Below are 57041 nucleotides of genomic sequence, written 5' to 3' on the forward strand. Positions count from 1 at the left end.
CGGCGCTCGTGGTGGTCGCCAAGCACGATTGACGCGCCGCCGGCGGTCCGCGCCTGAATCGGGCGCGGCCGCGGCAGAACGCTAATTTGCGGTAATGGCTTGAATGGCCTGCGGCCATCCCTATATCCGAACCAGACCCCGGCAGCGGCCGGACACCAGAAATTTTCAGGAGTCATCCAATGGGCAAGATCATCGGCATCGACCTGGGCACGACCAACTCGTGCGTGGCGATCATGGACGGCGGCAAGGCCCGCGTCATCGAAAATTCCGAAGGCGACCGCACCACGCCCTCGATCGTCGCCTACACCAAGGACGGCGAAGTGCTGGTGGGCGCCTCGGCCAAGCGCCAGGCGGTCACCAATCCGAAGAACACCTTCTACGCGGTGAAGCGCCTGATCGGCCGCAAGTTCACCGACGCCGAAGTGCAGAAGGACATCGGCCTGGTTCCCTACGGCATCGTCCAGCACGACAACGGCGACGCCTGGGTGGCCACTGCCGACGGCCGCAAGCTGGCCTCGCAGGAAATCTCCGCGCAGGTGCTGGAGAAGATGAAGAAGACCGCCGAGGCGTTCCTGGGCGAGACCGTCACCGAGGCGGTCATCACCGTGCCGGCGTACTTCAACGACAGCCAGCGCCAGGCGACCAAGGACGCCGGCCGCATCGCCGGCCTGGACGTCAAGCGCATCATCAACGAGCCGACCGCCGCGGCGCTGGCCTACGGCCTGGACAAGGGCCAGGGCGGCGATCGCAAGATCGCGGTGTACGACCTGGGCGGCGGCACCTTCGACGTGTCGATCATCGAGATCGCCAACGTCGATGGCGAGAAGCAGTTCGAAGTGCTGGCCACCAACGGCGACACCTTCCTGGGCGGCGAAGACTTCGACAAGCGCGTCATCGACTACCTCGTCGAAGAATTCAACAAGGACCAGGGCATCGACCTGCGCAAGGATCCGCTGGCGCTGCAGCGCCTGAAGGATGCGGCCGAGCGCGCCAAGATCGAGCTGTCGTCCTCGCAGCAGACCGAAGTCAACCTGCCGTACGTCACCGCCGACGCGTCGGGCCCGAAGCACCTCAACATCAAGCTGACCCGGGCCAAGCTCGAGGCGCTGGTCGAGGATCTGGTCAAGCGCACCATCGAGCCGTGCCGCACCGCGCTCAACGACGCCGGCCTGCGTGCCAGCGACGTGACCGAGGTGATCCTGGTCGGCGGCCAGACCCGCATGCCGAAGGTGCAGCAGGCGGTGGCCGAGTTCTTCGGCAAGGATCCGCGCAAGGACGTCAATCCCGACGAGGCCGTGGCGCTGGGCGCGGCGATCCAGGGCGGCGTGCTGGCCGGCGACGTCAAGGACGTGCTGCTGCTCGACGTGACCCCGCTGAGCCTGGGCATCGAAACCCTGGGCGGCGTGTTCACCAAGATCATCGAGAAGAACACCACGATCCCGACCAAGGCCTCGCAGACCTTCTCCACCGCCGAGGACAACCAGTCCGCGGTCACCGTGCACGTGCTGCAGGGCGAGCGCGAGCAGGCCCGCTACAACAAGTCGCTGGCCAAGTTCGACCTGTCCGGGATCGAGCCGGCGCCGCGCGGCCTGCCGCAAGTGGAGGTGTCCTTCGACATCGACGCCAACGGCATCCTGCACGTGTCGGCCAAGGACAAGAAGACCAACAAGGAACAGAAGGTCGAGATCAAGGCCGGCTCCGGCCTGTCGGACGACGAGATCCAGCGGATGGTCGCCGACGCGGAAGCCAACCGCGAGGAAGACAAGAAGTTCCATGAGCTGGTGCAGGCGCGCAACCAGGCCGACGGCCTGCTGCACGCCACCCGCAGCGCGATCACCGAGCACGGCAGCAAGGTCGGTGGCGACGTGATCGGCAAGGTCGAGTCGGCGCTGGCAGACCTGGAAACGGCGATGAAGGGCGACGACAAGGGCCAGATCGAGGCCAAGACCAAGGCGCTGGAAGAGGCTGGGCAGTCGCTGTATGCGGCGGCCGCTGCTGGCGAACAGCAGCCGGGCGCCGCCCCGGGCGGCGCGCACGCCGCTGGCGACGACGTGGTCGACGCCGAGTTCACCGAGGTCAAGGACGACAAGAAGTAAGCCGGGATTCGGGATTGGGATTGGGGATTGGCAAGGCCCCTTGGCCTGCCGATTCCTGCTCCCATCCCTGTCCAAAGCAGTGCTTGCAAAAGCGGAAGAGCTCGGCTCTCCGCTTTTGCCTTGAACGAATCCCGAATTTCGAATCCCCAATCTCCGCCCTATGAGCAAACGCGACTACTACGAAGTGCTGGGCGTGGCCCGTACCGCCAATGACGACGAGCTGAAGAAGGCCTATCGCCGTTGCGCGATGAAGTTCCACCCCGACCGCAATCCGGGCGACCAGGCGGCCGAGGCGGCCTTCAAGGAGTGCAAGGAGGCCTACGAAGTCTTGTCCGACGGCAACAAGCGGCGCATGTACGACGCGCACGGCCATGCCGCGTTCGAGCACGGCATGGGCGGCGGTGGCGGTGCCGGCGGCCCGGACATGGGCGACATCTTCGGCGACATCTTCGGCAATATCTTCGGTGGTGCCGGCGGTGGTGGCGGTCGTGCGGCGCGGCGCGGGGCCGATATCGGCTACGTGCTGGAACTGGATCTGGAAGAGGCGGTGGCCGGGATCGAGCGGCGCATCGAGATTCCGACCCTGGGCGAATGCGAGCACTGTCATGGCAGTGGCTCGGAAGACGGCAAGGTCGAGACCTGTACGACGTGCCAGGGACGCGGCCAGGTGCGGATCCAGCGCGGCATCTTCGCGATGCAGCAGAGCTGCCCGCATTGCGCCGGGCGCGGCCAGATCGTGCAGAACCCGTGCGTGACCTGCCACGGTGCCGGGCGCGTCGAGGAAACCAAGGTGCTGTCGGTGAAGATCCCGCCCGGCGTGGACAACGGCGATCGCATCCGCCTGTCCGGCGAAGGCGAGGCCGGTCCGGCCGGCACGCCGCCCGGCGATCTGTATGTGGAAGTGCGGGTGCGCGAGCATCCGATCTTCCAGCGCGACGGCGACGACCTGCATTGCGAAGTGCCGATCCGCATCTCCCAGGCGGCGCTCGGCGACACCGTGCGCGTGGCCACGCTGGGCGGGGAGGCGGAGATCCGCATCCCGGCCGAGACCCAGACCGGCAAGCTGTTCCGTTTGCGCGGCAAGGGTGTGCGTTCGGTGCGCAGCCGCAGCGAAGGCGATCTGTACTGCCGCGTGGTGGTGGAAACCCCGGTCAATCTCACCGCCGACCAGCGCAAGCTGCTGGAGCAGTTCGAATCCACCTTCACTGGCGAAGACGCGCGCAAGCACTCGCCGAAGTCGGCGACCTTCATCGACGGGGTGAAGGGGTTCTGGGATCGGATGACGTCGTAGAGCCGGGATTTGGGATTGGAGATTGGGGATTCGCAACGGCGGGTCCCGAGCGGCGATCGAGATTGTCTGGGCCGATGGAAGAGGCACGTGCAGGCGAGAGCCCGATACGTGCCTTTTCAGTTTTCGGGATTGCGATCGATTGCTTGTGAATCGAATGCCGGTTGCGGGAGGGGACGCCGCGGTGCTGCTGTTACGGATCTCCAATTCTCCATCCCAATCCCAGCGCTTGAACTGCGGCGATGAAGGCACCCGCCGTGGGTTGAAGGGGTTCCGGGACTGATCCACGTGGCCCGCGCTGGCGCAATGCCGGCGTGGCCGCACCGGCGGCGCATCGCTAGCGTGCGCCGTCTGTGCCGTGGCGCAGTCCGGCATGCGAACATGCCGCCACGCCGATCGCGGCGCCTATCGTTTGCAGAGTCCGCCATGCAGATCGGCCGTTCCGTGCTTGCCCGCCTTGCCGCGCTGCTGTCGTGCGCTTGCCTTGCGGCACCCGCGCTCGCCAGTTCCGATGCCGGTTGCGATCCCAGCCTGCTGCTGGACTTCGGCGATTACAGCGGATGCCAGAACACCGCTGCGCTTGCGCCGGGCAACGATACCCGGGTGAATCTGTTGCTGTTGATGCGCGATGATGCCGCGCCCGCCACTGTGCCTGCCGACCCGCTCGAACCGGCGTTCACCTGGGAGGCGGCGGTCCAGGCGTTGCAACCGCCGCCGACCGATCCGGCCACTGCTGCTGACGGAACGCTCGACGGCGAAGCGGACCGCTGCAACAGCAATGCGCGCGGCGGCAGCGAATTCATCGCCGCATTGAATGCGAACACGCGCGTGCCGCCGGCGGAAAAAACCCGCTTGGCGCAGGCGCGGCCGGCGCAGTGCCCGGATGCGGAAATCGCCGTGGCCGATGGCGTGTCCTCGGCCGCAGGCAAGGACTTCGCGCGGTACCTGCAGGCCGCCAGCGCGTTCTATGCCGGCGCCTTCGATGCGTCCGCGCAGGGCTTCCAGGCGCTGGCCAAGGCGGCCGACCCCTGGCTCAGGGAGGCGGCGCGCTACATGCTGGGGCGGGTCGCGCTCAACGCGGGGCAGGTCGATGGCTTCGACGAGTACGGCGTGCAGCGCGATCCGCCGCAGTTCGACCAAGCCGCGCTGGCGCGCGCCGAGCAGGGATTCGCCGCGTACCTGCACGACTATCCACAAGGACGCTACGCCGCATCTGCGCGCGGCCTGCTGCGGCGCGTGTACTGGCTTGGCGGCGATACCGCGAAGCTGGCCGCCGAATACGAACGCTTGCTGCGCCTGCCCTCGGCGCAGCGCGGCCTGTCGGACCAGGCACTGGCCGAGGAAATCGACAACAAGCTGCTGGCCAACGCCGCTCCCGCGACGCTGACCACGCCGCTGCTGCTGGCGGTGGCCGATCTCAAGGCGATGCGCTCGGGCGACGGCCGCGATGGCCGTAGACTGGCGCTGGACGCGCTGCAGGCGCAGCGATCGCGTTTCGCCGACGAACCGGCGTTGTTCGCGCTGCTGCTCGCCAGCTACCAGTACTACGTGGCGCAGTCCCCGGCACAGGCGCTGCGCCTGCTGGACGCCGGCACGGGGCAGGGCAAGCGCGGCAGCGTCGCCTTCGCCGCGGCCATGCTCAAGGGCCTGGCGCTGGAAGACAGCGGCGCGCCGGCGTTGGCGGCCTACTGGCGGCGCCTGCTCGGCAGCGCCGAACCTGGGGTGCAGCAGCCGTTGGTGCAGTTGGCGCTGGCGCGGCGCCTGGAGCGCGACCGCGCGCTCGACCAGGTGTTCGCGGCGGATTCTCCGATCGTCAACCAGGCCATCCGCGACCAGTTGCTGATCTATGCCGCCGGTGCCGATCTGCTGCGCCGCCACGCGCTGACCCCGACCGTGTCGGCGCACGAACGCGAACTGGCCGCCTTTGTGCTGCTGTACAAGGAACTTTCGCGCGGCCAGCCCAAGGCGTTCCTGCAGGATCGCGTGCTGCTCGCCGAGGTGCCGCATGACAGCAGCGAGCCTCGGCGCGGGCCTTACTGGTTGCCGCAATCCTCGCCACCGCAGGCGGTGTTCTCCGGCACCTTCGAGCAGGGCGAGGATGCGTGCCCGGCGATCGAGACGGTGGCCAAGACGCTGGCCGCTGCCCCGGCCGACGCGCACGCGCAGCTGTGCCTGGCGGAGTTCGTCCGGGTCATGAACTGGGATGACTTGCCGATCAACGTGCCGCCGCCGGCCGCCGAGCTTGGCGGAGCGCCTTCGCAGTTTCCCGGTGCCGCGTATTTCCGTTTGCCGGTCTACCAACGCGTCATCGATGCTGCGGACGTGCCCGCCAACGACAGGGCGTATGCGCTGTATCGCGCGATCAACTGCTATGCGCCCAGCGGCTACAACCACTGCGGCGGCAAGGACGTGCCGGTGGGCGAGCGCAAGCGCTGGTTCCAGCGCCTGAAGCGGCAATTCCCGTCCTCGAGCTGGGCGCAGGACCTGAAGTACTACTGGTGAGCGCGGCCACGCTCGCGCGCTGCGCCGTGCTGTTGGCGCTGTGCATGACGATGGGCGCGGCCAACGCCGCGCCGGTGGAGGCGCGCCGCTACGACGCGTTCTGGCTGTGGGCCGGGGTGCGTCCGCAACCAGTGCTGGCCAGCGCTCGCCGCGTCTATTTGCTGCAGGCCGAGGTGCCGCTGGACGCCGGTGCGCCGGCAAGGCTGGTCGCGCAACGCGCGGCGGTGCCGCAACTGCGCCACTGCCAGGTGTGGATGGTGCTGCGGGTGGAGCGCATCGACTGGACGCCGGCCTTGTTCGACGCGGTGCTGGTGCAGTTGCAGCGCTGGCGCGCGGCCGGCAACGACGTGGCCGGCCTGCAGATCGATTTCGATGCGGGGACGCGCCACCTCGAACGCTACGTGGCGTTCCTGCGCACGCTGCGCGGGCGCCTGCCGGCCGACTACCGGCTCGGCATCACCGGCCTGCTGGACTGGAGCGTCAACGGCCGCGCCGAGGCCTTGGCCGGATTGCGCGGCGTGGTCGACGAGGTGGTGCTGCAGATCTACCAGGGACGCGCGGTGATTGCCGACTATCCCGTCTATGTCGCCAGGCTGGGTCGATTGCAGGTGCCGTTCCGCATCGGCCTGCTGCAGGGCGGCGACTGGCAGCCGCCGCGGGGGCTGCAGGACAATCCGTGGTTCCGCGGCTACGTGGTGTTCCTGCGCAACCCTTGAGCGGACCGATGCTCCGCCATCGATGGCCGCGGCCTAGAATGTGCCGATGAACGCATCCACTGCCAGCCATCTCCTCCACGGCCGCCGCCAGCGTCCGGACGGGCTTTCGCCGATCGACGTGATCTCGGTGCAGTCGCAACTGGTCTACGGCCATGCCGGCAACAGTGCGGCGGTACCGCCGCTGCGTGCGCTGGGGCTGCGCGTGGCCGAGATTCCGACCACCTTGCTGAGCAATGCGCCGTTCTACGACACGCTGCGCGGCAAGGTGCTGCCGTCGGACTGGTTCGCCGATCTGCTGCTCGGCGCCAGCGAGCGCGGTCTGCCGCAACGCGCGCGGATGCTGGTATCCGGCTATTTCGGCAGCGTCGGCAACGGGATTGCGTTCGCCGACTGGCTCGACGCCACGCTGCCGCAGTGCCCGGCGCTGCGCTACTGCCTGGATCCGGTGATCGGCGATACGCATACCGGGCCCTATGTCGAGCCGGGGCTGGAAGCGGTGTTCGCCGAACGGCTGCTGCCGCATGCGTGGCTGGTCACGCCGAACGCGTTCGAACTCGGCCGCCTGACCGGCATGCCGGCGCTGGTCCAGGACGAGGCGATCGCCGCGGCGCGCGTGCTGCTGGCGCGTGGGCCGCAGTGGGTGTTGGCGCACAGCGTCGGCGGCGACGCGGGCCAGCTGGTGACCCTGGCGGTGAGCCGCGAGGCGGTCTATCGCTGGTGCTCGCCGCTGTTGCCGGTGGACGTGGCCGGCACCGGCGACGTGCTGATGGCGTTGCTGGTCGCGTTCCTGCTGCGCGGCGAGGCCTTCGAGCAGGCGATCGGCCGCGCCATCGCCGGCGTGCATGCGGCGCTGGAAGCGACCCTGGCCAGCGGCTACGAGGAACTGGACGTGCTCGCCGCCGCGCCGGCGGCGCTGGCCACGCCGCTGCGCTTCGCCGTCGAGCGCCTGGCGTGAGCCTGCGCCCGGTCGTCGGCATCGTCGGCAGCGCCGGCGCCTATGGCCGCTGGCTGAGCCGGTTCTTCCGCGAGCGCATGCAGCTGGAGGTGGTCGGCCACGATCCGGCCGATCCGCAGTCGCTGGATCCGGACGCCTTGCTGCAGCGCGCGCAGGTGCTGATCTTCTCCGCGCCGATCCGGCACACGCCGGCACTGATCGGCGACTACGTGCGCCGCGCCGCCGGGCGCGAACGCGATCAGCTGTGGCTGGACGTGACGTCGGTCAAGCGCGAACCGGTGGCGGCGATGCTGGCCTCGCAGGCGGACGTGGCCGGCCTGCATCCGATGACCGCGCCGCCGAAATCGCCCACGCTCAAGGGCCGCGTGCTGGTGGTATGCGAAGCGCGGTTGTCCCGTTGGAGCGCGTGGCTGCACCAGCTGTGCACGGCGCTGGAAGCCGAATGCGTGCGCAGCACGCCCGATCACCACGACCGGGTGATGGCGTTGGTGCAGGCGATGGTGCACGCCAGCCATCTGGCGCAGGCCGGCGTGTTGCGCGAGCACGCGCCGACGCTGGGACCGCTGGAAGCGCTGATGCCGTACCGTTCGGCCTCGTTCGAACTGGATACCGCGATCATCGCGCGCATCCTGGCGTTGAATCCGGCGATCTACGAAGACATCCAGTTCGGCAACCCGCATGTCGGCGGCGTGCTCGACGGCCTGATCGCGCAACTGTCGCGGCTGCGCGAGCAGGTCGGCCGCGGCGACGATGCGGCGCGTGCGCAGTTCCGCGCCGATTTCCTCGACGCCAATCGCCAGGCACTGGGTACGACGGCGATCGCGCACGGCAACTACAGCTACGAACGCGTCGGCTATCTGCTCGCGGATCTGACCGAGCAGCTGACGCTCAGCGTCTATCTGCCCGAAGACCGCGCCGGCTCGCTGCGGACCTTGCTGTACGTGTTCGAGCGCCACGGTGTCAGCCTGGCCTCGATCCATTCCTCGCGCACGCCGGCCGGCGAACTGCATTTCCGCATCGGCTTCGATCCGGCCACCGTGGCGACGGCATTAGATGCGGCGGCGGCGGAAATCGATGCCAGCGGCATCGGCCGGGTGTTGCCGGGATAGTCCGAAGCGAAGGATCACCCTGTAGGAGCGGCTTCAGCCGCGACAGGCACTCACAGCGACTCCTTGTGCTCGGCGGTCAGCATGGCGTTCGACAGCTTCGCCTCCAGAGGGTTTCTGTCGCGGCTGAAGCCGCTCCTACAGGGTAGGGCGTCTGGCTGCGGCGATCGCCGTGCGTGCCACTTCATCCACAGGCAGTGTGGATGGAATGCGCGCAAACATGTGGATAAGTGTCTGCGCGCCTTGCTGGGCGGGCGTGTCAAGAGACCTGGTCAATAATTGACCACCCGCCCGCCGCGCGCACCGCGCAGCAGGCGGACAGATCGCATGCCGCGCGTCGCTGCGCGGCAGCGCGCGCTCACACCGCGGTCAGGGTCAGCTCGCCGCCGGTGGTGGTGAACTGCTGGCCGCGGCGGATCAGTTTGCGTCCGTCGGCCAGTTCGTAGCGCAGCGCCGGCGTAGACGGAGCGTCGTGCTGCGCCTGCTGCTGATGCTGCGCTTCGTCCTGGAACTCGGTGATCAGATAGGCCTCGCCGTCGGGACCGAGGGCGGGCAGTTGGCGAAAGGACATGGCGTGTCTCCTGTCGAAGGCGATTCGTCGAACCGGATGGCGCCGGAAGCGCGGCCGGCGCCTTGCGCCGTCGCCGTTGCGCGGGCGCAGCGGGACCGTAGCCCCGCCGGTGTTAGCGCGGCGTGCTCAGTCGATGAATTGCAGCCGCGCCAGTTCCGCATACAGGCCGCCTTGCGCCAGCAACTCGGCATGGGTGCCCTGGGCGACGATGCGGCCGTGGTCCATCACCACGATGCGGTCGGCCTTGAGCACCGTCGCCAGGCGGTGCGCGATGACCAGCGTGGTGCGCCCGGCCATCAGCCGCTCCAACGCCTGCTGCACGGCGTATTCGCTCTGCGCGTCCAGCGCGCTGGTGGCTTCGTCCAGCAGCAGGATCGGCGCGTCCTTGAGCAGGGCGCGGGCGATGGCGATGCGCTGCTGCTGGCCGCCGGACAGGCGCGCACCGCGCTCGCCCAGTTCGCTGGCGTAAGCGTCGGGCAACTGGCGGATGAAGCCGTCGGCTTCGGCGGCGCGCGCCGCGGCCTCGACCTCGGCATCGCTGGCCTCGAGCCGGCCGTAGCGGATGTTGTCGGCGGCGCTGGCCGCGAACAGGGTCGGATGCTGCGGCACCAGGCCGATGCCTTCGCGCAGCTGCGCCGGATCCAGCTCGCGCAGGTCGGCGCCGTCGACCCGCACGGCTCCCGACTGCGGATCGTGGAAGCGCAGCAGCAACGACAGTACGGTGCTCTTGCCGGCGCCGGACGGGCCGACCAGGGCCACGCTTTCGCCGGGCCGCACGTGCAGGTCGAAGCCGTCCAGCGCCGGATGGTCGGGACGCTGCGGATAGCGGAACACCACGTTCTCGAAGCGCACTTCGCCGCGCAGCGGCTGCGGCAGCGCACGCGGCTGCGCCGGCGCCAGCACCTCGGGGCGTTCGGCGAACAGTTCGGCGATGCGGCCCATGCCGCCGGCCGCGCGTTGCAGGTCGTTCCAGACTTCGGCCAGCGAGGCCACCGAGCCGCCGCCGAACATCGCATACAGCACGAACTGCCCGAGCGCGCCGGCACTCAGCTCGTGGGCCGCCACTTCGTGCGCGCCGGACCACAGCACCAGCACGATCGCGCCGAACACCAGCACGATCGCCACCGCGGTGATCAGCGCCTGCGCGCGCACCCGGCGCCGCGCCACGTCCACCGACAGGGCCAGCGCCTGGCCGAAGCGGCCGCGCTCGTAGGGCTCGCGCGCATGCGCCTGCACCGTGCGCACCGCGCCCAGGGTTTCGGCGGCCAGGGTGTTGGCGTCGGCGACGCGGTCCTGGCTGGCGCGCGAGATCTTCTGCAGGCGGCGCGCGCCGAGCACGATCGGCAACACCGCCAGCGGGATGCCGAGCAGCGCGTAGGCGGCCAGGTGCGGGCTGGTCACGAACAGCATCACGATGCTGCCGATCACCGTCACCGTGCTGCGCAGCGCCACCGACATGGTGCTGCCGATCACCCCGCGCAGCAGTTCGCTGTCGGCCGACAGCCGCGACACCAGCTCGCCGCTGCGGTTGCGGTCGTGGAAGCCGGCGTGCAGGCCGATCAGGTGCGCGTACAGGCGCCCGCGCAGGTCGGCGACGACCTTCTCGCCCAGCAGCGACACGAAGTAGAAGCGCAGCGCGGTGGCGATCGCCAGTACCACCGCCAGCGCGAACAACAGCGCGAAGGACTGGTTGATCCTGCTGCCGTCGCTGAAACCGTGGTCGATCATCTGCCGGACCGCCACCGGCAGGCTCAGCGTCGCGCTGGAGGACACCGCCAGCGCCAGCAGCCAGGCGCCGAACAGGCCGCGCTGGCGTTGCACGAACGGCCACAGGGTGCGCAGGCTGCCGAGTTTGCGCAGCGACTTGGCCTGGTCGGCCGACGGATCGTTCATGCGGGGGAGGTTTCCGAACAGCGGACCCTGTTCCGAGTGGCGTCGCGCAGCCGCGTTTTCAAGGCGTCCACGCGCTCGCTGGGCAGGCGCAGCTGCAGTTCGGCGCCTTCGGCGTCGAAGCGTTCATCGAGTTTTTCCGCGGCGCAGGCGCTCAACGCCGCATGGACGGTGCCCAGATCGTCGAAGCCGCAGTGCACGGTGATCAGGCTTAAGGCCAGCAGCGGCTGCCGCAGCGCCAGCCGCAGGCACTCGGCGGCGGTGCCGCCGTAGGCGCGGACCAGCCCGCCGGCGCCGAGCTTGATGCCGCCGTACCAGCGCGTGACCACCACCACCACGCGATCGAAGCCCTGGCCGTCGATCGCCGCCAGGATCGGGCGGCCGGCGGTGCCGGCCGGTTCGCCGTCGTCGCTGGAGCGGTAATCGTCGCCGAGGCGATAAGCCCAGCAGTTGTGGGTGGCGTCGGCCACCGCGACCCGCTGCACGAACGCCAGCGCCGCGCCGGCGTCGGCGATCGGCGCCGCCTGCGCCAGGAAGCGGCTGTGCTTGATGTCCACGCTATGGCTGACGAGGTGGGAGAGCGTATCGGGCATCGGCGCCATTCTAGACGAGGCACTGCGGCCGATTCGCCGCCGCCGCCGGTCCGATGCCCGTCGTCCTCCGGCGCGCTGTCGCGGGACGGCACGGCGCGCTGCCCCGGCGCCGCAGTCAACGGCGGCCGACCACCGCTGCGGGCGCAATTCCGGGCACCGGTGCGGGAAACGCAGGCGCGGCGAACGCCACCGGGTCCAGCGCAGCGTCCGCGGGCAGGCCACGGGTGTCGCCGTCGCGCAGGAATGCATAGACCTTGGCGGCGAGCTGCGGCCGGCTGCGCAGCAGGGCGAAGGTGCCGTTGTGTTGCGCGCGATGCAGCAGCACGGTGCGGCTGTTGGGGAAGTAGGGCAGCAGCGCCAGCGTGTTCTCCAGCGGCGTGGAGGTGTCCCAGTCGCCCTGCACGAACAGCACCGGGGTCGGGTCCAGGACCGGCGCGCGCAGCGCGTCGCCGGCGTCGGCGGTGGCCCATTCGCCCTTGGTCGCCAGATACGCGGCGAAGTTCCAGCGCCCGAGCAGCGGCAGCGCCGGGTCGCTCCACAGCAGGCGCTTGCGCGGCGCGCTCATGTCCAGGCCGATGTTGATCAGCGGATTGATCAGCGCGCGCATCTGCGGCGCGCGCCAGGCGATGGCGTCGCGCGCCCATGCGTCGTAATGGCCGTGGTAGGCCGAGAGCACGAAGCGCGGAAAGGTCGCGGCGTTCTCGGAATAGGTGACCAGCGCGAGCTGGTAGTCCTCCAACCCGAGCACCACCTGCTGCCGGGTGCCGTCGTGTTCCACCTCCACGCGGACCGGGCCGGCGGCCAAGCGCTCGCGCGTCGCCTGCATCGCGGCGATCATGCCGCCGGCGGGCAGGTACGGTGCCAGCGCGGGCGCCTGGTCGGCTTCGGCGGCGATGCGCTGGAACGCGGCGAACACCTGCGATGGTTGGTCGTAACCGGCATCCAGCGGTTCGGTGGCGGAGATCACCGCGCGCGCCACGCGCCCGGGATGGCGCTTGAGCACCGCGAAGGCCCACTGCGAACCGAAGCTGGCGGCGACCAGGCTGATCCTGTCGTAGCCCAGCGCCTTGCGCAGGTCGTCGACGTCGTCGGCGATCTGCGCGATCGAATAGCCGGAGAGGTCGGCGCGTGGATAGGCGGCCTGGGCGCGCCGCGCCAGGTCGCGGGTGATCGCGATGTCCTGCGCGGTGGTCATCGGCTGGTCCAGCGGCAGCGCTGGCGTGTCCAGTTCCATCCGGTCGCCGCGCAAGGTGTAGCCGCGTTGCTCGACCACCACCAGGTCGGCCACCTCCGCATAGGCCTGCCATGCCTTGATGCGGCGCCTGGCGGTGTCGTCGCGATCGAGCACGATGTCGAGCATCGTGGTGCCCGGCCCGCCTGCCAGCAGGAAGATCGGTGGCGCGCCGCTCGGGCGGCTGGCCTTGACCCGGGCGAAGCCGACCTGGATCGGGCGGCTGTCGGCGTTGTCGCGGTTCTCCGGCACGGACAGCGTGCCGATTTCGTAGGCCATCGGCGTGCCGTCGATCGCAGTGGCGACCGCGTGTTCCATGTCGATGCGCGCAGGTGGCGCGACCGTCTGCGCGCGGCAGGACAGCGCCCAGCCGAGCAGGGCCGCAAGCAGGGCGAGACGGGCGATCGGGCAGTGCATGGCGGGCGTCGCGGTGGACACAGCGGCAACATCCATCCGTGCTCGGCGACTGTCAAGCGGCTCGCCGGGACTGGCGCCGCCACAAATGTGTTGACCGTTTGCCGGGGCCGGTTGTTCGCTGCCCGCGGGTGGATCGGGCGCTTCTCGTCCGGGGGTCCTGGGGTAGCGAAGCTTGCGGTTCCTGGCGGTCGTCGGGTCAGGCTGGGCCTGTTCGGCCTGACACGGGCGGCCGGCGGCCAAGTACGGCTCAGTCGAGCAGGGCGCGAAGGTCGCCGGGGATGCGCGCGTGCGGATGCTCGCGCTGGAACCGCTGCAGGCTGGCCCGCGCAGCGGCTTGCTCGCCGGCGTCGCGGCGTTCGCGGATGCGCGCCAGCCAGCGACGTGGCGACAGGCGCGCATCGCTCTCCGCCGCAAGCGCCGGATCGGTGCCGGCGGCGCGCGCGGCTGCCGCCAACGGCGCGGTGTCCGCGGCGACCGGTGCGGCTGGCGCCGGTGCCGGTGGCGGCGCCGCGCCGAGGTTGCCTTCGACGCGCGCGTATCCATCCGCGTCCTGCGGCTGTGCGCTTGCCGCGTCGCTGCCGTCGCGCTCGGCGAGGGCTTCGCTGCGTTGCTGCAGCATGCGCCGGTCTTCGCGCTGCATGGCATTGGCCTCGCGCGTGCGCGCCGCCGGCTTCGCCAGCGCCTGCGGTGCCTGTGCGGGAGGCGTCAGCGCCTTCGCCGGCGCGGGCGGCGCAGGCGGTGCCGGGGGCGAGACCACGGCCGGCGTGGGCGGCGGTGCCATCATCGGCTCCGGCTCGGCCGCAATGGGGGCGTCCGCGGGTGCTGCCACTGGTGCGGGCGCGGCGCGCGGCGCGTCGTGGTCGTTCGCTGCCGGTGCCAGCTTCTGCACGGAGGCTGGCGGAGGCGGGGGCATGTCGGTGGGCGTCGGGGCCGTGCCGGACGCGGCCGCCGCGTCTTCGGCGGCTGCTGGCTGGGCCGCGGCGGTTTGCTCGGCCACCGCTTCGGCGGCGGCTGGCGCTGGCATGGCCGTGTCGGAAGCGACCGGCGCGGCCACCGGCGGTGTCGGGGTGCGCAACTGCCAGGCGATGCCCGCGGCCAGCGTCAACGATGCCGCCAGCCCGGTCCAGGCCTGCCAGCGTGCGCGGCGGCGCGGGACCGTGTTGGTACGGACATCATGGTCCGCTGGTGCCGATGCGGCTGCGCTCGCAACCGGCGCCGTCGCCGCTGCAGGTTCGGCGGCGGCGCCGTGCGGCGCGGACGCGACCGGCGCAGGCGTCACCGCGGCGCGCGCCGCGGCCAGGATTGCGGCGTCCAGCGCCGCCGACGGCGATGCCTGCCGGCCCAGCCGCAGGTGCTCGGCAAGGGCGCGTTCTTCCGGGGTCAGCGGTTCGTCGGCACTCATCCGCCCAGCCTCGCGCGCAATTTGTCCATCGCATAGCGCAGCCGCGACTTGACCGTCTCGCGGCCGACGCCGGTGATCTGTGCGATCTCCTCCAGGCTCAGTTCCTGTTCCAGGCGCAGCAGCAGCACGTCGCGTTGATCCTCCGGCAAGTCGTCGAGCGCCAGTTGCAGCTGGCGCCGCTGTTCGAACGCCGACAGCTGCCGCTCCGGCGTATCCGGGTCCGGCACGCTGGCGGTGCGCAGTTCGGCATCGGCCGGCGCGGCCGGACGGTGCTTGGCCGCGCGCCAGTGGTCGCCGAGCCGATTGTGGGCGATGCGCAGCAGCCAGGTACTGAACGCGGCCTGCGGTTGCCAGCCCTGGCGGGCGGCGATGACCCGCTGCCACACGTCCTGGAACATTTCCTCGGCCAGCGCCACGTCGCGCAGCTGGCGCAGCAGGTAGTGGTAGAGCCGGCTGCGGTGGCGCGCGTACAGGGTCTCGAACGCGCCGGCGTCGCCGGCCGCATAGGCCAGCATCAGGGCTTCGTCGCTCGTTTCGACCAGGGCGTCCACGGCGGCAAGCCTAAGCGTTCGCCGGCCCGGCGCATAGCATCGGGTGAGGGCTGTGGCGGCGGGCGGGGGCGCGATGGCTGCGGGCATCGTAGACAGAGAACGCGCCAGCGGCGCGTCCGGGGTCAGCGCGCGTGCGCCTGTTCACGTAAAAGGTATGCTGGCGTCTAAGGGGGAGGCGTGGGGCAGGTCCTACGTCATGCAGGAGTTGTTGTTGATGTTGTTCGAGCCGTCCTCCATCGACCGCCAGGATCACCCCGACGGCCACGCTGGCATGCAGACCGCGGTTGCCTTGTGCGGCTTGCTGCCGCCCGGTAGCGCGGTGGCCATCGCGTGCGGCGACGGCAGCGCCGGCGTGCGCCTGTTCGGCGCCACGCCGGATGCGCCGGCATGGCTGCCGGCGCTGGTCCGGAGGTGCCTCGCCGAGACCGTGCCGGCGCCTGCGGACGCCTTGCTGCACGTGCTGAAAACGCCCGACGGCGCCTGCGTGGCCGTGGCCGCCCGGCTGCAGCAGCCGCTGTCCGAAGCGCAGCGTAGCGCCTGGTGCGAGATGGCCGCCGCGTTCGGCCTGGCGCTGCTGGAAACCGAGCGGATGCGTGCGCGCATCGAGGGCCTGGAGAAGTCCAAGCAGCTGCAGCAGGCGCTGTACGAGATCGCCGACCTGGCCGGCACGGACCTGGAAATGGGGCAAATGCTGCAGCACGTGCATTCGGTGCTGGACTCGCTGATGTACGCAGAGAACTGCTACATCGTCGAGTACGACGAAGATCAGCAGAGCATGCGCTTCCTGTATTTCTCCGACCGGCACGACGATTTCGTCGCCGACCCGGAACGGCTGTACTACCAGCGCGACATGCCCAACAGCCTGACCTTCGCCCTGCTGCGCCACGGCCAGGCGGTGCGCGGGCCGTCGCCGCAGGTGCGCGACCGCTTGCGGGTGGACTACGACGCCCTGCACGGACCGGACAGCAAGGACTGGCTGGGCGTGCCGATGCTGCGCGAGGGTCGCGTCTGCGGCGCGATCGTGGTGCAGAACTACGACCGTGCGCTGCACTACACCGATGCCGACCGCGCGCTGCTGGCCTACGTCGCCCAGCACGTGCTGACCGCGATGGACCGGCGCCACGCGCAGGTGCAACTGGAGCGGCGCGTGCAGTTGCGCACCCAGGAGCTGCAGCGCGCCAACCACGACCTGCAGGACGAGATCCAGGAGCGCAAGCGCGCCGAGACCCTGCAACTGGCCCTGTTCCGCATCGCCGAGCTGGCGATCCGCTCGGAGAGCCTGCAGCAGTTCTACGCCGAGGTGCATGCCATCGTCGGCGGGCTGATCGATGCGCGCAATCTGTACATCGCGTTGCTGTCCGACGACGCCAAGATGCTGGAGTTCGTCTATTCGGTGGACGAGCACAGCCCGCGGCGCCCGCTGCGGCGGCGGGGCAGGGGCCTGACCGAGTACGTGATGCGCAAGCGCCGGCCGATCCTGCTGGAACTGGCGGAAATCGAAGCGCTGGTTGCGCAGGGCGAGGTGCAGGAATACGGCACGCGCTCGCACAGCTGGCTGGGCGTGCCGCTGTTCGACGAGGGCGAGGTGGTCGGCGCGATCGTGGTGCAGAGCTATACCACGCAGGTGCGTTTCACCGAATACGACCAGCGCCTGCTGACCTTCGTCGCGCACAATGTCGGCGGCGGCCTGGCACGACAGCGTGCGCAGGAGCGGCTGCGGCTGGCGCACGCCGAGCTGGAGCAGCGGGTGGCCGAGCGCACCCGCGAACTGGCCGAGGTCAACCAGCAGCTGCTGGCGCAGATCGCCGAGCGCTGGCGTGCCGAGCAGCGGCTGACCCACCAGGCGCTGCACGACGCGCTGACCGGGCTGCCGAACCGCTCGCATCTGCTGGACCGGCTCGGCGAAGCGATCAACCGCGCGCGCAACGGCGACGGCGTGGCGTTCGCGGTGCTGTTCCTGGACCTGGACCGGTTCAAGCTGGTCAACGACAGCATCGGCCACGCCGCCGGCGACGAAATGCTGGTGGAGGTGGCCAAGCGCATCGTCTCCACGTTGCGCAGCGACGATGTGGTCGCGCGCCTGGGCGGCGACGAGTTCGCGATCCTGGTCAGCTGCGAAGAGGGGCTGGAGGGCGTGCGCGAGTTGGCGCAGCGCCTGCTCGGCGTGCTCGGCCAGCCGATGTGGGTGGCCGGCCGCGAGCTGTTCCCGTCCGGCAGCCTGGGCATCGCCGCCTGGCACCCGCGCTATCGCAGCGGTGAGGAGCTGCTGCGCGACGCGGATGCGGCGATGTACCGGGCCAAGTCGCAGACCCAGGACCGCTGCGCGGTGTTTGACGAGGCGATGCGCGAGGCGGCGCTGCGCAGCCTGGACCTGGAGGCGGACCTGCGGCGGGCGATCAAGAACGGCGACTTCGAGCCGTTCTACCAGCCGATCGTGCGTCTGATCGACGGTGCGGTGGTCGGCCACGAGGCGCTGCTGCGCTGGCGCCACGAGAGCCGCGGCTTGCTGTTGCCCAGCCAGTTCATCGATCTGGGCGAGGACAGCGGCTTGATCGAGCAGGTGGACTGGCTGCTGTACGAGCAGGTGATCCAGCGCCTGGCCCGCAGCGGCACCGGCTATGTGTCGGTCAACGTGTCGCCGCGGCATTTCCGTTCGCCGGACTTCACCGAGCGGCTGTTCGGCTTGATCGACACCGCGGGCGCGGATCCGCGGCGGCTGCGGGTGGAGATCACGGAGGTGGCGCTGCTCGATGATGCGCCGCGCACGCTGACGATCCTGCAGGCGCTGCGCGAACGTGGGGTGTTGGCGCAATTGGACGATTTCGGTACGGGGTTTTCGGCGCTGTCGTATCTGCACCGGTTTCCGATTTCGGCGTTGAAGATCGATCAGAGCTTCGTCGCCGGGTTGCACGGCGAAAGCGGTGCGGGCAGTTATGCGCTGGTGCGCAGCATTCTGGCGTTGGCCAGTACGCTCGGCATCGAGACCATTGGCGAAGGCATCGAGACGGAGCAGCAATTGGAGACATTGCGTGAGTTGGGGTGCGACTATGGGCAGGGGTATTTGTTGGGGCGGCCTGCGCAGCATGATTGATGGTGAGCGTGCTTGTGCGTTGATTTAGTTCGCGTGCTGAGGCTGATGCGGTGCGGATAGTGCAGGGTTTATCCATTGCAGATGCTTTTTTGCTGTTTAAAGGTCTTAGATGCAAAGCAAAGCTTTCGCCTTGCGGCGAGTCACTTTTCTTTGCTCGTGCAAAGAAAAGTAACCAAAAGAAAGCACGCCCTGCCTTGCGCCCTCCGCGCTGCGCGCTCCGGGTCCGCGTCCATGACGGGGATTCGCGGAAGGGGCATCCTGCCCCTGCCGCGAACGGCGCACATCCATGTGCGCCGCCCTTCGGGTTTTTCCCCGCCATGGCCGCCGCTGCGGAAGGGAACCCGGTAAGTCAAAAGCAAAAGCAACAGCAAAGCACCAGCAGCAAAGCACCAGCAGCAAAGCACCAGCAGCAAAGCAACAGCAGCAAAGCAACAGCAGCAAAGCAACAGCAGCAAGCAACAGCAGCAAGCAACAGCAGCAAAGCAACAGCAGCAAAGCAACAGCAGCAAAGCAACAGCAGCAAAGCAACAGCAGCAAAGCAACAGCAACTGGCTTGGCGGAAGCCCTTTGTGGGAGCGACTTCAGTCGCGACGAACGGAGTGGGGAATCTGCAGGCTTCGATTCGGCCGGGCGGGGCTGAAGCCCCTCTACAGCGCACCAGTCAGCGCTCCGAAGTCCCTGTAGGAGCGGCTTCAGCCGCGACAGGCGTTGTCCGCACGCGGCCCACTGTGCGGTCTCTCGGAACTGAAACCGCTACGGAGTCGCTAGGCACGTTGCCACGCGCCCTGGGTTGCGGCTGGTTAAACGGCGGGGCTCAGCGCAACGCGTTGCGGCGCTTTTCGTCGATCCACTTCGATGCCTGCGCCGGCGTGTAGTCGTGCATCCACGCCAGCATGGTGTCGATGTCGTTGCCGTACCACAGGTCGGCGCGCTGGTCCGGATGCAGGAAGCGTTCGGCGACCATGCGGTCGATCATGCCGATCAGCGGTGCGTAGAACTCTTCCACGTCCAGGAACGCGCAGGGCTTGTTGCCGATGCCGAGCTGGCGCCAGGTCAGCATCTCGAAGATCTCTTCCATCGTGCCGAAGCCGCCGGGCAGGGCGACGAAGGCGTCGGAGAGGTCGAACATGCGCGACTTACGCTCGTGCATCGAGCCGACGATTTCCAGTTCGGTCAGGCCGCGGTGCGCCACTTCCCAGTCGGCCAGCTGCTTGGGGATCACGCCGGTGACCTGGCCGCCGGCGGCGAGCACCGCATTGGCCACGGTGCCCATCAGGCCGACGTTGCCGCCGCCGTAGACCAGGCGCAGGCCCTGCTCGGCGATGCGCGTGCCCAGCGCGGTGGCGCGCTCGGCGTAGGCGGGCTTGTTGCCGGCGTTGGAGCCGCAGTAGACGCAGATGCTTTTCATGGGATTGGGGAGTCGGGATTGGGGATTCGTAACGACGGGATGTTGCATGCGTGAGGGTTCACGGTGTCGGGAGCAGGACGTGCGGCCCGGGTCGACCGATTCGGCACCTTGTAGCGATCTGCAAAGAACGACGCCGGGCTTTCGCCCGGCGCCATGTCATTGCCGGAAAGAGGCGGGACGGGGGGCGGTCGCTTTTGCGAATCCCCAATCCCGGCTCCCGAATCCCAGCCTCAATTGGCCTTGTGGATCGCCCGCTTGCTGACCGCCATCGCGGCGTCGTGGATCGCCTCGGACAGGGTCGGATGGGCGTGGCAGATGCGCGCCAGGTCGTCGGCCGAGCCGTTGAACTCCATTGCCAGCACGCCTTCGTGGACCAGCTCGGAGACGCCGACGCCGACCAGGTGCAGGCCGAGCACGCGGTCGGTTTCGGCGTGCGCGATGACCTTGACGAAGCCGGCCGGCTCGCCCATGGCCACCGCACGGCCGATCGCCGCGAACGGGAAGCTGCCGGTCTTGTACGGCACGTTCTCGGCCTTGAGCTGCTGCTCGGTCTTGCCGACCCAGGCGATTTCCGGCTCGGTGTAGATGACCCACGGAATCGTGTCGAAGTTGACGTGGCCGGGCAGGCCGGCGATCAGTTCGGCGACCGCGATGCCTTCCTCGAAGCCCTTGTGCGCCAGCATCGGCCCGCGCACGCAGTCGCCGATCGCCCACACGCCGTCGACGCCGGTGTGGCAATGCGCATCGACCTCGATCTGGCCGCGCTCGTTGACCTTCACGCCGGTGCCTTCGGCCAGCAGGCCCTTGGTGGCGGCGCGGCGGCCGACGGCCACCAGCAGCTTGTCCACGGTCAGGCTCTTCTCGCCTTCGCCATCGGTATAGGTGACGACGACTTCCTGCTTCTTGCCCTTGCCGGTGACCTCGGTCTTGGAGACCTTGGCGCCCAGCTTGATGTCCAGGCCCTGCTTCTTGAATTCCTTCAGCGCGGTCTTGGCCACTTCCGCATCGGCCAGGGCCAGGAAGTCCGGCAGCGCCTCGAGGATGGTGACCTCGGCGCCCAGGCGCTTCCACACGCTGCCCAGCTCCAGGCCGATCACGCCGGCGCCGATCACCGCCAGGCGCTTGGGCACTTCGCTGAAGTCCAGCGCGCCGACGTTGTCGACGATGGTGGCGCCGTCGAACTTGGCGAACGGCAGTTCGATCGAATCCGAACCGGCTGCCAGGATCACGTTGGTGCCCTTGAGTTCGACTTCGCTGCCGTCGTGTTGCTTGACCTTGACCACGTTGCCCGGCTGCCCCGCGTTTGCTTGGAGCTCGCCGAAGCCGTAGTACGGGGTGATCTTGTTCGCCTTGAACAGCATCGCGATGCCGCCGGTGAACTGTTTGACGATCTTGTCCTTGCGCCCGACCATCGCCTCGACGTCGATCTTGGCGTCCTTGAAGCTGATGCCGTGCTCGCCGAACAGGTGGCCCATGTTCCAGAACTGGCGCGAGGAATCCAGCAGCGCCTTGGACGGAATGCAGCCCACGCGCAGGCAGGTGCCGCCCAGCGCCGGCTTGCCGTCCTTGCCCAGGGCCGCGTCGATGCAGGCGACCTTCATGCCCAACTGGGCGGCGCGGATTGCTGCGTGATAACCGGCCGGACCGGCACCGATGACGACGACGTCGAATTGTTCTTGTTCGCTCATTCTTCGCTCACGAGATTAGGGAGTAGGGATTGGGGATTCGTAAGAAGCAGGATGCTCGGGATCGGGGGGGCGCTCTCGCCAATCCCGAATCCCGAATCACCAATCCCGGCTTGCATCACAGACCGAACAGCATCCGGCCCGGGTTTTCCAGCTGGTTCTTGATGTCGACCAGGAACTGCACCGAGTCCTTGCCGTCGATGATGCGGTGGTCGTAGGACAGCGCCAGGTACATCATCGGCGCGATCACGACCTGGCCGTTCTCGGCGATCGGGCGCTCCTTGATCGCGTGCATGCCCAGGATCGCGCTCTGCGGCGGGTTGATGATCGGGGTCGACAGCAGCGAGCCGAAGGTGCCGCCGTTGGTCACGGTGAACGTGCCGCCCTGCAGTTCTTCCAGGCTCAGCTTGCCGTCGCGCGCCTTCTTGGCGTAGTCGGCGATGCCCTTCTCGATGTCGGCGAACGACTGCCGCTCGACGTTGCGCAACACCGGCGTGACCAGGCCCTTCTCGGTCGAGACCGCGATCGAGATGTCGCTGTAGCCGTGATAGATGATGTCTTCGCCGTCGATCGAGGCGTTGACCAGCGGGAAGCGCTGCAGCGCGTTGGCGGCGGCCTTGACGAAGAAGCTCATGAAGCCGAGCTTGATGCCGTGGGCCTTCTGGAACTCGTCCTGCAGCTCCTTGCGCGCGGCCGACACCTTGGCCAGGTTGACCTCGTTGAAGGTGGTCAGCATCGCGGTCGAATTCTTCGACTGCATCAGGCGCTCGGCGATGCGCTTGCGCACGCGGGTCATCGCCACACGCTCTTCCGGACGCGCGCCGGCGGCCTTGCCGGCACCGCCGTTCTTGGCGTAGTTGAGGATGTCTTCCTTGGTCACCGCGCCGCGGCGGCCGGTGCCGTCGACCTGGGCCGGATCCACGCCTTCGGTGATCGCCGAGAAGCGCGCGCCCGGGGGCAGGCTGGAGACGTCGCCGGCGGCCTTGGCCGACTCGACCTTGGCCGGCTTCGGCGCCTCGGCGGCCGCGGCCTTCGGGGCCTCCGGCGTCGGTGCGTCGGCGACCTTGGCCTCGGCCGGCGCCGCAGCGGCGCTCGCGCCTTCCTCGATGATCGCCAGGATCTGCGAGCTGGTCACGGTGGCGCCGGTCTCGAACTTGATCTCCTTCAGCACGCCGTCGACCGGGGAGGGCACTTCCAGGACGACCTTGTCGGTCTCCAGGTCCACCAGGTTCTCGTCGCGCTTGACCGCGTCGCCGGCTTTCTTGTGCCAGCTGGCGATGGTGGCATCGGATACGGATTCGGGCAGTACCGGAACTTTGACTTCGGTGGCCATTGCAGAGGGCGTCCTAGTGGGTCTTTTGGAAAGGGAAGGAGGGTTATTCAGCGACTTGGTCGTTGAACGGATTCAATAGCGCATCGGCGACCAGCTTCAGCTGCTCTTCCACATGCTCGGCGAAATGGCCGGCAGCGGGAGACGGCGAGCGCGGGCGGCCGGCGTAATGCAGGCTTTGCCCGTCGGCCAGGCAGGCCTGCAGGTGATGCTTGATCTGGTACCAGGCGCCCTGGTTCTGCGGTTCTTCCTGACACCAGACCAGGTCGGTGGCGTTGCTGTAGCGCTTGAGTTCCGCGGCCAGCAGCTCGCGCGGGAACGGGTACAGCTGCTCCACGCGCAGGATGGCGACATCGTCCTGGCCGCGCTTGGTCTGGTCCTCGAGCAGGTCGTAGTAGACCTTGCCCGAGCAGGCCACCACGCGCTTGACCCGCTTCGGATCGGCCTTGGCGTCCGGGATCAGGTGCTGGAACTCGCCGTCGGCCAGTTCCTCCAGCGTCGACACCGCCAGCTTGTGGCGCAGCAGCGACTTGGGCGTCATCACCACCAGCGGCTTGCGCGTGGTCATGCGCATCTGCCGGCGGATCATGTGGAAGCACTGCGCCGGCGTGGTCGGCACGCAGACCAGCATGTTCTCCAGCGCGCACAGCTGCAGGAAGCGCTCCAGGCGCGCGGAGCTGTGCTCCGGGCCTTGCCCTTCGTAGCCGTGCGGCAGGAACAGCGACAGCCCGCTGATGCGGCCCCACTTGGCTTCGCCGGCGGCGATGAACTGGTCGATCACCACCTGCGCGCCGTTGGCGAAATCGCCGAACTGCGCTTCCCAGATGCACAGCGCATTGGGATCGGTGGTCGAGTAGCCGTACTCGAAGCCCATCACCGCTTCCTCGCTGAGCAGCGAGTCGATCACGGTGGCGTCTTCCGGGTTCTCGACCAACTGGCGCAGCGGCAGGTAGTAGCTGTCGGTCTTCTGGTCGTGCAGGATCGCGTGGCGGTGGAAGAACGTGCCGCGGCCGGCGTCCTGGCCGACCAGGCGCAGCTTGTGGCCCTCGCCGAGCAGGGTGGCGTAGGCCAGGTTCTCGGCGAAGCCCCAGTCGCCCGGCAGGTCGCCGGCGGCCATCTTCACCCGGTCTTCGTAGATCTTGGCCACGCGCGGATGCAGCTCCACGCCGGCCGGGATTGTGGTGATGATCTTGGCCAACTGGTCCAGGGTCTTGCGCTTGACCGTGGTGTCGACCTTGTCGGCGAGCTTGCCGGACAGGTAGTTGCTCCAGTCGATGGCGAATTCGTCCGGCTTGCGGGTCGCCAGCTCGGTGGTGTATTCGCCCGAATCGAGCTTGTTGCGATAGCCGTCGACCAGCGCCTGCGCCTCGCCCGGCTGGATCACGCCTTCGCTTTCCAGCTGCGCGGCGTACAGCTCGCGGGTGGTCTTGTGCTTGCGGATGGTCTGGTACATCACCGGCTGCGTCGCCGCCGGCTCGTCGGCCTCGTTGTGGCCCCAGCGGCGGTAGCAGACCAGGTCGATGACCACGTCCTTCTTGAACTGCTGGCGGAAGTCGTAGGCCAGGTTGGCCACGAACGCCACCGCGTCCGGATCGTCGCCGTTCACATGGAACACCGGCGCGCCGATCATCTTCGCCACGTCGGTGCAGTACAGCGTGGAGCGGGCGTCGTCGCGGGCGCTGGTGGTGAAGCCGATCTGGTTGTTGACCACGATGTGCACGGTGCCGCCGACCGCGAAGCCGCGCGCCTGCGACATCTGGAACAGCTCCATCACCACGCCCTGGCCGGCGAATGCGGCGTCGCCGTGGATGATCACCGGCAGCACCGACTTGCGCGCGGCGTCGCCGTAGCGCTCCTGGCGCGAGCGCACGCTGCCGACCACGACCGGGTCGACGATTTCCAGGTGCGAGGGGTTGAACGCCAGCGCCAGGTGCACCGACTTGCCGTCGGCCACCGCCACGTCGGCGGAGAAGCCCATGTGGTACTTCACGTCGCCGGTGTGGGCGCGGTCGTCGTGGGCGTGCTCGAACTTGCCTTCGAACTCGTCGAACAGCTTGCGGGGGTTCTTGCCCAGGGTGTTGACCAGCACGTTGAGGCGGCCGCGGTGGGCCATGCCGACCACGATGTCCTTGACCGCATCGGCGCCGGCGCGGCGCACCACCACGTCCATCATCGGGATCAGCGCATCGCCGCCTTCCAGCGAGAAGCGCTTCTGGCCGACGTACTTGGTGTGCAGGTAGCGCTCCAGGCCTTCGGCGGCGGTGATCCGCTCCAGCGTGCGGCGGCGGCTGTCGGCGTCGGCGGCGATGTTGCCGCCGGCGTTCTCCAGCCGCTGGTAGATCCACTGGCGCTGCTCGAATTCGGAGATATGCATGAATTCGCTGCCGATCGACCCGGTGTAGGTCGCCTTCAGCCGCGCCAGCAGGTCGCGCAGCTTCATCCGCGGCTGGCCGCCGAGGCCGCCGGTGCTGAACTCGCTGCCCAGGTCGCTTTCCGACAGGCTGTGGAACGGCAGCCCCAGGTCCGGCGGGTTCACCGGCGGGGTCAGGCCCAGCGGGTCCAGACGCGCGCCGAGGTGGCCGCGCGAGCGGTAGGCGGTGATCAGGCGGCCGACATGGCGCTCGCGCTCGTCGCCGCCGGGGCTGGTGCCGCTATTGGCGGCCTGGCGCGCTGCGCTGGCGATGTGGGCGATGACCGCCGAGTGGGGAACGTCACCGGCATCGCGGCCCTGGAAGCCGTCGAAGTAGGTTTTCCACTTGGGGTCGATGCTGTCGGGAGAGACCAGGTACTGCTCGTACAGGTCTTCGATATAGGCGGCATTGCCGCCGGCGAGTTGCGATGACTGCGCAAACTGCTTTAGGAGATTGTCCACGATGGTGGGGTCGGGTCGCTTTGTGGGTTGGCTTGCGGTTGGAACCGGCGGACGCGAGGCCCGCGCGGGCGTAATCAAGCGAAAAAATTATACCCCCATGCGCAAGCCGGGGTGTGCATTTCGGATACACAGGGGCTACGCGGGGTTCATTCACCGCAGCATCGGCAGTGCCCGCACGCCGCTACCAGCCCAGCGCGCGCAGCTCGCTGCAGTCGCGCGAACGTTCCCAGACCCGCGCGAACGCCTCGCGCAACTGGCGCGCGCGGCCGCCGCCGAGCAGGTCGGTCTCGCCGTCGTAACGGTGACCCAGTGCACGGAAGTAGTAGCCGCCGCCGTCGTTGACCAAGTACGCGGCGGCATAGCCCTGGTCCACCGGATCGACCACTTCGCGGAAGCGGAACACGCTGGGCAGGCGTTGCGCCAGGGCCAGCAGCGGCGCGGCGGCGCGCTGCGGGGCGGCCGCGTCGTGCAGCAGCACGCGCACCTGCTTGTCGTGCGCGGCCACCGCGAAGCGGCGCAGTTGCGCGAGCAGCGGCGCGCTGTCCAGCAGGCCCGGATCCAGCGCGCGGCTGTAGATCAGCAGCTGGCGCCGCGCCTGCGCGACCACCGCGGCGCTGGCCGCGATCGCCGCGGCCGCATCCTCCACCGCGGCGGCGGCGCCGAGCAGCCGCCGCATCGGTTGCCGTTCGCCGCCGCCATGGGCGTCGACGATGCGCGCGCCGAGCGGCAGGAAGCCGTGCCGCGCGCAGAAGTCGAGCGCGGCCGGCGGCGCCTGCAGGTCCAGGCGTGGCCAGTGCAGGCGCCGTGCTTGCTCGATCAATGCGCCAAGCAGCGCGCTGCCGACGCCGCGGCCGCGCCAGGCCGGCAGCACCGCCATGCCGTCGATGCGCTGCTCCGGGCCCAGCCGTGCGCTGCCGAGCGGCTGGCCGTCGTCGGCGCGGGCCAGCACGTGGTAGCTCAGCGCATCCAGGGCCTGGCCAGGCGCATCCGCCGGCATCGGCACGCCGGCCTGCTCGCGCAGCGCGCGCAGTTCGCCTGCCTGGCGGGCAGGGTCGAGCGTTTCGATGCGAAAGCCAGGGGTGGCGGGCATGGCGGGCGGCTCAGTCCTGTGCGTCGGCATCCTCGTCGCCGTGGTCGGCTTCGTCCAGCGGCTGGTAGAAGCCGGCTTCGACCAGCTGCAGCAGGGTCTCGCGGCCGGCGGCGGACAGCGCCGCGTAGTCGCGGCCATCGAGCGTGTCGGCCGCGGCCAGGCGCTGCGCGTCCTTGATCGGCAGGGCGAATTCCAGGCCGCTGCAGAACAGGGTGGCGCCGCGCGAGGCCCGGCGCCAGGCCGGCCGCGCCCACGGATGGCGCTGCAGGAGCAGGCCCTGTTGCAGCGCTGCGACCACTTCCTGCGGCGCCGGCGGGTTGGCCGGCGGCAGGATCTCGCCGGCGGCGCGGTAGGTGGTGATGAAGCGGCCGAACCAGGCGCCGAGGCGGTCGGGATCGTTCATGCGCAGCGCGTTCAGCGCCTCGACCACGCGGCCCATCGCCGCCGCATCGATCTCGTACGGATCGGCCGGCACCTGCAGGTCCTCGTCGTGATAGCGCACGGCCTCGTCGGCGCCCTCGATCAGGGTATCCAGATAATCGCCGATCAGTTCGGCCGAGGACGGCGCGCGCGTGCCCACCGAGAAGGTCAGGCAGGCGTCTTCGGCGACGCCGTGGTGCGGCACCAGCGGCGGCAGGTACAGCATGTCGCCGGGGCAGAGCACCCAGTCGTGGGTGGGGCTGAAGCTGCGCAGCAGCTTCAGCTCGACGTCCTCGCGGAAGTCGGTCGGCGGCGCGGCGCGGCCCAGCGAAGCGCTGGCGTCGATCTGCCAGCGGCGGTGGCCGTGCGCCTGCAGCAGGAACACGTCGTAGTGGTCCACATGCGCGCCGACCGAGCCGCCGGGTGCGGCGAAGCTGACCATCACGTCGTCCACCCGCCAGCGCGGCAGGAAGCGGAACTGCTCGAGCAGGGCGCGGATGTCCGGGTCCCACTTGTCGACGTCCTGCACCAGCAGGGTCCAGTCGTGGTCGGGCATGCCCGGGAATTCGCTTTCCTGGAACGGCCCGCTGCGTACGCTCCAGCGGTCGTTCGCGCGGTCGTGCACGACCAGCCGCGACAGCGCGGCCTCTTCGCAGGCCAAGCCGGCCAGATCGCCCGGCTCGATCGGCGAGACGAAGCCGGGAAAGGCGTTGCGGATCAGCAGCGGACGCTTGTGCCAGTAGTCGCGCAGGAAGCGCGCGGCGGGCATGCCCAGCGGCAATTGCCGGGTGGCGTCGATTTCGATCGGGAACGAGGCAGGTTTCTTCATGGGCAGGCGGTCCGGCAGGGGCGAGGCCGGCGTGGAGGCCGGCGATGGCCGCCATTGTCGCCCAGCCCGCCGCACGCTGCCTTGTCCGTGCGCATGGCGGTGGGGGCGGCGGCGTGCTTGCGAATGCGCGGCTGGCGCGGCTGCCGTTCTTAGGTCGGGCCCGAAGGCGGTGGTGCCGCGCCGGCGCGGAGCCGGCGCGCCTTGCTCAGATCGCGCGCGCCAGGCGCTCGGCCAGGCCGATGTAGCCGCCCGGGGTCAACGCACGCAAGCGCTGCTTGGCGTCCTCCGGCAGGTCCAGGGTTTCGACGAAGGCCTGCATCGAGGCGGCGGTGATGCCCTGGCCGCGGGTCAGCGCCTTGAGCTGTTCGTACGGGTTGGGCAGGCCGTGGCGGCGCATCACCGTCTGCACCGCTTCGGCCAGCACTTCCCAGGCGGCGTCGAGGTCGGCATCCAGGCGTTCTGGATTGACGGTCAGCTTGCCCAGGCCCTTGGCCAGCGAATCCAGCGCCACCTGGCTGTGGCCGAACGCGGTGCCGAGCGCGCGCAGCACGGTGGAGTCGGTGAGGTCGCGCTGCCAGCGGCTAATTGGCAGCTTCGCGCTGAAATGTTCGAACAGCGCGTTGGCGATGCCGAAGTTGCCTTCGGCGTTCTCGAAGTCGATCGGGTTGACCTTGTGCGGCATGGTCGAGGAGCCGACTTCGCCTTCCTTGAGCTTCTGCTTGAAGTAGCCGAGCGAGATGTAGCCCCAGATGTCGCGGGCCAGGTCGATCAGGATGGTGTTGGCGCGGCGGGTGGCATCGCCGAGTTCGGCGACGTTGTCGTGCGGCTCGATCTGGGTGGTGTAGGGGTTGAACACCAGGCCCAGGCCTTCGACGAAGCGCTGCGCGAATGCCGGCCAGTCCACGTCCGGGTAGCTGGCCACGTGCGCGTTGTAGTTGCCGACCGCGCCGTTGATCTTGCCGGTCAGCTCGACCGCGGCGATCTGCCGGCGCTGCCGTTCCAGGCGTGCGACGACGTTGGCGATTTCCTTGCCCAGGGTGGTCGGCGAGGCGGTCTGGCCGTGGGTGCGCGACAGCATCGGCTGCGCGGCCTGGGCATGCGCCAGCGCACGCAGCGAATCGACCACGCCGTCCAGCGTCGGCAGCAGCACCTCGCGCCGCGCCTGCTCCAGCATCAGCCCGTAGCTGAGGTTGTTGATGTCCTCGCTGGTACAGGCGAAATGCACGAATTCCAGCGCCGGGCCGAGTTCGGCGTCGTCCTTGAGCTGCTCCTTGATGAAGTACTCCACCGCCTTGACGTCGTGGTTGGTGGTGCGCTCGATCTGCTTGACCCGCGCCGCGTGTTCGACGCCGAAGCCGTCGGCCAGCGCGCGCAGCCGCTGCGTGGCGGCCGCCGAGAACGCGGGCAGCTCGGCGATGCCCGGCTCGGCGCCCAGCGCCAGCAGCCATTCGATCTCCACCTTCACCCGCGCCTTGATCAGGCCGTATTCGGAGAAGATCGGCCGCAGGGCATCGACCTTGCCGGCGTAGCGGCCATCGAGCGGGGACAGGGCGAGCAGGGCGGAGTCGGACATGGTGGGGGGCGCTGGGGCGGTGACGGTGGGGCGGTCATTCTACGTTGCCGCGGCTTCGGCGGCCTGCTCCAGTCCCACCGTCACCGCCTGGATGCGGTGCCCGGCCATGCGTTTGACGGTGAACAGATGGCCGTCGACGGTCAGTTGCTCGCCCTCGCTGGGCAGGCGCTGCAACTGGTGCACGATCAGGCCGCCGACCGAATTCAGGTGCTCCGGTGCGTTCAGGTCGCGGCCGAGCAGGCGCTCGAGGCGGAAGATCGAGGTCGAGCCGGCGAGCAGCACGGTACCGTCGGCGCCGCGGATCGGGGCGTCCTTGACGACGTGCGGGTGCTCGTCCTCGATGTCGCCGACCACCACCTCCAGCAGGTCTTCCAGGGTGAAGTAGCCGAGGATGCGGCCGTGCTCGTCCACGCACAGCGCCAGGTGGGTGGTGCCGATGCGGAAGCGTTCCAGCACCAGCGGCACCGGTGTCTCCAGCGCGATCAGGTTGGCCGGGCGCAGCAGCGCACGCAGGTCGTCGCTGTGGCGGCCATGCGCGATCTCCACCAGCAGGTCCTTCATGTGCAGGATCCCGAGGACCTCCTCGCCATCGCGGTCGAACCACGGGTAGCGGCTGTAGCGGCTCTCGGCGAACTCCGCCATCACCGCGTCCGCGCGCGCGCCGTCGCGGAACGCGCGCAGATGGTCGCGCGAGCGCATCAGGTCGCCGGCGACCAGTTCCGGCAGCTCCAGCGCATGGCTCATCAGGGTCAGGTCGTGGTCGGGCGCGCCGCCGGCGGGCTGCTGGCGGCCGACGATCAGCTTCAGTTCCTCGCGCGAATAGCGGTGCGAGGTGTGCTCCACCTCGCCCCAGCCCAGCACCTTCAGCAGCCCGTTGGCGCTGGTGTTGAGCAGCCAGATCGCCGGGTACATCGCCCAGTAGAACAGGTACAGCGGCGCGGCGGTCCACAGCGCCATGCGCTCCGGGCGCCGGATCGCCATCGACTTGGGGGCGAGTTCGCCAAGCACGATGTGCAGGAACGAGATGACACTGAAGGCGATGACGAAGGCGCTCAGGTGCGCGGCCTCCTCGCTCAGTCCCAGCACGTCGAACAGCGGCTGCAGCAGGTGCGCGAACGCCGGTTCGCCGACCCAGCCCAGGCCCAGCGAGGACAGGGTGATGCCGAGCTGGCAGGCGGAGAGATAGGCGTCGAGGTGGCCGTGCACGTTGAGCAGCAGGCGGCCGCGCCAGCCGTGGTGCTCGGCCAGGCCGACGGCCTGGGTATGGCGCAGTTTGACCAGGGCGAACTCGGCGGCGACGAAGAAGCCGTTGAGCAGCACCAGCAATATGGCCAGCGCAAGCAGCAAAAGGTTGCCGATCATGCGCGTGTCCCGGTGAGCGGCGCGGGCGCGCGGCGGTGCGAGGCGGGGAATGCAAAAACGGATCGGAGCGCTGTTCGGCGCGTCGCGCGCCGGCATCTACAGTGAGTGTCGTCGCCCATGGCGGCGTGGTGGTTCCATCGTGATACGACCCGGCAGTCTAGCCGATGCGGCGCATCGCTTCCGACAGCGGGAGGCGCGAGCGAGGTGGCGTGCCGCTGACAGGCGAGGTCGTGCGCTGTGCCGCGTCCTCCCTAATGGCGGGCGGAAAAGAACCGCGATGGAGCGCGCATTTCGCCATCGTCGCATGGCGATGCAGTAGCGAATGCCTACGCACCGGTATGCCGACCGCGTGCGCTTCGACTCGGCCAGCGTGCATCGCGAGCGCATTGCCAAGCTCGACGCGTTTGCTAAAATGATCGGCTGTAATCGTTTTCAACAGGGATGTTCCCGAATGACTAGCTCTTTGCGTCTGGCGGCGCTGGCCGCCGCCGTGTCCATGTTCCTCGCTGCCTGTGGCGGCAAACCGTCGGCGACGCCGGCCGACCCGGCCGGGAGCCAGGCATCCGCCGCCGCCTCGCACGATCCGGATGAAGCGCTGACCCGCAAGCTCAACGCCTACATCGAGTGTTTCAACAAGGTCGACGCGGACATCCATCGCGGTGCCGAGTCCTATGTGCGCTGGATGAAGGATCCTGCCGCCGGACCCACCGGCAAGGAGACCAGCGTGTACGGGCCGGCGCAGATCGACGAATACGACATGAAGGTCTGCGACGCGCCGATGACGCAGGCCATCGCGGCCAAGCCGGCGTTGCCGGCACTGGATGCCGCCGCGAAGCGTTACGCGGCGGCATTAAAGACGCTGCAGCCGATCGGCAATCAGGTGCGCGATTACTACGAGCGCGAGGACTACCAGGACGACGGGTTCGCCAAGGGCAAGCAGCTGCATGCGCCGCTGATGGCGGCCCTGTCCGAATTCGCCGAGGCCAGCCATGCGTTCAGCGCCGAACTGGACGCGCAGAACGACGCCGCCCAGCGCGAGCAGCTGAAGGCGATGGAAAAGGCCGAGGGCCGCACCCGCGACTTCTATCGTCTGTCGATGATGCTCGAGGCCAAGGACATCGTCGGCCTGATGCAGGAGGACGAATTCGATACGGCCAAGGCCACGGCCTTGCTCGACGGCTTCAACAAGCTGTCCGACGAAGCGCACGCCAAGGTCGCCGACCAGGAGCCGGGCAAGCTGGACTGGAACAGTTTCGAGACCGCCGCGGAGAATTTCCGCAAGGAAGGCAAGGCACGGATCAAGCGCGTCGTCGAAAAGACCCCGTACAGCAGTATCGAACAGGGCTGGCTGGACAGCCCGACGCTGGCCCCGGAAGGCTCGCCGGGACGGCTGCTGAAGAAGTACAACGATCTGGTCTTCCAGAGCAATCGCCAGTAAACGCAGGTCGCGGCGGCCGGCAAAGCGGCCGCCGCTGCAGCGGGATCGCCGACCGACCGCGCGGCGCTGTCGCGCCGGTGCTGCCGAAGTGCGCGGCTGCGGGTCGATTCCCGGGCTCGATCCGATCCATCCGCGGCAGGCGCGCCGGGCGCGCGCGGCCGACGTCTGACGGCCACTTCCTGCGGTGGCTGTCCACGACGCCGGTCCCGCGAGGCCTGCATGCCGACAGCGGCGTGGCAGCGATGACGCAGTTTACGTCCACATCGGGGGGGGCCACGGTGCCGCGCCTCCAGGCCTTGCTAACAAGCGCTGGCGCACACTGCTGACAGCCGGGCGCTGTGCCGCGGATAATGCCTGCGCCAGCCGCAGCTCCGCCAGCCTGCCTTCCCGGACATCCCTCGCGACAGCGCCGGGTGGAATTCCTCTTATGCAGATGTGGAGATTGCGCAATGAGCGACAAATTCAGGGTCGAGCACGACAGCATGGGCGAGTTGCAGGTGCCGGCCGAGGCGTTGTGGGGGGCCCAGACCCAGCGCGCGGTGCAGAATTTTCCGGTGTCCGGACAGCCGATGCCGCGCGGCTTCATCCGCGCGCTGGGCTTGATCAAGGCCGCCGCCGCCGGGGTCAACGCCGACCTGGGACTGCTGCCCAAGGCCGCGGCCAGGGCGGTGCAGGCGGCCGCGCTGGAGGTGGCCGACGGCAGGCACGACGCGCATTTCCCGATCGACATCTACCAGACCGGCTCGGGCACCTCGTCCAACATGAATGCCAACGAGGTCATCGCCACGCTGGCCTCGCGCGCGTCCAAGCCGGGCGCGCCGGCGGTGCATCCGAACGACCACGTCAACCTCGGCCAGAGTTCCAACGACGTGGTGCCGACCGCGATCCGCGTCTCGGCCCAGCTGGCCACGCAGGAGCAATTGCTGCCGGCGTTGAAGCACCTGCGCAAGGTCATCGACAAGCGCGCCAGGCAACTGGACAAGGTGGTCAAGACCGGGCGCACGCACCTGATGGATGCGATGCCGCTGACCTTCGGCCAGGAGTTCGGTGCATGGTCGGCGCAACTGGCCTCGGCGCAGGAGCGGCTGCAGGACAGCCTCAAGCGGCTGCGCCGGCTGCCGTTGGGCGGCACCGCGATCGGCACCGGGATCAACGCCGATCCGCGTTTCGGCGGCAAGGTGGCCAAGGCCTTGTCCACGCTGACCGGCTGCGCGTTCGATAGCGCCGACAACAAGTTCGAAGGCCTGGCGGCGCAGGACGATGCGGTGGAACTGTCCGGCCAGCTCAATGCGCTGGCGGTGGCGCTGATCAAGATCGCCAACGACCTGCGCTGGATGAATGCCGGGCCGCTGGCCGGGCTCGGCGAGATCGAGTTGCCGGCGCTGCAGCCGGGCAGCTCGATCATGCCGGGCAAGGTCAATCCAGTCATTCCCGAGGCCACGGTGATGGTCTGCGCGCAGGTCATCGGCCACCACACCGCGATCACCGTGGCCGGGCAGACCGGCAACTTCCAGTTGAACGTGGCGCTGCCGCTGATCGCGGCCAACCTGCTGGAGTCGATCACGCTGCTGGCCAACGTGTCGCGGTTGCTGGCCGATTCGGCGATCGCCGGGCTGAAGGTCCGCGAAGAGCGGGTCCGCGAGGCCCTGGACCGCAATCCGATCCTGGTCACCGCGCTGAATCCGATCATTGGCTACGAAAAGGCGGCGGCGATCGCCAAGCGCGCCTACAAGGAGAACCGTCCGGTGCTGGAGATCGCGCTGGAGGACAGCGGCCTGGGCGAAGCCGAACTGCGCAAGCTGCTCGACCCGGCCGCGCTGACCAAGGGCGGCATCCACGCTGGCGCGGGCGGCGGCGGCTGAGGCGTGGCGCCCGCATGGTGCGGCGGGTGCCGTGCCATGCAGGGCAGGGCAGGGGCACTGCGTTTGGAGCGATACGGGGCGCCGGCGTCGCAGCGCGGATGCATCCGCTGCGATGGTGCGGCGAAGGGCCGGTGCTTCGGACGCAGTCTCGTCGGAAGGTTCGATGGCGCCGTTGGTCGCGGCTGAAGCCGCTCTACAGGGAAACCGGCAAGGGAGCGCCCGTGCGCGCTGTAGGAGCGGCTTCAGCCGCGACAGGATCTGTGGATTGCATGGCCATCCCCACCGCAGCGGTCGCGACCGATACCGCTGCTGCGGCAGGCGCCAGCTGCCTCAGCGCCGCTCCGCCTGCAGGTTGCCGAAGCTCTCCTGGTACGGCTGCAGCGACGGAATGTCGTGCAGCACTTCGCTCTGCAGGGCGCTGATTTCCGGCGTGGTGGCGAAGCCGACCGAACGCATGTTCGGGTCCGGCGGCGCGGTTTCCAGGGTGCGTTGGCGCTGCATCTGCAAGTGCATGAACAACTGTTGCAGCTGGGTGCGCTGCGCCTGCGGCAGCGGCAGTTCGATGTCGTCGATGCGCAGGCTGCCGTCGGGGCCGATCGAGGCGTTGGCGGCCGGCGCGCGGCGCAGCATCACGGTCATGCTGTCCACCGACACGCGCGGCTTGCCGCGTTCGGCGCGCGAGGACGAAGCGGCGCCGTCGCGCGCGCCGCACGCCGCCAGCAGCAGGCACAGCGATACCAAGGAAAACCAGGCGACTAGCGTCTTCTTCATCGATCGATTCGGAGCAGGAAGGTCCGGCCATTTTAGGCCGGGACCGCCGCAATTACTTGACCGATTTGTCGCAGTCGCTGATGTCGCTGGCGTCGAGGCTGGCGTAGGGACGGAATGCCGGCAACTGCTGCGCCAGCGTGTCCTGCGCCTGGCGCAGCGTCGCCACCTGCGCGCAGATCTTCAGCGCTTCCTGCTTGAGCTTTTCGGCCTGCGCCTCGATGTGCTCGCCGACATGGTCGGTGTTGCCGCTGATGACCCCGGCCAGCGCGTCGCCGGCCGCTTTCACGCCCAGCGCGGCGCCTTGCTTGCCGACCTCCAGGCCCTGCATGCCGACCGCGCTGAGTTGTTCGCGGTAGGCCACCAGCAAGGCGTGCTGCTTGGCGCTGACCGCGACCTGCTTGCCGTCGATCAGCAGGTCGCCGCTGCGGGTGATGGTCGCCGGCGGCTGGCCAGAGACCTTCAGCGTGATGTCGCCGTTGTCGAAGCTCAGGCTGCGTGCGCTGGGCGTGTTGCTGCTGGTCCTGTCGGACTGCGGCGTGGAGGGCTGGCAGGCGGACAGCGCCAATAACCCGATCAGGGCGATGCCGGCCAACGGCAGGGAACGATGCTGCATGGGTGTGTCCTCGATCGTAGCGAAGGGAGCGCCGCGGATCAGCGCGGCTTGGGCACGTTGACGCTGCCGCGCACGCCGCTGTGGTGGATGTCGCCGCTGCCGACCCGCTCCACGGTGAGGTTGCCGCCGACGCCATTGACTTCCAGGTCGCCGGAGCCGATCGATTGCAGCGCCACGCTGCCGCTCACGTCGCGCAGCTGCGCATCGCCGGAGCCGATGCTGCCGATCTGCACCGCGCCGCGCACGCCGTGCACGGTCAGGTCGCCGGACCCGACGATACCGATCTTGACGTCGCCACCGACCTGGCTCGCCTTGACGTCGCCCGAGCCCAGGTTCGGCAGGCTGAGGCTGCCGATGTCGCGCAGTTCGATGTCGCCCGATCCCACCGTGGCGCTGACCGCGCCGCGCACGCCGTGCGCATGCAGGTCGCCGGAACCGACCGTGGCGTCGAGCGAGGCCACGCCGCCGATATCGGCATCGCCGGAGCCCAGCCGCAGCTGCACGGGCAGGGAACTGGGCACGCTGCCGGCCAGGTCCAGGTAGGCGTAGCGGGTGCCCGAGCTGATGCCGTGGATCTTGCCGTCGTGCTTCAGGGTGACGATCAGGGTGTCGCCTTCGCGACGCTGACGCACGGTCAGTTCCTTCAGCATGTCCGCATCGGAGGCGCAGGCGCGGCCGTGCAGTTCGAACGCGCCACCGCCGGCGCCGGTCAGCTTGAGGTTGTTCTGCTGCGCGTCGAAGATCACCGTCTTGGCGCCTGCCAGGTCCAGTTTCAGGTCGCGCGGCTCGGAATGCCGGCATTCGTCCGCCAGCGCCAGGGCCGGGACCAGCAGCAGCGCGGACAGCAGCAAGGTCTTGCGCATCATCGTGAACTCCATATGCAAAGAAGGAATCGGAAAGGGCAGTGCAGTGCGCTGCGGATCAGGCTTCGTCGCGCCAGCGGCGCAGGTAGATCGCCGCAACGATGAAGGCCACGCCGACCGCCGCGCCGATCCAGATGTCGGCGCTCTGGAAGATGCGCCAGGCGTCGCTGAGCTGGATCGCGTTGGCCAGGTCCTGCGGCCCGTCGATCTGCATCGGCGGCGCGCTCTCGCTGAGCACCGGCAGCCAGGCGCCGGGCAGCACGCTCAGCAGGCCGCGGTAGACCACCGTGTACCAGATCGCGTTGTGGTTGACGTGGAGCATCGGCAGGATGCCCATCATGCTGCCCATCACGCAGCCCAGGATCGGGATCAGCACCGCCCACAGGAACGGCTTGGTGCGCGCCCAGGCCGAGCAGAACATCAGCCAGCCGATGGTCGGCAGCGACCACATCACGTAGATCGGCAGGTTCGACAGCACTCCGCCGATGATGCGCAGCGGATGCGAATGGGTGAATACGGCGCCGCTCTGCTGCACGCCGTTGACCGACAGGGTCAATGCGGTGATCACCCACAGCGCGATGCCGATCAGCAGACCGACGCCGATCGCCACGATCGGCGCCAGCAGCAGCGCCCAGGCGGCCTTGGACAGCACCGTGTTCAGGTCCGACAGCGGCAGCGACTTCCAGAACAGCACACTGCGGTCGCGGCGGTCGTCGTACAGCGAACCCAGCGCGTAGAAGAAGACCACGAAGGCCAGCACCACGCAGGCCAGGACCACGCCGGCGAGCATGGTGCCGTCGCCGACCGCGCCGATGATCTCGTTGACTTTTTGCGGGCCGCCGTCCCAGTTGATGCTGTTGGTGTCGTTGCCGTGGCCGGCCACGGTGCCGATCACCGCAAGCACGGCGTACAACACGGTGACGATGGAGCCGGCGATGACCGGCGCCCACAGGAAACCGCCGCGGTGCTCCCAGAACTCGCGCTTGAGCAGCCACTTGAAGGTGGACAGCGGGGAAATGGAGGTTGCGGGTGCGTTCATGCGTAGGTCCCCTTCATGATGGCGACGAACAGGTCGGCCAGGCCGGGATTGCGGGTTTCGCCGAGCGCGGCCAGTTGCGCCTGCGGCACGCCGTCGTACAGGAACACGGTCTTGCCGAACGGCAGGCCGCGCTCGTCGATCGGCTGCAGCGCGCGCGCCGCGTCGATGCGCTCGGCCGGCACCAGCAGTTCGGTATAGCGGGTGGCCATGTGCTCCATGTCGGCGCTGAGCACGATGCGGCCGTCGCGGATGAACAGCACGTCGGTGAGGATGTGTTCGATCTCCTCGACCTGATGGGTGGTGATGACGATGGTCTTCTGTTCGTCGAAGTAGTCTTCCAGCAGGCGCTGGTAGAACTCCTTGCGGTACAGGATGTCCAGGCCCAGGGTGGGTTCGTCGAGCACCAGCAGGCGCGCGTCGATGGCCATCACCAGCGCCAGGTGCAACTGCACGATCATGCCCTTGGACATCTCGCGCACGCGCAGCTTGGGCGTGAGCTTGGTGTTGGCCAGGAAACGCTCGCACTTGGCGCGGTCGAAGCGCGGATGCACCCCGGCGACGAAGTCGATCGCCTCGCGCACCCGCATCCAGCGCGGCAGCACGGCCACGTCGGCGATGAAGCACACGTCGTTCATCAGTTCGTTGCGCTGCTTGCGCGGATCCATGCCCAGCACGCGCAGTTCGCCCTCGACCGCGGTCAGGCCGAGCACCGCTTTCAGGGCGGTGGTCTTGCCGGCGCCGTTGGGACCGATCAGGCCGACGATGCGGCCCGGCGCGATCGCGAAGGAAGCATCGGCCAGCGCCGGCTTGTGGTTGTAGGTCTTGCGCAGCGAGCGCGCGGAGACGACGGATTCGGATGCGGCGACAGCGGCAGTCATGGTGTTTTCCCCGGTGGCAACAAGTCTTCCAATGTCAGGCCCAGGCGCTGGATCCGTTCCAGCACCAAAGGCCACTCTTCGTTGAGAAAGCGGTCGCGTTCGCTGCCGCGCAGCTTCTTGGCCGCTTCCTCGGTCATGAACATGCCCAGCCCGCGGCGCTTCTCGACCAGCGCCTCGTCGGCCAGTTCCTGGTAGGCGCGCGAAACGGTGATCGGATTGAGCTGGTATTCGGCGGCGACCTGGCGCACCGAGGGCAGCGCGTCGCCGGGCTTGATGATGCCGTCCAGCATCATCGCGATCACGCGATCCTTCAGCTGGCGGTAGATCGGAGCGCCATCGCTCCATTGGATATCGCTCATGGTCAGCTCCGCGGGCGCAGCGTGTGCGCGAAGGAGAAATAGGGCATCGACAGCGATGCACGCATCCGCCGTACCGGTGCGGGCGGGGCGCGGCTGTCTTCCTGCGGCTCGCTGGCGCCATAATCGGCCGACCGTCCCTGGCTGCCTTGGGCGCCGACCCAGCTCACCGAGAACAGGGCGCCGACGATGACCATGGCCGGAAGGCTGCGCTGCATGCGTTGGAGGTTCATCGTTTCCCTGCTCTGGGTGAGTGGTGTTGTATTTAACTATAACACCGTTACACGTCATGTCAACACGGTGACCGACCCAACTCATGGCCTAGTGCCTGCACGTTTTCCTTTCTTCCCATGGTGCCCCGATGAAACTATCCAAACGCTTGTTTTTCCTCGCGATCCTGGCCGCTGCCGGCACCGCCGGCAGTGCCTGGGCGGCGTCGCTGCTGGACCTGGACTACCGTCCGCTGGCCGGCAAGGACAAGGTGAATCTGAACAAGACCTACGGCGGCAAGGTGCTGCTGGTGGTCAATACCGCCAGCAAGTGCGGCTTCACTCCGCAGTACGACGGCCTGGAGCAGTTGCAGCAGCGCTATGCCGCGCAGGGCTTCAGCGTGCTCGGTTTCCCGTCCAACGACTTCAAGGGTCAGGAGCCCGGATCGGAGAAGCAGATCCAGGAATTCTGCACGTTGACCTACGGGGTCAAGTTCCCGATGTTCGAGAAGGTGCATGTGCTTGGCGCCGAGGCGACGCCGCTGTACCAGCAACTGACCAAGGCCACCGGCGTGGCACCGGGCTGGAACTTCCACAAGTATCTGATCGCGCGCGACGGACGCGTGGTCGCGCAGTTCCCCAGCAAGATCGCGCCGGACGATCCGGCCTTGCGCGCGGCCATCGAACGCGAACTGAAAGCGCAGCCGGGATCACATTGAATCCGGGTCGATATCGTTGCCGCGCATGCGACAATGCGGGCTCTGCGCCGTGGCGGCGCCTCTAATTCACTTCCAGGAAAGTAGCGAATGAAGATGGGAATGCGCGGCGCCGTGGCGTCGCTGTTGATGGGGATGGCGGTGGTGGCGGGCAGTGCGTCCGCACAGGCCCCGGCTGCGGCCAAGCCGGCGGCGCTGGGCAGCGAGAAGCAGAAGATCAGCTATGCGATCGGCATGGACGTGGCGCGCTCGTTCGAGCCCATCGCCCAGGACATCGATCTGGATGCCATGCAGCGCGCGATCGAGAACGCGTTCAAGGGCGGCAAGCCGCTGCTGTCCGACGAGCAGGCGAAGGCCACCGATACCGCATTGCGCACGCAGATGGCCGCACGTGCCGGGCAGCCGATGCCGGGCATGGCGCCGGGCACCCAGCCGCCGCCGGTGTCCAAGCAGAACGTGGGCCTGATGCTCGGCGATCGTGCGGTCGGCCCGTCGCTGGCGCGGATCCAGGACGAGATCGATCTGGCCACCCTGATGGGCGCCGTGCGCACCGTGTTCGCCAAGGGCGACACCGCGATGACCCAGGAGCAGGCGGCGGCGACGCTGCAGGCCTACAGCGCCTCCAAGCAGGCCGCTGCGGCCACCGAGAATCGCGAGAAGGGCAACGCCTTCCTGGCCCAGAACAAGACCCAGAAGGGCGTGATCACCACGCCGTCGGGCCTGCAGTACATGGTGCTGCGCCAGGGCAGCGGCGAGCGGCCGATGCCGACCAGCAAGGTGCGGGTGAACTACGAAGGCAAGCTGCTGAATGGCGAAGTGTTCGACAGCTCGTACAAGACCGGACAGCCGGCCGAGTTCTCGCTCAGCCAGGTGGTGCCGGGCTGGAGCGAGGGCGTGGCGCTGATGCCGGTCGGCTCCAAGTACCGTTTCTGGATTCCGTCGAACCTGGGCTACGGCCCGCAGGGCACGCCGGGCGGCCCGATCGGCCCGGATTCCATGCTCACCTTCGACGTTGAACTGTTGGGCATCCTTCAATAACCGAAAGGAGATTACATGCGTGTAGCGATATTCGGCACCGGCTATGTCGGGCTTGTCACCGGAACCTGTCTGGCCGAGGTAGGCCATCACGTGGTGTGCGTGGACATCGACCAAGCCAAAGTGGATGGGCTCAACAAGGGCGCGGTCCCGATCTACGAGCCTGGCCTCTCGCCGATGGTCAAGGCCAATCACGCCGCACGGAGGCTGTTCTTCACCACCGATGCGGCAAGCGCCATCGCGCATGGAGATATCGTGTTCATCGCCGTCGGCACGCCGCCGGACGAGGACGGTAGCGCCGATCTGCAGTACGTGCTGGCGGTGGCCCGCACCATCGGCCAGCACATCCAGGGACCGACCGTGGTGGTCAACAAGTCCACGGTGCCGGTCGGGACCGCCGACAAGGTGCGCGCGGCGATCGCCGCCGAGCTTGAGAAGCGCGGCGAGACGATCGAGTTCGACGTGGTGTCCAATCCGGAATTCCTGAAGGAAGGCGACGCGGTCGCCGACTGCATGCGTCCGGACCGCATCGTGATCGGCAGCAGCAAGCCGGGCACCGCCGCGCGCCTGCGCCGCCTGTACGCGCCGTTCAACCGCAACCACGACCGCATCGTGGAGATGGACGTGCGTTCGGCCGAGCTGACCAAGTACGCAGCCAATGCGATGCTGGCGACCAAGATCAGTTTCATGAACGAGATCGCCAACATTGCCGAGCGGGTCGGCGCCGACGTGGAGAAGGTGCGCCAGGGCATCGGCTCGGATCCGCGCATCGGCTGGCACTTCATCTACCCAGGCGCCGGTTACGGCGGCTCGTGCTTCCCCAAGGACGTGCAGGCGTTGGCGCGCACCGCGCAGCAGTACGGCCACGAGGCCAAGCTGCTGGACGCGGTGGAAGCGGTCAACGAGGCGCAGAAGGGCCACCTGTACGAGCTGATCCAGCGCCATTACGGCGGCCAGAGCGTGGCCGGCAAGACCTTCGCGGTGTGGGGCCTGGCGTTCAAGCCCAATACCGACGACATGCGCGCCGCGTCCAGCCGCCGTCTGCTGGCGCAGCTGTGGGACGCCGGGGCGACGGTGCGTGCCTACGATCCGGAGGCGACCGAGGAAGCCAAGCGCATCTTCGGCGAACGCGGCGATCTGACGTTCTGCGAGGACGCCTTCGCTGCGCTGGAAGGCGCCGACGCGCTGGTCGTGGTCACCGAATGGAAGCAGTTCCGCAGCCCGGATTTCACCCGGATCAAGGAGCTGCTCGGCGACGCGGTGGTGTTCGATGGCCGCAATCTCTACGATCCGCAGGAAATCGAGACCTTCGGCCTCGCTTACTATGGCATCGGCCGCGGGCGTTCGATCAGTGAAACATGATTTCTCCACCCAGGATCGATTGCTGGAGAACCGGTTGATCGAGCTGGAGACGCGCCTGTCCTTCCAGGAACAGGCGCTGTCCGAGGTGAGCGATGCGTTGGCCGAGGCACGCGCCGAAGGCCAACGCAACGCAACGCTGCTGCGCCATCTGCTCGAAGACCTGGGCAAGGTGCGCAGCACGCTGTACGCCGATCCCGCCGACGAACCACCCCCTCCGCATTATTGACAGCGATCCGATTCCGACACGATGAGCGATACCCTCCGCGACCAGCTGCTGGGCCTGGGCTTCAAGCCTGTGCCGAAACCCGAACGCCCAGAGCGCAATGCCACGCCCGCGCAACCCTCGCGCGGGCGGCCCGGTCAGCACAAGCCGTCGGGCGCGCGTGGCGAACGTCCGCACGCCGCCGGCAAGCCCGGCGGCGGCGCGCGCGCGCATGACGGCGCCGGCCGCCCGCGTGGCGATGGCGCCGCCCGTGCGCATGCGGCGGGCGACGGCCGCGGCCGAGCGCAGGGGGCGGGCAGGCCGCAAGGCGCGCCTGGCCAGCAACCGGCGCGGCCGCAGGGCGCACGGCCGCCGCGCACGCGCGAGGACATCGATCTGGCCAAGGCCTATGCGATCCGTGCGCAGCGCGAGAAGGACGAGCGCATCGAGGCCGAACGGCTCAAGCAGGAGCAGGCGCGGCTGCGCCGCGAGGCGCGGGCCAAGCTCGACGAACTGCTGAAGGACCAGGCGCTGAATCACGCCGAGGCCGACATCGCCCGCCATTTTCCTTATGGCGGCAAGATCAAGCGCATCTACGTCACCGCCGAGCAGCTCAAGGCGCTCAACGCCGGCGAGCTGGGCGTGCTGCAGCAGAACGGCCGCTACCTGCTGGTGACGGCCGCGCTGCTGGATCAGGCCGAGGCGATCTTCCCGGCGGCGGTGGCGCTGCGGGTCGATCCGAACGCCACGGCCGAAGAAGATCCCTACGCCGATCCGAAGTACCAGATCCCCGACGACCTGGTCTGGTAAGCATGGCACTCCCAGGGATGGGGACGGCAAGGGCCGAGCGCCTGCACACGTCATCGCCCGCACACGCGGCGGGCGGCTATCTGCCGTATGTGGACGGACTGCGCGCGCTCGCGGTGCTGGCGGTCATCGCCTATCACCTTGATCCGGCCTGGTTGCCGAGCGGCTTCACCGGCGTCGACGTGTTCTTCGTGATCTCCGGTTTCGTGGTCAGCGCCTCGCTGCAACGTTTGCCCGCGGCCGGCAGCTGGGGCGTGTTCGCGCAGTTCTATGCGCGACGCATGCGCCGCATCGCGCCGGCCCTGGTGGCCTGCCTGCTGACCACCGCGCTGGCCAGCGGCCTGTTCATCCCCGACTCCTGGTTGAGCGAAACCAGCGCCAAGACCGGACGCATGGCCTTCGTCGGCCTCAGCAACTGGGTGCTGGCCGCGACCGACAACGATTATTTCTCGCCCAAGGCCGAGTTCAATCCGTACACGCACACCTGGTCGCTGGGCGTGGAAGAGCAGTTCTACCTGCTGTTCCCGCTGCTGTTCCTGGCCTGGAACCGTGGCGGCCGCGGCCGCGTGTGGTCGGCGTTGCTGGTGGCGCTGGCGTCGGCTGGCTCGCTTGCGTATGCGCTGTTGCGCAGCCGCGGCGGTGGTGAGGCTGGCGACGCGTTCTACCTGACCACCGCGCGCTTCTGGCAACTGGGCAGCGGCGTGCTGCTGTTCCAGGCGCTGGCACTGAGCGGGCGCTTCGATGCCGGCCTTGCGCCTGCGCCGCGTGCGGCCTGGAACTGGCGGTCGCCGCTGCTGGCGCTGGCACTGGGGTTGGTGGGCTACGGGTTATGGCACGCACGACCCGGGCATTCGCCATGGCCCGATGGCCTGTGGCCGGTGCTGGGCACGCTGGGCCTGCTGGGACTGCTGCACGGCGCGCCTGCCGGCTGGATCAAGCGCGCGCTGTCGCAGCGTGCGGTGGTGGCGATCGGGCGTGTCTCGTATTCGCTGTATCTGTGGCATTGGCCGGTGTTCGTGCTGTTCCGCTGGACCGTGGGCCTGGAGTCGGCACTGGCGAAAGCGCTGGCGCTGCTGCTGGTGGCGGCGCTGGCGATCGCCTCGTACCGCTGGGTGGAGCTGCCGTGGCGCAGCGGCCGCATCGGCAGGATGCGCACCCCGGCGCGCACCATCGCCGCCGGGCTGGGCCTGATCCTGCTCGCCGCCGGCGTGCATGCGCTGCTGCTGGACACGCAGCGCTACTACTCGTTGAGCACGGTGAGCCGGCATCCGCTGGACTGGTATGCGTATGCCAAGGGCATGCGCAAGGAGTTCCCGCACTGCGCGCTGAAGACCGGACAGGCGCAGCTGCAGGTCGGCAGCGCCAAGCTGTTCGCGCGCGGCGACTGCGACCTGCACGATGCCCGCCTGGAGGTGCCGCGCCGGCCGACGCAGCTGTTCGTCGCCGGCGATTCGCATGCGTTGGCGTACAACGAACTGCTGCGCCGCTTCGCGTTGCGCAGCGGCGTGGCGGTGCGCCTGTACGGCGTCGGCGGCTGTCCGATCGTCGGCCTGCAGGCCTGGCAGGCCACGCACGCCGGTTGCCAGGCCTATGAGCGCAGCACCCTGGCCGACGTGCAGGCGCAGGCGCGCGACGGCGATGTGCTGTTCCTGCCCGCGCTGCGGCTGTTGCGTCTGGCCGAGCAGACCCAGCTGTTCGACGAGGCGGCGGTGATGGCCGAGCAGGACGGCGCGCAGGCGCAGGCAGTCCGCGCCGCCGGCGAAGAGGCAGCGGTGGCGCTGCTGCAGCCGCTGGCGCAACGCGGCGTGCGCATCGTGTTCGAGGCGCCCAAGCCCTTGCTGCGCGCGCCGCCGTACCGCTGTTCGGACTGGTTCAACCGCGGCAATGCGATCTGCGCGCGCGGCACGCAGATCCAGCGCGACACCATGGAACGCTACCGCGCGCCGGTGCTGCAGAGCCTGCAGCGGATCGCCGCGCGGTTGCCGCATGCCTCGGTGTGGGACCCGTTGCCGGTGCTGTGCGAGCCGACGCGTTGCGCCGGCATGCGCGACGGACGCCCGCTGTTCTTCGATGCCGATCACCTCAGCGGTTACGGCAATCGGCTGCTGTTGCCGAGTTTCACGGCGCACTTCAAGGCGGTGCAGGCAGAATCGGGCACGACGCCGTGAACCGCGGCGCTCGCTCTTGGGGAGGCAGTCCATGGCTACAGGCATTCCGGTTGCAGCATTGCGCATGCAGCCCGGCATCCGCATCGGGTGCGCCACGCGTCGCGCTGCGGCGCTCGTGCAGTGCGCGTTGACGCTCGGCGCTCTGGGCGCCACGCGCGTTGCCCATGCCGACGACGCGCCGGCGTTCGACCGCCCCGGCATCGGCTTCGCATCGCAGACCCTGCCGGTCGGCGGCGTCGCCTGGGAGCAGGCGTTGTCGGACGTGAGCTACGACCGTAGCGGTGGCGTGCGCAGCACCGAGTACGTGGCCGACAGCCGCCTGCGGATCGGCCTGAGCGCGCAGGCGGAACTGCAACTGGCCATCGACAGCCAGGTCTGGCAGCGCGTGCGCGGCACCGGCGAGGATTTCCGCGGACATGGCGGCGGCGATGCCAGCGTCGGCCTGAAATGGGCGCTGCCGAGTTCGCGCGACACGTTCTCCTGGGCGCTGCTGGGCGCCGCCGCCGTGCCGGTGGGGCGTGCGCCCTACGGCGACGACGGGCATCGCTACGACCTCGGCGTCAGCGCCGGCTGGGACCTGGCCGACGGGCGCAATGTCGCGCTGTACGCCAACGTCAGCGACAGCGACGACGGCCATGGCTGGACAGTGTCGCCGAGCTATACCTTCTACGCGCAGGGCGACCTCAGCGCCTATGCCGAAGCCGGCATCGGCGGCGGCGAGGACGAGATGCGCGCGCTCGGTACCGGGCTGACCTGGTTGATCGCCGAGCGCGTGCAACTGGATGTGTCGGTGCTGCGCGGCTTGTCCGCGCCGAGCTCGGATTGGCAGGGTGGCCTCGGCGTGTCGGTGCTGCTGCGCTGAACGCTGCAAGCCTCTCTCCCTGTGGGAGAGGGGCTGGGGTGAGGGTACGGCGCCAAGCGTCTCGCTGAGTTTGGGGCACGAGGTTTCGCCCATACCCTCATCCGGCCCTGCGGGCCACCTTCTCCCGGTGGGAGAAGGGAACACAGCCGTGGCGTGCGTTGCGCTAGGACAGGGACGTTGCGACGCCCCTCACTCCGGGTCGTAGTCCAGGTTCGAGGCCAGCCAGCGTTCGGCCTGCAGCAGGGGCACGCCCTTGCGCCGTGCGTAGTCGGCGACCTGTTCCTTGGTCAGGCGTCCGACCACGAAATACTGGCTCTGCGGATGGCTGAAGTAGTAGCCGGATACCGCCGCGGTCGGCAGCATCGCGAAGCTTTCGGTCAGGGTCATGCCGGCATTGCGTTCGGCGTCGAGCAACGCGAACAGGGTCTGCTTCTCGCTGTGCTCGGGGCAGGCGGGATAGCCGGGGGCAGGGCGGATGCCGCGGTACTGCTCGGCGATCAGCGCCTCGTTGTCCAGTGCCTCGTCTTCGGCATAGCCCCAGAATTCGCGGCGCACGCGCTGGTGCAGGCGCTCGGCCAGGGCCTCGGCCAGGCGGTCGGCCAGCGCCTTGAGCAGGATCGCGTTGTAGTCGTCATGCGCGGCCTCGAAGCGCGCCACGTGCGGCTCGATGCCGATGCCGGCGGTGACCGCGAACGCGCCGATCCAGTCCTGCTTGCCGCTGTCCCTGGGCGCGATGAAATCGGCCAGGCAGAAGTCGGGCCGCTCGACGGGTTTGTCGACCTGTTGCCGCAGGAAGTGCAGGAGATGCCGGGATTGGGGAGTGGGGATTGGGGATTGGGTGGGATGTTGCGAATCCCCAATCCCGACTCCCGACTCCCGGTGGTCCGTCAGGACCACCTCGACATCGTCGCCCACACTGTTCGCCGGCCACAGCCCGAACACCGCCTTGGCGGTCAGCCATTTCTCGGCCACGATGCGCTTGAGCATCGCGCGCGCGTCGCGGTACAGCTCGCTGGCCTGGCTGCCGACCACCGCATCGCTGAGGATCGCCGGGAATTTGCCGGCCAGTTCCCAGGCCTGGAAGAACGGGGTCCAGTCGATCAGGTCGATCAGCTCGGGCAGCGGATAGTCGTCGAATACGTGCAGGCCGGGTCGCTTCGGCGTCGGCGGGGTGTAGGCGTCCCAGCCGCCGTCGAAGCGCTGCGCGCGCGCCTTCTCCAGCGATACCAGGCGCTTGGCGTCGCCGCGGTTCTTGTGACGCTGGCGGATCTCGGCGTAGTCGGCGTCGTTGGCGGCGACGAACGCGGCGCGCAGGTCCTTGGAGATCAGCGACTGGGCCACGCCGACCGCGCGCGAGGCGTCCTTGACCCATACCGTCGGCGCGGCGTAGTGCGGGTCGATCTTGAGCGCGGTGTGCGCGCGCGAGGTGGTGGCGCCGCCGATCAACAGCGGCATCGAGAAACCCTGCCGCTGCATCTCGCGGGCGACATGGCTCATCTCCTCCAGCGACGGGGTGATCAGCCCGGACAGGCCGATGATGTCGGCGTTCTCGGCACGCGCGCGGTCGAGAATGGTCTGGGTCGGCACCATCACGCCCAGGTCGATCACGTCGAAGTTGTTGCAGGCCAGGACCACGCCGACGATGTTCTTGCCGATGTCGTGCACGTCGCCCTTGACCGTGGCCATGACGATCTTGCCGTTGGACTTGCCGGTGTCGCCGCTGCGCAGCTTTTCCGCCTCGATGTACGGCAGCAGGTAGGCCACCGCCTTCTTCATCACCCGCGCCGACTTGACCACCTGCGGCAGGAACATCTTGCCGGCGCCGAACAGGTCGCCGACCACGTTCATGCCGTCCATCAGCGGGCCTTCGATCACGTCCAGCGGGCGTGCGGACTGCTGCCGCGCTTCTTCGGTATCGATTTCCACGTAGGCGTCCACGCCGTGCACCAGCGCGTGCGCCAGCCGCGCGCGCACCGGCTTGTCGCGCCAGCTCAGGTCCTCGACGCTGCTCTGGCCCTTCTTGCCCTTGTAGCGCTCGGCGATCTCCAGCAGGCGCTCGGTGCCGTCGCGGCGGCGGTTGAGGATCACGTCCTCCACCCGCTCGCGCAGATCCGGATCCAGGTCGTCGTAGATCGGCATGCCGCCGGCGTTGACGATGCCCATGTCCATGCCCGCGGCGATGGCGTGGTACAGGAACACCGAATGGATCGCCTGGCGCACGGTCTCGTTGCCGCGGAACGAGAACGACACGTTGGACACGCCGCCGGACACATGGCAATGCGGCAGGGTCTGGCGGATGATGCGGGTGGCCTCGATGAAATCCACCGCGTAGTTGTCGTGCTCCTCGATGCCGGTGGCCACGGCGAAGATGTTCGGATCGAAGATGATGTCTTCCGGCGGAAAGCCGACCTGTTCGGTCAGGATCCGATAGGCGCGGCTGCAGATCTGCACCTTGCGCGCGCAGGTATCGGCCTGGCCCTGCTCGTCGAACGCCATCACCACCGCGGCGGCGCCGTAACGCAGCACCTTGCGCGCATGCTCGACGAACACCGCCTCGCCTTCCTTCAGCGAGATCGAGTTGACCACGCTCTTGCCCTGCAGGCACTTCAGCCCGGCCTCGATCACGCTCCACTTGGAGGAATCGACCATGATCGGGATGCGCGCGATGTCCGGCTCGGACATGATCAGGTTGAGAAAGCGGACCATCGCCTTCTCCGAATCGATCAGGCCCTCGTCCATGTTGACGTCGAGGATCTGCGCGCCGCTAGCGACCTGCTGGCGCGCCACGTCCACCGCTTCCTCGTAGCGTTCTTCCTTGATCAGCTTGCGGAACTGCGCGCTGCCGGTGACGTTGGTGCGCTCGCCGACGTTGACGAACAGCAGGTCCGGGGTCAGCAGCAGCGGTTCCAGGCCGGACAGGCGGGTAATGCGGACAGACATGGGGTCAGCCTTTCGGGATCGTTGCCGTGGCCGCGCAGGCGCGACCGACGGGCGCAGCGCACGCCGGACGGCGCGCGTGGACTGCGAATGCGTGAAGCGACAGTGGCTGCGCGCGCATCTCAGGCCGCCTGTGCCTGCGTCTGCGCCGCGAGCGGCACACGCGGACGCAGCCCGCGTACCGCCTCGGCGATCGCCTGGATATGCGCCGGCGTGGTGCCGCAGCAGCCGCCGACCAGGTTCAGCAGGCCGGATTCGGCGAATTCCTTCAGCGTCGCCGCCATTTCCTCCGGGGTTTCGTCGTACTCGCCGAAGGCGTTGGGCAGGCCGGCGTTGGGATGCGCGCTGACGTAGCCGTCGGCGATGCGCGCCAAGGTCTCCACGTGCGGACGCAGGTCGCTGGCGCCGAGCGCGCAGTTCAGGCCCACCGACAGCGGCCGGCCGTGCGCCACCGAGGCATAGAACGCTTCGGCGGTCTGCCCGGACAGGGTGCGTCCGGAGGCGTCGGTGATGGTGCCGGAGATCATCACCGGCAGACGCCCGCCGCGCGCGTCGAACACTTCCTCGATCGCGTACAGCGCCGCCTTGGCGTTGAGCGTGTCGAAGATGGTCTCCACCATCAGCGTGTCGGCGCCGCCGTCGATCAGGCCCTCGACCGCTTCGCGATAGGTGCCGCGCAACTCGTCGAAGCTGGTATTGCGGAAGCCGGGATCGTTGACGTCGGGGCTGATCGAGGCGGTGCGGCTGGTCGGGCCGAGCACGCCGATGACGAAGCGCGGCTTGTCCGGGGTGAGCGCCTCGACCGCGTCGCAGCAGTCGCGCGCGACCCGCGCACCGGCCTTGTTGAGTTCGTAGACCAGGTGTTCCAGGTGATAGTCGGCCTGGCTGATCGAGGTGGCATTGAAGGTATTGGTTTCCAGCAGGTCGGCGCCGGCGTCGAGGTAGGCGCGGTGGATGCCGGCGATCACCTCGGGCCGCGACAGCAGCAGCAGGTCGTTGTTGCCCTTCAGGTCGTGGCCCTGCGGCGCATGGTCGCAGCCGGGGCCGTGCACGTGCGCGCTGTCGTAGCCGGCGGCGAAGCGCTCGCCGCGGTAGTCGGCTTCCTGCAGGTCGTGGCGCTGGATCATGGTGCCCATCGCACCGTCGATGATCAGGATGCGTTCGGCCAGCGCCTGCAGCAGCTTCTGCGTGCGCTGCGGATGCAGCCAGGCGACTTGGGTCCGAGAAGAAACGTCAGAGATGGTCATGCGCCTGCTCCTGCTTTTGCCTTTGCGATTCCCGAATCCCCATTCCCGATTCCCGGCTTCACCGCAATCAACGAAATCACCTCGAAATGCGGCGGTCGCTTCTCGCGGGTCACGGTTTCCAGGCTGGACACGTCCAGCCCGGCCTTGTCCACGAACTTGCGCAGCTCCTTGGAGGCGAAGCCCAGGTTGACGTGGCCGTAGGCCTGCACCGCGGCCTTGTGTTCGTGGCGGGCGAGGCTGCATAGCAGCAGGCGTCCGCCGGGGCGCAGCACCCGCGCCGATTCGGCCACGGCCTGCGCCGGCTTGGCCGCGTAGGTCAGCGCGTGCATCATCACCACCAGGTCGAAGCTGGCGTCGGCGAACGGCAACGCGTGCATGTCGCCTTCGCGCACTTCCACATTGCCGAGCCGGCGCAGGCGTTCGCTGGCCGCGGCCACCACCCGCGCGCTGGTGTCGATGCACACGTAGCAGCGCGCATGCGGCGCCACCAGTTCGGCCAGCACGCCGTCGCCGGAGGCGATGTCGAGCACGTCGCCGGTTTCCAGCAGCGGCAACGCGGTGCGCGCCAGCGCTTCCCAGGTGCGCCCGGGCGAGTAGTGGCGTTCCATGTCGCCGGCCACCGAATCGGCCCAGTTCTGGTCGGCGGCGCGATTGGCCAGCACCGCGGCCACGCGCTCGGCGTCCTGGCGCAGCAGCGGATCGTCGCTGCCGGTACTCAGCGCCAGCCACAATGCGCGCTGCGCCGGGTCCAGCTGCGCCTCGTCGAAGCGGTAGTAGGCCGACACGCCGGCGCGGCGGTCGCGCACCAGGCCAGCCTCCTTCAGCTTGGCCAGGTGGGTGGACACGCGCGGTTGCGCCAGCCGGGTGATCGCCGACAGCTCGGCCACGGTCAGCTCTTCCTGCTCCAGCAAGGCCAGCAGGCGCACGCGGGTCGCATCGGCGAACACTTTCAGCCGGGTCGACCAGTCCTCCAGATCCATAATATCTTCCTATCGCGATATAGAGATATTTTGGTCCTGTGGGCCGGCCGGGTCAAGTCGTGCACACGCCAGCGTATGGTCTGGGTGGCTACAATGGCGCACCAGACAGCCCGGGAGGGGTTCTACGTGGATTTCAGCTTTACTGAAGAGCAATTGATGATCCAGGACGTGGCGCGACGCATCGCCCAGGAACGGATCGCCCCCAGCGCCGAGCATCACGACCGTACCGGCGAGTTCCCGCTGGACAACATCCGCCTGCTCGGCGAGAACGGCCTGATGGGCATCGAGGTGCCGGAGGAATACGGCGGCGCCGGCATGGACCCGATCGCCTACGTGCTGGCGATGGTCGAGATCGCCGCCGGCGACGCCGCCCATTCGACCATCGTGTCGGTCAACAATTCGCTGTTCTGCGCCGGCATCCTGAAGAACGGCAACGAGGCGCAGAAACAGAAATACGTGCGTGCGATCGCCGACGGCAGCCACATCGGCGCGTTCGCGCTGACCGAACCGCAGTCCGGCTCCGACGCCACCGCGATGCGTTGCCGGGCGGTGCGCCAGGACGACGGCAGCTTCGTGATCAATGGCAAGAAGAGCTGGATCACCTCCGGCCCGGTCGCCAAGTACATCGTGCTGTTCGCGGTCACCGATCCGGAGCAGGGGGCGCGCGGCATCACCGCGTTCCTGATCGACACCGACAAGCCCGGCTTCCATCGCGGCAAGACCGAGCCCAAGCTCGGCATCCGCGCCTCGGCCACCTGCGAGATCGAATTCCAGGACTACGTGGCGAGTCCGGACGAGGTGCTGGGCGCGCCGGGCGAGGGCTTCAAGATCGCGATGAGTGTGCTCGACGCCGGCCGCATCGGCATCGCCTCGCAGGCGATCGGCATCGCCCGCGCCGCCTACCAGGCGACCCTGGACTACGTGAAGGAGCGCAAGGCGTTCGGCTCGCCGATCGGCGCGTTCCAGATGACCCAGGCCAAGATCGCCGACATGAAGTGCAAGCTCGACGCGGCGCTGCTGCTGACGCTGCGCGCGGCATGGGTGAAGGGGCAGGGCCAGCGCTTCACCACCGAGGCCTCGGTGGCCAAGCTGACCGCGTCCGAAGCGGCGATGTGGATCACCCACCAGGCGGTGCAGATCCATGGCGGCATGGGCTATTCGAAGGAAATGCCGCTGGAGCGTTACTTCCGCGATGCCAAGATCACCGAGATCTACGAGGGCACCAGCGAAATCCAGCGGCTGGTCATCGCCCGCAACGAAACCGGGTTGCGGTGAGGCCGGGATTGGGGAGTCGGGATTGGGGATTCGCCAATTCCTGACCCCATGAGGGACACGCAGAAGCGGCCGCAAGGCCGCTTTTTTTGCAGGGAGGGTGGGCAGGTTCAAGTGGACTGCATCGGGGCGGAAACCCTGCGACGGCGCCAAATCCCTGCACTAGGACTCGTGCCCCGAGCCGTCTTGCCGAACTCCAGCCAAAAAAAGCGGCCTTGCGGCCGCTTTTTTTGGCGATGAGGAGTGGGGATGCGTGAAGCGGGGAAATCGAATCCCGAATCCCCAATCCCGGCACCTCACCGATCCGGCTGGTTCCGGTTCTGCCCTTCCTGCTGGATCGCCACGTATTCCTTCGACGGTTCGTCCAGCTTGTCGCCGAGCATGCGCCGCACCACCACGAAGAACAGCGGAATGAACAGCACGCCGAGCACGGTGGCGAACACCATGCCGCCGATCACGCCGGTGCCGATCGAGTGGCGCGCGTTGGCGCCGGCGCCGGTGGAGATCGCCATCGGCAGCACGCCGAGGATGAACGCGAACGAGGTCATCAGGATCGGACGGAAGCGCAGGTGCGCCGCCTCGGTGGCCGCTTCGCGCAGGGTCTTGCCCGCCGCACGCTGCTCCACCGCGAACTCCACGATCAGGATCGCGTTCTTCGCCGCCAGGCCGATCACCGTGATCATGCCGATCTTGAAGTAGATGTCGTTCGGCAGGCCGCGCAGCAGCGAGAAGGTGATCGCGCCGAGCACGCCGATCGGCACCACCAGCAACACCGAAACCGGGATCGACCAGCTCTCGTACAGCGCCGCCAGGCACAGGAACACCACCACGATCGACAGCACCAGCAGCAGCGTGGCGCTGTTGCCGGCGATGATCTCCTGGTACGACATGCCGCTCCAGTCGAAGCCGAAGCCCGGCGGCAGGTCGTTGTTGACGATCTCCTCCATCGCGCTCATGGCTTGGCCGGAGCTGCCGCCCGGGGCCGGGTTGCCGACCACGTTGACCGCCGAATAGCCGTTGTAGCGGCTCAGCGACGGCGAGCTGTAGATCCAGTTCGACTTCACCACCGTGCTCAGCGGGATCATCTGCGGCAGGCCGTCGCTGTCGGTGGCGCTGCTGCTGGGCACGTAGAAGTTGCGCAGCGACTCCGGACCGGTGCGGAACGGCGCGTCGGCCTGCATGTTGACGCGCTTGATGCGGCCTTCGTAGAAGAAGTCGTTGACGTACACCGGCGCCAGCATCATCTGGATCGACTGGTAGATGTCGCTGACCGACAGGCCCATCGACTGCGCCTGTACCCGGTCCACGCTCAGCTGCAGCTGCGGCGCGTTCTCCAGGCCGTTGGGGCGCACCCCGGCCAGCGCATCCTGGCGCGCGGCGGCCTTGCCGAGCAGGATGTTGCGGGCCTGGGTCAGCGCTTCCTCGCCGGCGCCGGTGCGGTCCTGCAGCCACATGTCGAAGCCGCCGAACTGGCCCAGGCCGTTCACCGTGGGCAGGTTGACCACGAAGATCTGCGCGCCCTTGATGCCGTAGAACATCCCGTTCAACTGCTGGATCAGGTCGGTAGCGGTGACGTCGCGGTCGGCCCACGGCTTGAGCCGGATGAAGCCCATGCCGACGTTTTCGCCGCGGCCCAGGAAGCTGAAGCCAGCCACCTGCAGCATGCCTTCCACGGCCGGCTGGTTTGCGAGCACGCCGCGCATCTGCGCGAACACCTCGTTGGTGCGGCCGACCGTGGCGCCCGGCGGCAACTGCACGATCGCCAGCGCGAAGCCCTGGTCTTCCTCGGGCAGGAAGCTACCCGGCATGCGCGTGAACAGGAACCCGCACAGCACCACCAGCAACGCGAACACCGCCATCCAGCGCGGCGCGCGGCGGATGGTGCCGCCGACCGCGCCGACGTAGCGGTTCGCCAGCTTGTCGTAGTACTTGTTGAAGTTGCGGTACACCCAGTTCGGGTTCTCGTTGTGGGTGGCCTTCAGGAAGGCAGCGCACAGCGCCGGGGTGAAGCTCAGCGCCAGGAACGCCGAGAACGCCATCGCCATGGCGATGGTGATCGCGAACTGCTTGTAGATCGCGCCGGCCGCGCCGGGCTGCATCGCCGAGGGGATGAACACCGCCGCCAGCACCACGGTGATCGCCACCACCGCGCCGGTGATCTGGGTCATCGCCTTCTGCGTGGCCGCCTTCGGCGCCAGGTGCTCTTCGGACATGATGCGTTCGACGTTCTCGATCACCACGATCGCGTCGTCGACCACGATGCCGATCGCCAGCACCATCGCGAACAGGGTCAGCTGGTTGATGGTGAAGCCGATCACCCACATGCCCAGGAACGTGCCCAGCAGCGCCACCGGAATGACCAGGGTGGGGATGATGGTGGCGCGGAAGTTCTGCAGGAACACCAGCATCACCAGGAACACCAGCACGATCGCCTCGGCCAGGGTCTTGACCACTTCCTCGATCGAGATCCGCACGAAGGTGGTGCTCTCGTACGGGGTGAACCAGCTCACGCCCTGCGGGAAGCTCGGCTGCAGCTCGTCCATCTTGGCCTTGACCGCCTCGGACACGCTCAGCGCGTTGGCGCCGGGCAGCAGCTGGATCGCGAACGCGCCGGTCGGCTTGCCGTTGTACTGGGTGTCGAAGCCGAAGCTGGTCGGGCCGAACGCGACCCGCGCCACGTCCTTCAGCCGTACCACGCTGCCGTTGCTGTCCGCGCGCAGGATGATGTTCTCGAACTGTTCGGGCGAACTGAAGCGGCCTTCGGCGGTGACCGTGGCGGTGAACGACTGTCCGGACGGGGCCGGATCGGAACCGATCGAGCCGGCGGCGAACTGCACGTTCTGCGCGCTGATCGCGTTGTACACCTGGCTGGGAGACAGGTGATAGCCCTGCAGCTTTTCCGGGTTCAGCCAGATGTCCATCGCATATTCGGCGCCGAACTGCTGGGTGCTGCCGACGCCGGGCACGCGCGAGATCTGTTCCAGCACGCGCGAGCCAACGATGTCGTTGAGCGCGCTACGGTCGATCGACGGGTTCTCCGAACGCAGCGCGATCACGCTGAGGAAGCCGGCGTTGGCCTTGGCCACCACCACGCCCTGCGCGGTCACTTCCGAGGGCAGGCGCGGCGTCGCCAGCGACACCTTGTTCTGCACCTGCACCTGGGCGATGTCGGCATTGGTGCCGGTCTCGAAGGTCAGGGTGACGGTGGCGGTGCCGCTGGAGGAGGACGAGGAGCTGAAGTACAGCAGGTGATCGATGCCGGTCAGCTGCTGCTCGATCACCTGGGTGACCGAGCGTTCGGTGGTGTCGGCGCTGGCGCCTGGGTAGGTCGCGGTGACGGTGACCTGCGGCGGCGCGATCGAGGGATAGGATTCGACGCCGAGGTTGAGGATGGCGATCACGCCGCTGAGCGAGATCAGGATCGCCACCACCCAGGCGAAGACCGGGTGTTCGATGAAGAACTTAGGCATGGCGGGGGTCCGTTACTGCTGCTCGGGCTTGGAATCGGCCGCGGCGGCCGGCGTGTCGCCGCTCGCTGCGCCCTGCGGTTGGCCGGCGGCCTTGTCCTGCGGCGCGGCGCCGGCGGGCGCCTGGCCCTGCGCTGCGGCGCCGCCCGGTGCCTGGCCCGGTGCGCCCGGGGTCCACGGCGTGGCCTTGGCCGGCGCGCCTTCCTTGGCCTTCTGCAGGCCGGAGACGATGACCTGGTCGCCGGCGGCCAGGCCGGAGCCGACGATCCACTTGCCTTCCTGCTGGCCGACCGTGACCACGTCCTTGCGCAGCACCTTGCCGTCCTTGCCGACCACCAGCGCGTAGGCGCCCTTGGCGTCGCGCTGGATCGCTTCCTGCGGAATCAGATAGGCGTTGTTGCGCTGGCCCAGGTTGGCGGCGAAGGTGACGAACGCGCCGGGCAGCAGCACCCGGTCCGGATTGGGCAGCAGGGCGCGCAGGGTCACCGAGCCGGTGCTCGGATCCACCGCGGTATCGGAGAAGTCCAGCGTGCCAGGCTGGGCATAGACGCTGCCGTCGCCGAGCTTGACCTGCACGGTGGACTTGCCCTCGTCGTTCAGCGCCACGTTGCCCTGGGTCTGCGCCTGGCGCAGCTGCGCCAGCTCGTCCGAGCTCATCGAGAAGTTCACATACAGCGGGTCGAGCTGGTCGATGGTGGTCAGCAGGGTGGTGTCGCCCTGGCCGACCAGCGCGCCTTCGGTGACCTGCTGCTTGCCGGCGCGGCCGGCGATCGGCGCGGTGACGGTGGCGTAGCCCAGGTTGATGCGCGCGGTTTCCACCGCGGCGCGCGCCTGCTGCACCGAGGCGGCCGAGGTGCGTTCGGTGGCCTCGGCGGTATCCAGGTCGGACTTGGACACATAGGCCTGCGGCGCCAGGCTGCGCGCGCGGTTGGCGGCGACCTTGGCGTTGGCGTAGGTGGCCTCGGCCGCGGCCAGCTGG

45 protein-coding genes (2 of these 45 only partly in view) are annotated in these 57041 nt (G+C 68.5%); 19 read left to right on the forward strand and 26 right to left on the reverse strand.

Annotated elements, in window-relative coordinates; translation table 11 throughout:
* The 7 genes from grpE to AB3X08_RS09895 all read left to right on the forward strand — a co-directional run.
* A protein-coding gene (gene grpE, locus AB3X08_RS09865; RefSeq protein WP_184410175.1) for a nucleotide exchange factor GrpE crosses the window boundary here: on the forward strand, nucleotides 1–32 show its end. The gene continues 490 nt to the left of window position 1, outside the view; 32 of the gene's 522 nt are visible here — the last part of the coding sequence; the start codon falls outside the window, past its left edge; its stop codon occupies nucleotides 30–32.
* A 147-nt stretch (nucleotides 33–179) separates the two neighbouring features.
* Complete coding sequence (gene dnaK, locus AB3X08_RS09870) at nucleotides 180–2096, forward strand: molecular chaperone DnaK (protein WP_184410174.1); 1917 nt, start codon at nucleotides 180–182, stop codon at nucleotides 2094–2096.
* 160 nt (nucleotides 2097–2256) lie between these two features.
* Nucleotides 2257–3387, forward strand: a complete 1131-nt coding sequence (gene dnaJ, locus AB3X08_RS09875) for a molecular chaperone DnaJ (RefSeq protein WP_369937950.1) — start codon at nucleotides 2257–2259, stop codon at nucleotides 3385–3387.
* Nucleotides 3388–3810: 423 nt separating this feature from the next.
* Nucleotides 3811–5886, forward strand: a complete 2076-nt coding sequence (locus AB3X08_RS09880; protein WP_369937952.1) for a hypothetical protein — start codon at nucleotides 3811–3813, stop codon at nucleotides 5884–5886.
* Nucleotides 5883–6602 (forward strand): DUF3142 domain-containing protein, encoded by a 720-nt coding sequence (locus AB3X08_RS09885; RefSeq protein WP_369937953.1) that lies wholly within the window; start codon nucleotides 5883–5885, stop codon nucleotides 6600–6602. Before AB3X08_RS09880 ends, AB3X08_RS09885 begins: the two co-directional genes overlap by 4 nt.
* A gap of 46 nt (nucleotides 6603–6648) precedes the next feature.
* Entirely contained in the window at nucleotides 6649–7557 is a 909-nt protein-coding gene (pdxY, locus tag AB3X08_RS09890; protein ID WP_369937955.1) for a pyridoxal kinase, read from the forward strand.
* On the forward strand, nucleotides 7554–8666 hold the full coding sequence (locus AB3X08_RS09895; RefSeq protein ID WP_369937956.1) for a prephenate dehydrogenase: 1113 nt from the start codon (nucleotides 7554–7556) through the stop codon (nucleotides 8664–8666). Before pdxY ends, AB3X08_RS09895 begins: the two co-directional genes overlap by 4 nt.
* A gap of 355 nt (nucleotides 8667–9021) precedes the next feature.
* Here AB3X08_RS09895 and AB3X08_RS09900 read toward each other — a convergent pair whose 3' ends face one another.
* From AB3X08_RS09900 to AB3X08_RS09925, 6 genes are all read right to left on the reverse strand, one after another.
* The gene (locus tag AB3X08_RS09900) at nucleotides 9022–9234 is read right to left on the reverse strand and encodes a hypothetical protein (RefSeq protein WP_185816178.1); all 213 of its coding nucleotides are present in this window, start codon (nucleotides 9232–9234) and stop codon (nucleotides 9022–9024) included.
* 126 nt (nucleotides 9235–9360) lie between these two features.
* Nucleotides 9361–11127 (reverse strand): ABC transporter transmembrane domain-containing protein, encoded by a 1767-nt coding sequence (locus AB3X08_RS09905; protein ID WP_369937958.1) that lies wholly within the window; start codon nucleotides 11125–11127, stop codon nucleotides 9361–9363.
* Nucleotides 11124–11726, reverse strand: a complete 603-nt coding sequence (locus AB3X08_RS09910; protein ID WP_369937960.1) for an IMPACT family protein — start codon at nucleotides 11724–11726, stop codon at nucleotides 11124–11126. Before AB3X08_RS09910 ends, AB3X08_RS09905 begins: the two co-directional genes overlap by 4 nt.
* A 106-nt stretch (nucleotides 11727–11832) precedes the next feature.
* Nucleotides 11833–13401 carry an alpha/beta hydrolase gene (locus AB3X08_RS09915; protein WP_369937961.1) on the reverse strand — a complete coding sequence of 523 codons (1569 nt, stop codon included), beginning with the start codon at nucleotides 13399–13401 and terminating at the stop codon, nucleotides 11833–11835.
* 211 nt (nucleotides 13402–13612) lie between these two features.
* Nucleotides 13613–14767 carry a hypothetical protein gene (locus AB3X08_RS09920; protein WP_369937962.1) on the reverse strand — a complete coding sequence of 385 codons (1155 nt, stop codon included), beginning with the start codon at nucleotides 14765–14767 and terminating at the stop codon, nucleotides 13613–13615.
* A complete protein-coding gene (locus AB3X08_RS09925; protein WP_369937964.1) occupies nucleotides 14764–15318 on the reverse strand; it encodes an RNA polymerase sigma factor in 555 nt (184 codons plus the stop codon). The genes AB3X08_RS09920 and AB3X08_RS09925 overlap by 4 nt, the downstream gene beginning before the upstream one ends.
* 196 nt (nucleotides 15319–15514) lie before the next feature.
* Between AB3X08_RS09925 and AB3X08_RS09930 the strand changes: the two genes are divergently transcribed.
* Both AB3X08_RS09930 and AB3X08_RS09935 read left to right on the forward strand, forming a co-directional pair.
* Nucleotides 15515–18409, forward strand: a complete 2895-nt coding sequence (locus AB3X08_RS09930) for an EAL domain-containing protein (RefSeq protein ID WP_369937966.1) — start codon at nucleotides 15515–15517, stop codon at nucleotides 18407–18409.
* Nucleotides 18410–18695: 286 nt separating this feature from the next.
* Entirely contained in the window at nucleotides 18696–19049 is a 354-nt protein-coding gene (locus tag AB3X08_RS09935; RefSeq protein WP_369937967.1) for a hypothetical protein, read from the forward strand.
* A 174-nt stretch (nucleotides 19050–19223) separates the two neighbouring features.
* Here the strand turns inward: AB3X08_RS09935 and AB3X08_RS09940 are convergent, their stop codons facing one another.
* From AB3X08_RS09940 to AB3X08_RS09975, 8 genes are all read right to left on the reverse strand, one after another.
* Nucleotides 19224–19817, reverse strand: a complete 594-nt coding sequence (locus AB3X08_RS09940) for a TIGR00730 family Rossman fold protein (RefSeq protein ID WP_369937969.1) — start codon at nucleotides 19815–19817, stop codon at nucleotides 19224–19226.
* Between the two features lie 230 nt (nucleotides 19818–20047).
* The gene (lpdA, locus tag AB3X08_RS09945) at nucleotides 20048–21505 is read right to left on the reverse strand and encodes a dihydrolipoyl dehydrogenase (protein ID WP_369937971.1); all 1458 of its coding nucleotides are present in this window, start codon (nucleotides 21503–21505) and stop codon (nucleotides 20048–20050) included.
* 115 nt (nucleotides 21506–21620) lie between these two features.
* Nucleotides 21621–22835 carry a dihydrolipoyllysine-residue succinyltransferase gene (gene sucB, locus AB3X08_RS09950; RefSeq protein WP_369937973.1) on the reverse strand — a complete coding sequence of 405 codons (1215 nt, stop codon included), beginning with the start codon at nucleotides 22833–22835 and terminating at the stop codon, nucleotides 21621–21623.
* Nucleotides 22836–22878: 43 nt separating this feature from the next.
* On the reverse strand, nucleotides 22879–25704 hold the full coding sequence (locus AB3X08_RS09955) for a 2-oxoglutarate dehydrogenase E1 component (RefSeq protein WP_369937974.1): 2826 nt from the start codon (nucleotides 25702–25704) through the stop codon (nucleotides 22879–22881).
* 181 nt (nucleotides 25705–25885) lie between these two features.
* Nucleotides 25886–26794, reverse strand: a complete 909-nt coding sequence (locus AB3X08_RS09960; RefSeq protein ID WP_369937975.1) for a GNAT family N-acetyltransferase — start codon at nucleotides 26792–26794, stop codon at nucleotides 25886–25888.
* 10 nt (nucleotides 26795–26804) lie between these two features.
* Nucleotides 26805–28043: a JmjC domain-containing protein gene (locus AB3X08_RS09965; RefSeq protein ID WP_369937978.1), complete on the reverse strand. Its 1239-nt coding sequence runs from the start codon at nucleotides 28041–28043 to the stop codon at nucleotides 26805–26807.
* Nucleotides 28044–28248: 205 nt separating this feature from the next.
* Nucleotides 28249–29616 (reverse strand): adenylosuccinate lyase, encoded by a 1368-nt coding sequence (purB, locus tag AB3X08_RS09970; protein WP_369937979.1) that lies wholly within the window; start codon nucleotides 29614–29616, stop codon nucleotides 28249–28251.
* 39 nt (nucleotides 29617–29655) lie between these two features.
* Nucleotides 29656–30978: a hemolysin family protein gene (locus AB3X08_RS09975; RefSeq protein ID WP_369937980.1), complete on the reverse strand. Its 1323-nt coding sequence runs from the start codon at nucleotides 30976–30978 to the stop codon at nucleotides 29656–29658.
* Nucleotides 30979–31429: 451 nt separating this feature from the next.
* Here AB3X08_RS09975 and AB3X08_RS09980 point away from each other — a divergent pair, with 451 nt between their 5' ends.
* Both AB3X08_RS09980 and AB3X08_RS09985 read left to right on the forward strand, forming a co-directional pair.
* Entirely contained in the window at nucleotides 31430–32416 is a 987-nt protein-coding gene (locus AB3X08_RS09980; protein WP_369938505.1) for a YiiG family protein, read from the forward strand.
* Between the two features lie 449 nt (nucleotides 32417–32865).
* Nucleotides 32866–34278, forward strand: a complete 1413-nt coding sequence (locus AB3X08_RS09985; RefSeq protein ID WP_369937982.1) for a class II fumarate hydratase — start codon at nucleotides 32866–32868, stop codon at nucleotides 34276–34278.
* A 330-nt stretch (nucleotides 34279–34608) separates the two neighbouring features.
* Here AB3X08_RS09985 and AB3X08_RS09990 read toward each other — a convergent pair whose 3' ends face one another.
* Genes AB3X08_RS09990 through AB3X08_RS10020 form a run of 7 tightly spaced genes read right to left on the reverse strand, consistent with a single transcriptional unit; the run spans nucleotide 34609 to nucleotide 39031 of the window.
* Complete coding sequence (locus AB3X08_RS09990; protein WP_369937983.1) at nucleotides 34609–35049, reverse strand: hypothetical protein; 441 nt, start codon at nucleotides 35047–35049, stop codon at nucleotides 34609–34611.
* A gap of 52 nt (nucleotides 35050–35101) precedes the next feature.
* Entirely contained in the window at nucleotides 35102–35662 is a 561-nt protein-coding gene (locus AB3X08_RS09995; RefSeq protein ID WP_369937984.1) for a DUF2884 family protein, read from the reverse strand.
* Between the two features lie 38 nt (nucleotides 35663–35700).
* Nucleotides 35701–36525, reverse strand: a complete 825-nt coding sequence (locus AB3X08_RS10000) for a GIN domain-containing protein (protein WP_369938507.1) — start codon at nucleotides 36523–36525, stop codon at nucleotides 35701–35703.
* 58 nt (nucleotides 36526–36583) lie between these two features.
* Entirely contained in the window at nucleotides 36584–37564 is a 981-nt protein-coding gene (locus AB3X08_RS10005) for an ABC transporter permease (RefSeq protein ID WP_369937985.1), read from the reverse strand.
* Entirely contained in the window at nucleotides 37561–38442 is an 882-nt protein-coding gene (locus tag AB3X08_RS10010; protein ID WP_179565111.1) for an ABC transporter ATP-binding protein, read from the reverse strand. Before AB3X08_RS10010 ends, AB3X08_RS10005 begins: the two co-directional genes overlap by 4 nt.
* A complete protein-coding gene (locus AB3X08_RS10015; protein ID WP_046980357.1) occupies nucleotides 38439–38801 on the reverse strand; it encodes a GntR family transcriptional regulator in 363 nt (120 codons plus the stop codon). The genes AB3X08_RS10010 and AB3X08_RS10015 overlap by 4 nt, the downstream gene beginning before the upstream one ends.
* 2 nt (nucleotides 38802–38803) lie before the next feature.
* Nucleotides 38804–39031, reverse strand: a complete 228-nt coding sequence (locus tag AB3X08_RS10020; RefSeq protein ID WP_184410148.1) for a hypothetical protein — start codon at nucleotides 39029–39031, stop codon at nucleotides 38804–38806.
* A 128-nt stretch (nucleotides 39032–39159) separates the two neighbouring features.
* Between AB3X08_RS10020 and AB3X08_RS10025 the strand changes: the two genes are divergently transcribed.
* The 7 genes from AB3X08_RS10025 (at nucleotide 39160) to AB3X08_RS10055 (ending at nucleotide 46159) form a co-directional block, all read left to right on the forward strand.
* Nucleotides 39160–39726, forward strand: a complete 567-nt coding sequence (locus tag AB3X08_RS10025) for a glutathione peroxidase (RefSeq protein ID WP_369937988.1) — start codon at nucleotides 39160–39162, stop codon at nucleotides 39724–39726.
* Nucleotides 39727–39813: 87 nt separating this feature from the next.
* Nucleotides 39814–40761 carry an FKBP-type peptidyl-prolyl cis-trans isomerase N-terminal domain-containing protein gene (locus tag AB3X08_RS10030; protein ID WP_369937990.1) on the forward strand — a complete coding sequence of 316 codons (948 nt, stop codon included), beginning with the start codon at nucleotides 39814–39816 and terminating at the stop codon, nucleotides 40759–40761.
* 15 nt (nucleotides 40762–40776) lie between these two features.
* Nucleotides 40777–42120 (forward strand): UDP-glucose dehydrogenase family protein, encoded by a 1344-nt coding sequence (locus tag AB3X08_RS10035; protein WP_369937992.1) that lies wholly within the window; start codon nucleotides 40777–40779, stop codon nucleotides 42118–42120.
* Nucleotides 42083–42346 carry a SlyX family protein gene (locus AB3X08_RS10040; protein ID WP_369937993.1) on the forward strand — a complete coding sequence of 88 codons (264 nt, stop codon included), beginning with the start codon at nucleotides 42083–42085 and terminating at the stop codon, nucleotides 42344–42346. The genes AB3X08_RS10035 and AB3X08_RS10040 overlap by 38 nt, the downstream gene beginning before the upstream one ends.
* A 21-nt stretch (nucleotides 42347–42367) precedes the next feature.
* Nucleotides 42368–43132: a DUF2058 domain-containing protein gene (locus AB3X08_RS10045; protein ID WP_369937995.1), complete on the forward strand. Its 765-nt coding sequence runs from the start codon at nucleotides 42368–42370 to the stop codon at nucleotides 43130–43132.
* Between the two features lie 2 nt (nucleotides 43133–43134).
* Nucleotides 43135–45297, forward strand: a complete 2163-nt coding sequence (locus AB3X08_RS10050; RefSeq protein ID WP_369937996.1) for an acyltransferase family protein — start codon at nucleotides 43135–43137, stop codon at nucleotides 45295–45297.
* A gap of 31 nt (nucleotides 45298–45328) precedes the next feature.
* The gene (locus tag AB3X08_RS10055; RefSeq protein ID WP_369937997.1) at nucleotides 45329–46159 is read left to right on the forward strand and encodes a transporter; all 831 of its coding nucleotides are present in this window, start codon (nucleotides 45329–45331) and stop codon (nucleotides 46157–46159) included.
* Nucleotides 46160–46348: 189 nt separating this feature from the next.
* Here AB3X08_RS10055 and metH read toward each other — a convergent pair whose 3' ends face one another.
* The 3 genes from metH to AB3X08_RS10070 form a co-directional block, all read right to left on the reverse strand.
* A complete protein-coding gene (metH, locus tag AB3X08_RS10060; RefSeq protein ID WP_369937998.1) occupies nucleotides 46349–49099 on the reverse strand; it encodes a methionine synthase in 2751 nt (916 codons plus the stop codon).
* 119 nt (nucleotides 49100–49218) lie between these two features.
* Nucleotides 49219–50343 (reverse strand): homocysteine S-methyltransferase family protein, encoded by a 1125-nt coding sequence (locus AB3X08_RS10065; RefSeq protein WP_369937999.1) that lies wholly within the window; start codon nucleotides 50341–50343, stop codon nucleotides 49219–49221.
* Nucleotides 50340–51323, reverse strand: coding sequence for an ArsR/SmtB family transcription factor (locus tag AB3X08_RS10070; protein WP_369938000.1), 984 nt, complete (start codon nucleotides 51321–51323; stop codon nucleotides 50340–50342). The genes AB3X08_RS10065 and AB3X08_RS10070 overlap by 4 nt, the downstream gene beginning before the upstream one ends.
* A gap of 126 nt (nucleotides 51324–51449) precedes the next feature.
* On the opposite strand from AB3X08_RS10070, the gene AB3X08_RS10075 reads away from it, so the two are divergent.
* Nucleotides 51450–52598, forward strand: coding sequence for an acyl-CoA dehydrogenase family protein (locus AB3X08_RS10075; RefSeq protein ID WP_369938001.1), 1149 nt, complete (start codon nucleotides 51450–51452; stop codon nucleotides 52596–52598).
* Between the two features lie 293 nt (nucleotides 52599–52891).
* Here AB3X08_RS10075 and AB3X08_RS10080 read toward each other — a convergent pair whose 3' ends face one another.
* Both AB3X08_RS10080 and AB3X08_RS10085 read right to left on the reverse strand, forming a co-directional pair.
* A complete protein-coding gene (locus tag AB3X08_RS10080; protein ID WP_369938002.1) occupies nucleotides 52892–56065 on the reverse strand; it encodes a multidrug efflux RND transporter permease subunit in 3174 nt (1057 codons plus the stop codon).
* A 12-nt stretch (nucleotides 56066–56077) separates the two neighbouring features.
* Nucleotides 56078–57041 carry the 3' portion of an efflux RND transporter periplasmic adaptor subunit gene (locus AB3X08_RS10085; RefSeq protein ID WP_369938003.1) on the reverse strand. Its footprint extends 314 nt past the window's final position, so only the last 964 of its 1278 coding nucleotides appear in the window; its start codon lies beyond the right edge, outside the window; it ends in the stop codon at nucleotides 56078–56080.

It is taken from the genome of Xanthomonas sp. DAR 34887, from assembly GCF_041245805.1.
In the GTDB taxonomy this organism is placed as follows: domain Bacteria; phylum Pseudomonadota; class Gammaproteobacteria; order Xanthomonadales; family Xanthomonadaceae; genus Xanthomonas_A; species Xanthomonas_A tesorieronis.

What these genes read in the sequence shown, in the direction of transcription:
- dnaK (WP_184410174.1), top strand. Translation starts at nt 180, where the DNA reads ATGGGCAAGATCATCGGCATCGACCTGGGCACGACCAACTCGTGCGTG.
- dnaJ (WP_369937950.1), top strand. Translation starts at nt 2,257, where the DNA reads ATGAGCAAACGCGACTACTACGAAGTGCTGGGCGTGGCCCGTACCGCC.
- AB3X08_RS09880 (WP_369937952.1), top strand. Translation starts at nt 3,811, where the DNA reads ATGCAGATCGGCCGTTCCGTGCTTGCCCGCCTTGCCGCGCTGCTGTCG.
- pdxY (WP_369937955.1), top strand. Translation starts at nt 6,649, where the DNA reads ATGAACGCATCCACTGCCAGCCATCTCCTCCACGGCCGCCGCCAGCGT.
- AB3X08_RS09900 (WP_185816178.1), bottom strand. Translation starts at nt 9,234, where the DNA reads ATGTCCTTTCGCCAACTGCCCGCCCTCGGTCCCGACGGCGAGGCCTAT.
- AB3X08_RS09905 (WP_369937958.1), bottom strand. Translation starts at nt 11,127, where the DNA reads ATGAACGATCCGTCGGCCGACCAGGCCAAGTCGCTGCGCAAACTCGGC.
- AB3X08_RS09910 (WP_369937960.1), bottom strand. Translation starts at nt 11,726, where the DNA reads ATGGCGCCGATGCCCGATACGCTCTCCCACCTCGTCAGCCATAGCGTG.
- AB3X08_RS09915 (WP_369937961.1), bottom strand. Translation starts at nt 13,401, where the DNA reads ATGGATGTTGCCGCTGTGTCCACCGCGACGCCCGCCATGCACTGCCCG.
- AB3X08_RS09920 (WP_369937962.1), bottom strand. Translation starts at nt 14,767, where the DNA reads ATGAGTGCCGACGAACCGCTGACCCCGGAAGAACGCGCCCTTGCCGAG.
- AB3X08_RS09930 (WP_369937966.1), top strand. Translation starts at nt 15,515, where the DNA reads ATGCAGGAGTTGTTGTTGATGTTGTTCGAGCCGTCCTCCATCGACCGC.
- AB3X08_RS09935 (WP_369937967.1), top strand. Translation starts at nt 18,696, where the DNA reads ATGTGCGCCGCCCTTCGGGTTTTTCCCCGCCATGGCCGCCGCTGCGGA.
- AB3X08_RS09940 (WP_369937969.1), bottom strand. Translation starts at nt 19,817, where the DNA reads ATGAAAAGCATCTGCGTCTACTGCGGCTCCAACGCCGGCAACAAGCCC.
- lpdA (WP_369937971.1), bottom strand. Translation starts at nt 21,505, where the DNA reads ATGAGCGAACAAGAACAATTCGACGTCGTCGTCATCGGTGCCGGTCCG.
- sucB (WP_369937973.1), bottom strand. Translation starts at nt 22,835, where the DNA reads ATGGCCACCGAAGTCAAAGTTCCGGTACTGCCCGAATCCGTATCCGAT.
- AB3X08_RS09960 (WP_369937975.1), bottom strand. Translation starts at nt 26,794, where the DNA reads ATGCCCGCCACCCCTGGCTTTCGCATCGAAACGCTCGACCCTGCCCGC.
- AB3X08_RS09965 (WP_369937978.1), bottom strand. Translation starts at nt 28,043, where the DNA reads ATGAAGAAACCTGCCTCGTTCCCGATCGAAATCGACGCCACCCGGCAA.
- purB (WP_369937979.1), bottom strand. Translation starts at nt 29,616, where the DNA reads ATGTCCGACTCCGCCCTGCTCGCCCTGTCCCCGCTCGATGGCCGCTAC.
- AB3X08_RS09975 (WP_369937980.1), bottom strand. Translation starts at nt 30,978, where the DNA reads ATGATCGGCAACCTTTTGCTGCTTGCGCTGGCCATATTGCTGGTGCTG.
- AB3X08_RS09980 (WP_369938505.1), top strand. Translation starts at nt 31,430, where the DNA reads ATGACTAGCTCTTTGCGTCTGGCGGCGCTGGCCGCCGCCGTGTCCATG.
- AB3X08_RS09985 (WP_369937982.1), top strand. Translation starts at nt 32,866, where the DNA reads ATGAGCGACAAATTCAGGGTCGAGCACGACAGCATGGGCGAGTTGCAG.
- AB3X08_RS09990 (WP_369937983.1), bottom strand. Translation starts at nt 35,049, where the DNA reads ATGAAGAAGACGCTAGTCGCCTGGTTTTCCTTGGTATCGCTGTGCCTG.
- AB3X08_RS09995 (WP_369937984.1), bottom strand. Translation starts at nt 35,662, where the DNA reads ATGCAGCATCGTTCCCTGCCGTTGGCCGGCATCGCCCTGATCGGGTTA.
- AB3X08_RS10000 (WP_369938507.1), bottom strand. Translation starts at nt 36,525, where the DNA reads ATGCGCAAGACCTTGCTGCTGTCCGCGCTGCTGCTGGTCCCGGCCCTG.
- AB3X08_RS10005 (WP_369937985.1), bottom strand. Translation starts at nt 37,564, where the DNA reads ATGAACGCACCCGCAACCTCCATTTCCCCGCTGTCCACCTTCAAGTGG.
- AB3X08_RS10010 (WP_179565111.1), bottom strand. Translation starts at nt 38,442, where the DNA reads ATGACTGCCGCTGTCGCCGCATCCGAATCCGTCGTCTCCGCGCGCTCG.
- AB3X08_RS10015 (WP_046980357.1), bottom strand. Translation starts at nt 38,801, where the DNA reads ATGAGCGATATCCAATGGAGCGATGGCGCTCCGATCTACCGCCAGCTG.
- AB3X08_RS10020 (WP_184410148.1), bottom strand. Translation starts at nt 39,031, where the DNA reads ATGAACCTCCAACGCATGCAGCGCAGCCTTCCGGCCATGGTCATCGTC.
- AB3X08_RS10025 (WP_369937988.1), top strand. Translation starts at nt 39,160, where the DNA reads ATGAAACTATCCAAACGCTTGTTTTTCCTCGCGATCCTGGCCGCTGCC.
- AB3X08_RS10030 (WP_369937990.1), top strand. Translation starts at nt 39,814, where the DNA reads ATGAAGATGGGAATGCGCGGCGCCGTGGCGTCGCTGTTGATGGGGATG.
- AB3X08_RS10035 (WP_369937992.1), top strand. Translation starts at nt 40,777, where the DNA reads ATGCGTGTAGCGATATTCGGCACCGGCTATGTCGGGCTTGTCACCGGA.
- AB3X08_RS10040 (WP_369937993.1), top strand. Translation starts at nt 42,083, where the DNA reads ATGGCATCGGCCGCGGGCGTTCGATCAGTGAAACATGATTTCTCCACC.
- AB3X08_RS10045 (WP_369937995.1), top strand. Translation starts at nt 42,368, where the DNA reads ATGAGCGATACCCTCCGCGACCAGCTGCTGGGCCTGGGCTTCAAGCCT.
- AB3X08_RS10050 (WP_369937996.1), top strand. Translation starts at nt 43,135, where the DNA reads ATGGCACTCCCAGGGATGGGGACGGCAAGGGCCGAGCGCCTGCACACG.
- AB3X08_RS10055 (WP_369937997.1), top strand. Translation starts at nt 45,329, where the DNA reads ATGGCTACAGGCATTCCGGTTGCAGCATTGCGCATGCAGCCCGGCATC.
- metH (WP_369937998.1), bottom strand. Translation starts at nt 49,099, where the DNA reads ATGTCTGTCCGCATTACCCGCCTGTCCGGCCTGGAACCGCTGCTGCTG.
- AB3X08_RS10065 (WP_369937999.1), bottom strand. Translation starts at nt 50,343, where the DNA reads ATGACCATCTCTGACGTTTCTTCTCGGACCCAAGTCGCCTGGCTGCAT.
- AB3X08_RS10070 (WP_369938000.1), bottom strand. Translation starts at nt 51,323, where the DNA reads ATGGATCTGGAGGACTGGTCGACCCGGCTGAAAGTGTTCGCCGATGCG.
- AB3X08_RS10080 (WP_369938002.1), bottom strand. Translation starts at nt 56,065, where the DNA reads ATGCCTAAGTTCTTCATCGAACACCCGGTCTTCGCCTGGGTGGTGGCG.